This window comes from Enterococcus sp. AZ101 (assembly GCF_050499005.1).
Lineage (GTDB): Bacteria > Bacillota > Bacilli > Lactobacillales > Enterococcaceae > Enterococcus_L > Enterococcus_L ureilyticus.
Map to the genome: position 1 here is coordinate 1 of NZ_JBMHEZ010000004.1, position 57671 is coordinate 57671.

The window sequence follows — 57671 nt, forward strand, 5'->3', positions numbered from 1 at the left end:
TTTCTATAATTCTATCTAGGTTAAGTTCATTTTCGTCTATAGTATTTACTTTTTCCATAAACTTAACGCCTTCACTTCCATCTTCTAATTTATAATCGAATGGACAAAGAGTAACAAGTCTATTTATACATTCTTTTGATTCAATTTTTTCTTCGTAAATTTCTGAATTATTCAAGTTTATTGTGTTAATAAATGGAGCCCCTTCATTAAAACCAATTAATACTATATTCGTTTTGGCGATAGAATTTTCTTTGTACTTATTAAGACACTCTCTAATAAGGAGTTGAAGTATTTCTTTGGTAAGAACTTCCAAGCCCATAATGGTACTTACTTCCTTAATTGCTGCTTTCATAAACTCGATAGGTGCAGTGCCATTTCCTGTAAAACCAATCAAAGAATTATTTACTTTAATTATTTTTTTGTAATCCTCTTGTATTGATTCTTTATTATCTCCTGTAACCTGTCCATCTGACATGATAGAAGCAAAGTCTTTCGTAATAAATGCTGAAACAAAACTCATTATATTTAGCCTCCTACTGATCCTTTCAGGATTCGATCATTAATTATCAAACGCCTAACTTTTTTTCTATTTCTTCAATTTCGTGATCGATATTTTCAATCGACATTGCTTGTCTTACAGTAATATCGTTTTTAAGAGCATACTTTGAAAGTAATTTTTTTTTTGGTCTAGGAATCAACATTTGTCTTGTTGCTCTTAACTTTCTTAACTTTTTATGTAACTCTAACTCTGTTTCATTGTCTTTGTCAGTGACTGTTTCTTTTGTCTTAAAGAACCCTTTTAACATACTTCAGCACCTCGCTTACTTATCCTTTATGAAAACTAATCTTCATTTGTTCTTGCAAAAGAGATTTCCCTGTACAATCTCATTGCAGGATTCTTTCTTAGCTCTGCTTGCAGCTGCTCGTCTGTTTCGTAAGTGATCATTGTTCCATAACCTTTTTCAAGTTCATTCATTAGTTCTACTAGAGCTAAATTTCTTTTGTATGAACCCTTTTGATTTTTTAGTTTACTAAATTCTGCTTCAATTTCGTTTAACATTCTTTTCATTATTTTTCCTCCTTCAGTTGTGAACCTTTTTGATAATATTATTTTTTAGCTTTTTCATAAGTGTAAATACTGTTTCCCTTGATACGTACACATGATTTTTTACTCTTGATATCCAATTCTTTAAAATTAATTTTAAAGTTTTTTTCCTTAGTTTCTTCAGCAACTTTTGAAGCTATCAAATTTCTTGCTTCTATTTCCGAATCAACTCTTTTCTCGAAATCAACTATCCAGTTTTTTTCATGCCTAACTACCCATAACCCACTGTTAGCTTCTTTTTCTGTCATTCCTGTTAAATATTCCATTCCTTCACGAGTAATAATGTACGTTTTACCAAACTTTCGTATAGTTCCTTCTTTGAACTTTTCAGGATATTTAGATAATTGTTGTCTGACATATCCTTCATCATAACCCCATCGACCACTTGCTTCACTTGCTGACATCAAATCTTCACTGCTTAATTCATACTTTTTAGTCATGTATAATTCCACCTTTTTAGACGAAGAACAAATAAAAGTTGTTCGCCATACTATTACTTGATATAATCACAGTATAGCGAACATTTGCAAGGTGTTTACTAGTTTGTTGTTTGATTATTTGCCGTAATCAAGCAACTCTTTTTATTTGTTTTTTTCAATGCGCTCACCTCATATTCTTTTCTTCCCCTACAAAACTCTTAATAGTCCACCAAATCGTTGTTCAAATAGGCAAGATCCAATTTCTGAAAAATCAGGACAGGATAGATTATACACATAGCATACTTGGGTATAATCTTCTAAATCTTCATGATCCATTTCCCACTCGTCCTCAGTTTTACATACATATAAAAGAGAATACATTATTCCCATGTCAGTTTGAGTTTTAACAATATGATATACTAATCCACCAGATTCAGTTTCAAATTTTTCCACAATTTCTTTTTCCTCATCTGTTAGCCAATTTAATTTTGGAATGTATCTAACCTGATTATTTCCAGATCCAGTATTTATATTAATATTTATAGCGGTTGAACAGTTTAAAATTCCACATTCAAAATCAGTTGTAACATTATCAATTAGCTGCCATTTATTTATCCGTATCAGCCCTTCATGTTTTTGTTTTTCCTTAAAATCCTTCTCTTCGCTTGTATTTTCTCTTGTTTTTTCAATCATGATTAATTCCTCCCAATATAGTTATAAGTTGTATCACTTATAACTATATTGTACACGTTACCGCTTATTCAGTCAATAGTTATGTACGAATTTTTGTCTTTTTATGCAAAAAAAGAAGTGTATTATACACTCCTTTACTGATCCTTTTTGGGAAATAATTAATCTAAATCTCCTAATCCAACATGAAAATGTGTTGGGGCTTGTTTGCTTCCTTCTATTAATATCTCTGTCAACTTCTCTTGAGTCATATTAAGCTCAAAAGCAACGTTCTCAATAATCATACTAGTAAATGTCATTAATGTTCCAATATCCATTTCACTGTGTGTACATTGATAACTACCATTTGATGTATTTAATTCAAAACTTCCAACCATTACATTCTTCCTTTCTGATCCTTTTTGGTACAAAGTCTTTGACTCATTTCAAAGATAATTTGAACATAGAAAATACGATTTATATCTACGTAATAGCGAATAGTACTAACCTTCTTTAGATTTTCACTATCTAGTTCTTCTTGTAACACTGCTCTGTAGAAAGGTAGCTTATGACTAATTTTTTGAATAGCCGCAGGCATTTTCGCCAATATCGTTTTAGTATTTTTATCTTCAAAGAACTGTCTTTCAAATGTTTTCAATTCATAGTCTTCCGACTGGAAAAACAAATCTTGAAAACTAGATTCTAAATTGTCAATTGCTTTTTCAGTTACATCACCATAAAAATTTAATCCTGTAATAATTTTTTAAGGAATTAAATTTGTTAGTAATTTAAGAACTTTATCATTATCAATAAGGGTATTGTCATCTTTATGAAAGCTTGTATAATAGCCATTTACACTCGACAAATTCCTATTGAAATTTGCTCCAATACGACTAGCTAAAATAGCATAGTCGCAATTTTCTTTTAAAAAGTAATTTAACGTTAAAGGAATCTTATGAGGAAAATCACCTTCAGTCATTAATCCTATTCTTATTTTTTTTGATTTATCTGAAGGAATTTGTTTCTCGAAAATATAAATATGATCAGAAACTGAACTTGGATCTATAGATACTGTACTAGGTGTATCTTCAGAATGTTTATCTTGCTTCAGTATGGAAGTATAACCTTTATTGCCTATCAAACTAGTATGTAACCTACCTAAAACAGTTGTTTTCCCTGTGCCTGGTTTACCACTCACTGTAATTACTTTCATAAAGTGAATCTCCTCCCAAATTTAAAATATTTTTAAATTGAATTTTTTCAATTATTGATCCTTTTTAGGAATTCAAATCGTTAATCTTAAAAAACAGTTAACTCTTTCTTTATCATGGATTCAATCTTTTGTATTTCAAGATTTTCTAGAGTGTTCTTCAAACTATTACCCTCATCAGATAATTTTTTATAAGATAGCAGCAACACCCTTATTGATTCATGAGAATTGATTTTGTCGATTTGATAATAAACCGAACTATACAGTTGTAACAGTTTTTCATATTTATTCAGTACATCAAACAGTGTCTGTCTCAATTCCTTACTTGAAAATAGATAATCAATTGAGTCCTTTTTTTCATTCAAATCGTTTTTAAACAATAAAAACTTTCTTCGTTCCTTTATAAAACGATCTGTATTTACTGATTCACAAAGCTCAAACAGTTCGTACAATAGAGCATGATCGGTCACGCTTGCAAACTCCATTTTTATAATCGATAACAAATTCTTACTTCGTTCTTCATACTTAAAAATATCACTGTAAAATTCTTCATTGTCCGTAAAATCACTAAAATGTAGCATAGATTTAGTACTTACAATTGCCTTATACAAAGAAATAACTTCTGATCGTCTGTCAAAAAGAAATTGATTTGAAGAAATTTTGATAGATTTTCTTGTCTGAAATATTCCTATCGCTGCAATAGTAGCTACTACAATTGATATACCCAAAGAAACATATTCTGTCATTCTTTTCCTCCTACAAATCTTTTTTTGTAGAGAATCGTCTTCATTCAAATTTGAATTCGTCTTAGAACCGCTCTCTATTCACCGTTTTTCCTTTTTTCAAGGTATTTATACAGAGTTGTCGGACTAACTCCAGACATTTCTTTTATTTCTCTTAATGAATGCTGCTTTGTATCATATAGCTTTAGTGCTAGCTGAATTTTCTTCTCAGATTTTTTGGGACGTCCACCAACACGCCCTCTTGCTCGTGCGCTTTTAAGTCCTTCATTTGTTCGTTCAACAATTATATCCCGTTCAAATTCTGAAAAAGCTTGAAATACTGTCAACATCAATTTGCCTTGTGGAGTGGACGTATCAAATTTTTCTTTCGCACTGATCACGCTAACTTTCTTCTTAGAGAAAAATTCTACTAGATCAATTAAGTCTCTTGTGCTACGACCTAACCTACTCCAACTTTCAACTACAACCGTGTCACCTTCTCGAACATTTTCTTTTAGCTTATTTAGTTCTGGTCTACTCGCTTTTGTTCCTGTGATTTTTTCTGTATAAATTATGTCACATGAATATTTCTCTAAAATATCCAGTTGTCGATTTAATTCTTGCGATTGAGTAGACACTCTCGCATATCCATATGTGTATTTCACGAAATCACCTCACCTAATTATACCATATACGGTGGTTATTAGAATATAGAATTACGTATAAGTTTAGGTGATATATCGTTAAAACAAAAACCTCTACATAGAGAGATTTTCATTTTTACTTTATTATAAGAATTTACCTATACCTAAAACGAATGTTTTTGGTAATCGCACATTTTAAGAAAACTGACACAATCCGTTTGTGTCAGTTTTCACTGGATCAATTTCGAGAAGAAAGCTGAGTCATTTTTGATCAAGCTTTCGATTTAGTTGATTAACAATTTCTTCTATTTCTAAGAATGGTCCTAAGTAGTAATCTTTCAACATTTTTTTAGGATATACTGAATTCATAAGTAAAACATGTTTTAGATTTTCAAATTCTTTATACACATAATTAGGCACCTCTTTTGAATCAAAAAAAGCGAGATTGCTACTATTTACATTATCAACTGTCTTCCTTAACTCCATAATCTCTTTAGCAGGAAAATCTTCTTCTTTTTCAAGATACATCGATCTGTAATATGCTGCCGCAGTAAAGTTTTTTTCAAACACTTTATATTTCTCAAAAAAACTTGGAAAGGATATCTCCATATTTAATATATTTGCATTTCTAGATAACTCTGCTAACCTAGTCAATTCACGAAGATTTTCTTCTACTTTTTGTTGCGTAGTAGATAATTCTAACTGCTGCTTTGTTAACATATTGATACTATCATTAATTGACGATTGAATTCTTTCTAATTTTTCTTGACGATTATCAAGAATTTGATTTTTAATTCTTATATCTTCTTTGGTTTTTTTAGCTTCATTCTTAGCAACCAAAACTGCCCAAACTAACGGAAATATAATACCCACAACTTGAATAATAATACCTGAATAATCTGGTGACTCAATAGCCTTTATTAGTCTGTTTATCATATCTTCATTCATGACACTCCTTCTTTCTTTTCAAAAATAAAGACTTGCTCAATGGATCTGCCCAATGCATCAGCAACGTCATGCGCTAACAATAAACTAGGAGAAAATTCTGCTCTTTCTAATCGATACATTGTTTGATAAGAGACGTTTACCTTTCTACTTAATTCTGTACGCAACATTCCCTTACTTTCTCGTATTTCTCTTATTCTGTTATTAAATACGTACGGGGCTTCTTTTTCTCGTTTGGGTCTTCGTATTTCCACCACTTAAAATCACCTTGCTACCTATCTTATTCTTACTTTCTAATTCATTTTCTCTTGATCAAAAGCGAATGCTACTCCGTTCGCTTTGACAGCAAAGCCAACACATACTACAACTTCAATTTCTGTATTTTCATGTTTGATTTTTTGTATCGATTTCACATCATAATCATTAAACTCTAGCAGCTGCTTAACTTCATCGATTGTCCATCCATAAAGCTCATTGTTGTATTTATCTTTTAAAAAAACTCGTTTATTCATGATCCCCCTGTACATCGGATTATCTTTTTCCATGTCCCATCGAATAAATTCACTCAATAAGCCCTTTTGATAAGGAGAAAGTTTTGTATGTGGATCATGAGGATAGATACTCCCATCAATAATACCAATTAAAACTTTAAGAAAAGAAGGAGTCACTCTTTCAAACACCATCAAACCAACAAAATAATTCTCATTTACTTCTGATTTTTCAAAAGTAGTTACTATATCTTTTACCATAACCGCTACACTAAGATTTACAAATTCTATTGTGATTGATAGATATCGATCATCTGATAAATCAAAATAGATCGAATTACTTTTTCCAATTTGATTGCTGATTTGATAAACCCTAACACTATTTTTATCTATCTTATAATTTACTGGCCGACCATTTGACTCGATACTAGCTACTAAACATCTAATAATATCGGCTTTAGTCATCGATCCCCAACCTAAAATAGATTGATCAGGAACTCGACCAAACGTTTTTTCAACAGCAAGCAAAACAACTTGTTCTTGATCTAGGGGAAAGGACCAGGTTTTACTACCTGGTAACCATTTTCCTTTCAACTTGTGTGATTCTTCAATAAAATCTGTGTTGTACGGACAACTGACAATGATTTCTCTTTTCGTTTTGGTAATATACATAGCTACCTCATTCCTGATTTCAGTTCTATTGATAGATTAAAAATCTATTTTCATCTTCAGCATCATATTGTTCAGCTTCACTTAAAGGTTCATCTAAATATGCATACACAGTTGCTATCGTCCTATCTGACCTCTTTATACCAAAGTTGCTTCCAGGGAAATCCCAACTACCGTCTCCTATTTGATCATTTGAAAAAGAATCAAAAAATAGTTTTTGAAGTGAGAAGTTTATTTTTCTTTTTAATTCTTTTGAGAAAACTCTTGTAGGTGCAAAAATATCAGCAAAAGGATTTTCGCTTTCACTTTGTTTTTCTGTTTCATCATTAGACATGGTTGGCTTTTCATCATCTGCTAAAAACAGTTCATTGATTTCATTGACTACTTGGTCAACTATTTCTTCGTTCGTCATTTCCCAAATGCATTTGTAACTGAGTTTCTTAACATCAGTAAACGAAGGCTGCACATGCATGATATTTCCTGATAGATTAAACCCCGTTTCAACTAAATCATTAGTTAGGTTTGAACCAACTAAGTAGACTAGTTTAGCTTTTAGCTCATAGTTTGTAAATGGTTCGATATTCTTACAAACATCTGGATTAGAAACTTCAATCGCTCTGTTCATCAATATACTTTCTACAATCGCATCCACGTCTCCGAAAATAATTTTCTTTCTTTTTTGATCTGTCATTTTACTCTCTCCTTTAATAAATATGTATTGGTTCACTACCTGCTAAAACCCATTCCAATGCGTCTATCCTAGCTTTTAGTTCGATAACCTTTTCTTTCCCATCCGTAACTTCTAATATCGTTTCAAGCTGTTGGATCTCTTCTTGAATTTTCTCTTCTGTTTTCATGCTGCCGCCAAATAATTTGATTGATACATCGGTTAGAAGAATCCCATTATCCAAACTAATTTTACCTATATCTACTTTGTTTGTTTCCTTTCCTTTGTAAGTTGGATCTAAACCATTTTGATACCTTTTAAGCATAGTTTCACTAATTTTTTTTTCGATTAAATTAGTCAACTGATATGCTGTATCACTCTGAAGCAATTGGATTATTTTTTGCTTATCCGCTATATTCATAAATTCACCTTTCCTTAACTTGTTAAATATAGTATACCATATTACAGTACGGCACACAACTGTAATATGGTAATTTAGTAAAGAAATTTACACAAAAGTAAAAAATCTGACTCAACGTGCTTATGTAAGATTCTGTTTATTTACACGTATGATTTACAACAAAAAAGTGATCTCACAGCAGCTTGTCATTTTTCTTTTTAAATGGCACGATTCTTATTTCGATAAATGGCATTATCTGTTCTATTAGATTGCTCGAACTATTTGGCATAACTGCCAGAATTTTGATATAATTGGTTCAACACCTCCTTTCAGGGCAGTTGAAGTAGAACACAGCGTTTTTGTTCTAAGAAGGATCAGTTTTATATGTGACAATGAAACCTACTCAAAATAGATGAGTGGGTTTTGTTTATTTTAAGAAATAATCGGAAAACTAAGTGTGCAGAAAATGATGACACTTTATTGAACAGATAGGGAATACCGAAAAAATCAAGACTTCTACCTGTTCAACAGAAATCACTGGTTAAATGAATATACTATTTTCAAAAAAACTTGGATTATAGAAGTGTAATATAACAATTCTTATTTTCCTTCTTCCTTTGTTTACGGATAAATGATATAGTAAAAATAACGTTAGAAATTATAACGTTATTTTTACTTACTATAAGAAAGGAAGTTGTTAAATGAAGAAAAAGAAAAAAATATTATTGGGGATTTTAGTTATGATGTTTTTAAGCATAGGCAGCGTTTGGCAGCCAAAGGCTGTCAGTGCAGCAGATACCATCATTGGAGATGATTATCCAGCAAAATGGAAAAAATATCCTGTGAATTCTGAGATACCAGATTCTTGGGGGATGTATGTTAGACAATGTACTTCTTTTGTTGCAAACCGGTTAAGTGTAGCAAACAAATTTAATATTCCGAGACCACCTGGTAATTGGAATGCAAATGTTTGGGGGGCAAATGCACGTAGTTTGGGTTATAAAGTTGATATGAACCCGAAACGTGGTTCTGTAGCCTATTGGAATGCTAAATATCATGTTGCTTGGGTAGCAGCTGTAGATGGGAATAGAGTTCTTATTGAAGAATACAACTATGATTATAATGGAAACTATAACTCACGTTGGATTAATAAAAACGCTGTAGATGGATATATACATTTTAAAGATATCAAAACAGAAAATTTCCCTCTTATTCCTAATGAAACTAGTATTATGATAAAAGATAAAGCTACTGTTTTTTATGATGGAACAGCTATATCAAGTGCCGATAAAATGAATGGATATATTATAACTGGTTATAAAGATATCCCAGAAAAATATGGCAGTTTAAGAGCATATACTATTAAAGGATCAAATAAATTACTTTATGAAGGGGATGTAGCGATACAAACGAGTCTTTATCCTTACTTAAAAAATGGGACGAGTGTTGTCTTAAAAAAAAATGCTGCACTTGATTCAGATGGAAATGCTATTAGTTCAGAGGATAAAAATAAAGGATATGTGATCGAAAATGTTAAAGATATTAGGAAAAAATGGGATAGTATCAGAATATATAAAGTTCAAGGATTCAATAGATGGTTTTATGAGGGAGATTTAGAAGTACAAACGAGCCCGTATAAAATTATACCTACAGATACTTCTGTGCAAATTAAAGAATCTGCTTATTTCTATTACGGTGGGAAAGACATCAGTAAAGAAGATCGAGATAAAGGCTTAATCATAGAAAATATGAAATATATTCGAAAAGAATGGGACAATATAAGAGTATACAAGGCTCAAGGAATAGATCAATGGTTTTACGAAGGGGACTTAGAAATACAAACGAGTCCTTATCCTTACTTGAAAAATGGGACAAGTGTAGTGTTAAAAGAAAATGCCACACTTGATTCGGATGGAAAGGCTATTAGTTCAGAGGATAAAAATAAAGGATATGTGATCGAAAATGTTAAAGATATTAGGAAAAAATGGGATAGTATCAGAATATATAAAGTTCAAGGATTCAATAGATGGTTTTATGAAGGGGATTTAGAAGTACAAACGAGCCCGTATAAAATTATACCTACAGATACTTCTGTGCAAATTAAAGAATCTGCTTATTTCTATTACGGTGGGAAAGACATCAGTAAAGAAGATCGAGATAAAGGCTTAATCATAGAAAATATGAAATATATTCGAAAAGAATGGGACAATATAAGAGTATACAAGGCTCAAGGAATAGATCAATGGTTTTACGAAGGGGACTTAGAAATACAAACGAGTCCTTATCCTTACTTGAAAAATGGGACAAGTGTAGTGTTAAAAGAAAATGCCACACTTGATTCGGATGGAAAGGCTATTAGTTCAGAGGATAAAAATAAAGGATATGTGATCGAAAATGTTAAAGATATTAGAAAAAAATGGGATAGTATCCGAATATATAAAATTCAAGGATTCAATAGATGGTTTTATGAAGGGGATTTAGAAGTACAAACAAGTTCTTATGAGATTATACCTACAAATACTTCTGTGCAAATTAAAGAATCTGCCTATTTCTATTACGGTGGGAAGGACATTAGTAAAGAAGATCGAGAAAAAGAATTAATGATTGAAGATATGAGATATATTAAAAAAGAATGGAATAGTATCAGAATATATAAGGTTCAAGAATCAGATCAATGGTTCTACGAAAGTGATTTACTGTCCACTCCGCAGTAATTACTACAATTAGTATCATTATGTACAAGTTCAAAATTAATTAAATTAGAAGATGGATTTGCAATTAAAGTTATACTGAAGTAAAAACTAAGTGTCCAGAAAATGACCATTTTCTGGACACTTCTTTTTTTTAAGTATTTTGTTCTAATTTTTTACTATATAGTGTTCAAAAAGCCGTAACAAAATCTATGTTCAATTAATTATGTTGATTGAACATATGGTACAATCAAGTGGAAAGGAGTTGATTATTTTGAATATTGGCTATGCACGAGTATCAACTGGATTACAAAATTTGGATCTTCAGGAAGACAGTCTAAAAAAATATGGCTGTGAAAAAATCTTTACAGATCATTTGAGCGGCTCAAAAAGCAAACGTCCTGGTTTAGAAGCTGCGATCGAGTATGCGCGCGCTGGAGACAAAATTGTTGTATGGCGATTAGATCGTTTAGGGAGAAATATGGAAGATTTAATCTCTTTAGTAAATCGATTAAATGAACAAGGGGTGAGCTTCCATAGCACACAAGAAAATATCACAATGGATAAATCTAGTACTACAGGTCAATTGATTTTTCATTTATTTGCAGCATTTGCGGAATTTGAGCGTAATCTCATTTTAGAACGTTCTGCTGCTGGTAGAGCCGCTGCAAGAGCTAGAGGGCGCTTTGGTGGACGACCAGAAAAATTAACGAAACAAGATTTGGAATTATTGAAAACTTTGGTAGATAATGGAACACCAATTAAAGCAATTGCAGATAAGTGGAATATTTCTCGAACAACTGTCTATCGCTATCTAGAGAAGATGGAGAAAGAGTATGAATAACTTTAAACCTTTGAGCTATTTTACAGATAGTCAGCGAGAAATTGCTGAAAATAAGTATAAAATTATTGAACCTAATATACTGAATGACCATCCTTTATCAATAATATCTTCCGATACTGGTATTCCTTTAAGGACTTTATATAGATGGAAAGAAAAGTATAATGCAAAAGGCTTAAAAGGATTGATTCGGCAGAAAAGATCAGATTTAGGGGATATAAAGGTTGAAAATTATATAAAATCTTTAATCAAGAATTCTCGCTTGAGTAATAGACAAATTAGCATTGCTACAATTCATCGGAAGATCATTTCTCAGTGTGAACAACAAGAGTTAGCAGCTCCTAGCTATCAACAGGTATACAAAATAGTCAAGGAACTCCCAGATTCAATGATTGAATTAGCTCATAATGGTCAGAAACTTTATTCAGAGAAATATGACTTGGTTTATACAAGAGAATCGAAGCGACCAAACGAAATTTGGCAAGCGGATCACACTTTATTAGACATTGAAGTTTTAGACGAAAAAAATAGAATATGTAGACCGTGGCTCTCAATCATTATTGACGACTACAGTAGAGCAGTTGCAGGATATTATATCTCGTTTAAAAATCCGTCAGCAATTAATACAGCACTAATGCTTTACCAGGCTATATGGAGAAAAGAAAATCCCAAATGGCCTGTTTGTGGTATACCTGAAAAGTTCTATACTGATCATGGAAGTGATTTTACATCTAAACAGCTAGAGCAGGTTGCCATTGATTTAAAAATGCAACTTATTTTTTCAAAAATAGGTGTTCCTAGAGGACGTGGTAAAATAGAGCGTTTTTTTCAAAGTGTGAATCAATTACTTTTGGAAAATTTACCTGGATATATTAAAAATCGTAAGTCAGAAACTTTATTAACAATACAAGAACTAGAGCGCAAGCTCGAAGATTTTCTTATTTACAATTACAATCATAGACTTCATACAAGTATTCAAGAAACACCCGTTAACCTCTGGAACGCCTCAGGTTTTTTACCACAAATGCCTGATACTTTGGAAGACTTGGATCTATTATTACTGCATATATCCAAAGCCCGAAAGGTTCATTCAGATGGTATATATTTTCAAGGATTTAAATATATAAATAGTAACTTATCTGCGTATGTAGGTGAATCTGTTCAAATTCGATATAATCCTAAAGATTTAGCAGAGATTCGAGTATTTTTCCAAAATATGTATCTATGTACAGCTATAGCTCCCAACCTATCAAATCTCACTGTTGATCTAAATGATATCGTAGCTGCTAGAAATAAAAGAAGACGTCAGTTAAAAGAAGAATCTGTAGAAATAAACTCAGTGGCACAGACTGTAATAGAAGATAAACTGTCAGAATCAACTATAAAAAATGAAAAATCTAATAAATCCAAAATAAAGAGGTACTTCAATGACTAATACAAAGCAATTTATTGAAACAAAAGAATATAAAAGGTTTGCTGAGTTTTGTGATGCATGTATTAAGTATAAATATATTGGGATTTGTTACGGTACACCAGGCGTAGGTAAAACTTTATCTTCTCGCCATTATACAAATTGGAACATGATAGGTTCGCAGTTAGATTACCAACTACTTTCACAGGTGGGAAAATATGCCACTAAAGAACTAATAGTGGCCAATAAACTCTTTTATACAGCACCTGCTGAGAAAGGTTCAAAAATAAGTGGCGATATTCGTGATCTGGGCTATAAAATGTCTTATGGCAAGTCAATATACCAATCAAAAATAACTGAAAGTGAAATTGAACCTATTCAACTTAGTGAATTCGAAGAAATTGAATTGATTATCATCGATGAAATTGATCGTTTGAAACTACAACATTTAGAACAACTTAGGGACATCTATGATCAGCACAATTTAGCTATGGTATTTATTGGAATGCCTGGTATAGAGAAAAGGTTATCCCGCTACCCACAACTTTATTCTCGAATCGGATTTTCACATGAGTTTGATAAATTAAGTAAAGACGAAACTCATCATACATTAGAATATAAATGGTCAGAATTAGGTATTCCCATAAAATTAGAAGACTTCTCAGATTACGAAGCAATTACTAGCATTGTAAAAATTACCGGTGGGAATTTCCGTTTAATTCATAGACTGTTTACTCAAATTGATCGAATACTCGAAATAAATCAATTAAAGACTATTTCTGTAGAAGTTGTGGAAGCAGCACGAGATAGCCTGGTGATTGGGATAAAATAGAATTGGAGTGAGTAAATGAACGTAGCCTATACATCTATGTACAAAAACGAAAAAAAGAGTTCATTGTTTAAAAATCAATTAGCTGAATTTGATATACAGAAAATATTTGTCGATCTACCTACTAAAGGTACAAGTAAGAAAGAGTTCCAATTAATGTTGGAATGGGTCCAACCTGGGGATAGAATAATTATTGTAAGTCTAAATCACTTAGGAAAAAATTATCGTGAAATTCGTGATCGAGTAATTTCTATCCACTCTAAAAAAGTACACTTAACAGTTATAAATTCTAATTTTTTAAATTTTGAAACTGACAATACTCAATTTAATAAATTAGGATTCCAACTGTTTGTAGATCTGTTGGAAGAGATACCTCGTATAAAGGAAGAATGGAACAGAGAACGACAAATACTAGGCATTCAGCGGGCCAAAGAAAATGGCGTGTATAAAGGGAGACCGACCCTGTACTCTGCCAATTCAAAAAATCTTAAAGCAAGAGCTACTTATTTTCAAGTTAAGGACATGTTGCTAAGTGGCTTTCCAATTACTACTATTGAAAGTATGACAGGTATAACTCGACCGACAATTTATCGAATTAGGCGGGAATTAGAAGAATAACTTGGAAGCTAATTATTAGTTGGCAAATCAACCATAGAATAACTTGTTTATATAAACAGTAAATTATTCTATGGTTAGTTTGCCTTTTATCGAGATAAAAAACATGCCATTTAAAAAGAAAAATGACAAGCTGCACAAGATCACTTTTGACTATACCCTATTTTTACATACTAAATTTTTCTGCTTTATATGATTTACCATAACCTTCATAAAATTTATCTATACTGTCTACAGAGTTATCTGTCATTTTATATACAGATTGGATAAATCTTTTCTTAACTTTTGTCGGAATAGCTTCGTACATATTATATTTTTGTAGGAGTAACTGATATTGGTAGTTTAATAAAAAATTAGTATAGTTTGTTGGGAAATGAAATTTCAGTATGGATAATTCACGATAACTAATTATTAGCTGTTGATAGGGATTAAAATGTTTTTTATCTAATAAGTTAACCACAGAATAACCAGAATGAAAATAATAGTGAATGAACTTCTCTTTAAATAGCTGTCCTTTTTCTATTGTTAACCCACTTAATAAAAAAAATTCATCCCATGAAAGTCTATATTCACTTTCAGGATAAATATAAGTATCCGGATCTGCAAATTTGCTGTATCTTTCTCTTTTTATAGCTATTAGATAGTTTCGACTTCTAAATTTTTTTCTTTTACTATACTTAATCATATTATTTTCCTTTCCAAAGCATAAATTCTATTAACTTGATAAATAAAGCGAAAAAATGCTATAATGAAAACGAAAAGAGAGATATGCTGATAACATATCCCTCTTGTGTAGAACCGTTTAAGACGGTAGCAAATTTAATTTCATATTTAAATGATCGCTAACTTGCCAAAGTTAATGAGCGGTCATTTATTTTTTGTCGTTTTTTAGCAACTTCACAATCAAACTGATTAAAGCAATGGTAAACATACCAAATGCAAAAATCGTCTGAATTGTTTCATATGCAGACAAAAAGGCATTTCCTTTCTAAAGATTTTAGCACTTACATTCATAAGCACCACCACCCCTCAAAGATAGCCACCGTCATAACTTTTCTACTTTGCTATTATAGCATAATTTTCTTCCTAATTCTTTATTGCTTTTCCCGTTAAATAGTCAATAGAGTAGCCATCTTGAACGTTGAAAATATAAACGTTGTAGGCAAATTCATCTGTTTCAACACTTGCTGCTTCCATTTGTACACCACGAGCTACTAACTCATTGTTAATGAAATGAGGCATGACTCGATAACGAACATGATTTCCTGTTAATCGGATATAATCCATGATTTGATTTTCATAGTTCAACATGTGTGGCGTGTTGAATTGCCTGGTACCCGTCATAAGATTTTTCATGTTGTCGTTTTCTCCAGTAAGCTGAAAACCAATCAGATGGCATCTATTGTAGAGCCATTGACCATCTGAAAGTTTCTTTTGTCTCCAACCTGTAGGCTTAATAGTTAGCGGCTCTCTTTCTTCAGTTGGAAATGATTCTTTTCCTATCAAGGCATTGGCCACACCGACACGATTCAACTGATCCAAATCTGAAAAAGAGTGCCATACACCTTTTGATAAATCTAAATCAGTGTCAGTAAATGTTGGCTGATTACTATTAAGTACAATCTCTTGATTTATGCCGTCATACTCTACAGGGAAATCACTTGAATAAGAATTTTCTTGTTGAGAAACTTCTGTTGAATCCAATGAACTGTTGCTTGTAAGTTCAATAGAATCTAACTGCCTACTACAACCAATCAACAAAAAAAAGAAAGCTGCTAGTATAGACAGCTTCCTGAGTGTAAATTTATTTTTCATTTTCTTTCCTCACATTCTTACTATATTTTCGGTTTTAAATTCTTTTCTTGTTCTTCCTTTTGAGATTGAATTGCTTGAATTTCATGGAGTTTGTCTATCTCATTTCGAGTATTTTCTAGCTTACTCTCTAGTAACGATTGGCTCAATGTAATAGATTCTATTTCCCCTTGAACATCTTCAAAAGTGAACTCTGAAAGTGTCGCATCTGTGAGTATTTCATGAAGTTGCTTCTGTATCTCTTCTGTATCACCTTGCGTTTCTTTCTCCAGTAATAACTTACCTAAATTATTTAACTCAATGATTTTCTCGTCTAAGTGATCTAACGTTTCTTCGGCTTCTGAAAAAGCAGCTATCAGTTTTTCTTCCAACGTGTTGAGTTGACGTGTCCCTTCAATTTTATGCTCGGCCAAGAAATTGATCGCATCTACAAGCTGATCAATCGTTCGCATGACAGGCTCTTTCTTTAATGGTGTTGTCCCATTATAGAGGCGTAATTGTCTTATCAAAGAAGTACCCGTCAAATATTTACTGTCACTCGACGATTTATCATTCATGAAGTAAAAATAGTCATTACGCTTCACATAAATGTTGAAATTACCATCTTCTAAAGGGTCTACCTTGTATCCTCCAATAAATAATTTCCCATGATTGCCGAATCCATAATCAATATTCAGATAATATCCTCGTTCCGTTTTGTGTGAGACTTGCCAGGGCTCTATTGTTAATTGATAGTCAAAATCATTCTCGTTTTTTGTCTCAACTTCTTCATAGCGAGTAACTACATCCTCAACACTAAATATCGTTGTATTTTCTTTCAATCGTTCAACGATCGCTTCATAGTTGTAACGATAAGGATTTTTTTTCGATAAGCTTCGGCCTCTCGTATTTCTTAACTGCGGTTCATCTAATAATTTATAGGTTGACCACTTTTTAGAAAAATCAACGGATAGATTTAACGCACTTGCCTTCTGAAGAAAGTCGTCAATCGACGAACTATGCTCTAGCAAAAAATCAATTCTCGATTTTATTTTCTGTTTAAATAATGATTCTGTTTGCCACTTTGTATATTTTGTATGAGTTTGTCTTGGTGATTTTTCGATAATTTTTGCGCCTTCTTTTGCTGCAATCTTATCGGATATTTGTTCATAAACTCGTTTCGTTCCTTTCTGCCATCGAAAGGCTTTTCCTGTTTTTAAATTTGTTGAGTTGAACAAAATATGATTATGAATATGCTCTTTGTCTACATGAGTCGCAATCACAAATTCATAGTCGCCACCTGTTAATTCCATGACAGTGTTATACCCAATCTCATGTATTTTTTCAGGAGACAAATTATCATCTGGTGAGAACGATTGGATCAAGTGGTGAGCCAGTACCGCATTTTTTCGTTCTAATTCTGTTAGTGACGGTGGGACAAGTTTGTTTGTTTTTAGATCAAGTGTATAGCCTTTTTTTTGTTGAAAAGCCGTTCTCAATTTTGTGAATTTGAATTCTTCATAAGCATTTGTTGGATCGATAATGCCATGCCCTGAGACCAATTGTTTCATGTTTGTTTTCTCATCATTTGCAATATATTGAAATAAATGTGCAAGGTGATCATGTGTGTCTTCATTCGTAACAATTGTTTTTTCCGCATTTTCAATGTAGCCACATGCGTTATTCAGTTTATCAAATGTATGGATCACAAAATGTTTTGTGTACACCATTTACGTCCGCTCCTTTAGTTTGATCAACGTTGCGAGGTTGGACTGAACGGTCTCCGTTAAAGCTGTTAATTCATTTTTTAATTGTTGAATGTCAGTACTCGAAATTTCGTTGAACTGATTGGCCAGTCGGGTCACTTGATTGATATTGATCCCAATTTTATGAACCTCCATCGTCAATTGTTTCAGCTCTGAATAATCAATGTGTCGTACTTCTCCTTGAATCAACATGTGTAGTGCAAAGTTTTGAAAGTTAGGAAAGAAACTCTCCTCAACTTTTTTATTTATTAATCTATTTTCTTCTTTCGAGAAACGGATAATCCGTTGAATTGGACGTCGCAACTTCTTCTTTGTTTCCATAGTACATTCACCTTCTTTGCATTTCCTATTTGAGTTGCCTTAGTTGACACCTCCCAAATACCAGGGGTAGACTTTCTTTTTGCAAGCGGAGCAACATGCTAGCATGTTGCGATATTTTAAAAGCCACCTACCTAAAAAGCAGGTAGGTGGCTCTTAAATTTTTGGGGTCTCCCCCAATCCCCGTTTCTATCTTTGACTTTTATTGACCTATTTTCATACTATTTGAGTGCTTATGATATATAAGGCTGCAACAATTCATCCACAAAATTCGTGTACTCCTCTTTTCCACGTAACTTACGAAGAGTTTTTGCGGCTTCTTTGTAGGGTTCTAAATCAATATCTGTTTCAATTTCTTCTAAATCATGGATCAGTGTGTCCAACTCTTTCAATACTGTTCCTTTTCTTTTTTCTCTCTTCTTTGAGTGAATACGTGGGACTTCACTTGTTGGATCATCCAAGAAAAATTGTGCAATAATAAACTTGCTTTCATCGGTTAGATTGTCCATTTGTTGGCGCTCCTTTCGTCAATTCTTTTGGATTCGTCCCGAACCGTTGACTCACAGAGTCTTCGTGGGACGGTGTACTTTTGGGTCAGCTACCTCATATTCTTTAACAGGTGTTCGTGGTTCAGGTAGCTCTTGTCCTCTTGCTCGTGCAAGACGTTCTTCAAATCTATTTGTAGGTGCATCCAGTGTATATACTCTGTTTAATAATTTATCTGCACGTTCAATCAACCCTTTGGCCTGTGTTGTAATGGTTTCTAATGAAGTGGTCAATTCTTCTAATTTATTTCCCTGATCTGTCCAGGAAGACAGATAGCCAAATGAGTAATCACTTGTATCTAATCCAAGGTGATTCGATACAATATAGGCGACAGATTCCGCTTCAAATTCTTGACGGCAATATGTCTGGTCACCAAAGTATGCTTGCGAATCAGTATGAAGTGTTGCGTGGGTCAGTTCATGAAGTAACACTTTTAGGGTCATGATCTCCCCTAATCCTTGACGGACAACGATTTCTTTTTTTGTAGAATCATAGTAGCCGTTGGCTTCAATTGGAATAGGTTGAATAGAAACAGGCACTGGTGACAGTTCCACCAATGCCTTGTACGTTTGCATAAATGTTTTTGAGTCGTCCATATCCTCTGATAGGTTGTAAACAGGTTTAGGAATTTCTTTCCCCTCTGTTTGACTAACATCAAAAACAGGGGTTAAGAAGTAACGTGTTTCTTTGACGATCTCACCATTTTCATCGGTTACTTTATTGCCTTCTTTATCTACTTTATCTTTAAAGTAAGGCGCATAAACGTAGATTGCCTTACTCCCTTTTTTAACATATCGTTCTTTTTTCTTCCAAGCTTGAAAGCCTGCAACGTGTTGAGCCATTGGATTTTGAGCTAAAATCAATCGGACATTTTTTTGAGAATACTTATGAAACTTAGAAATAAAATCTAAATAGTTTTGAAAGGTATCGCTGTCTAAATAATCCTTGATCCCCTCTTCCAAGTGTTCAGACAATGCTTTGTAATCTTTCTTCTTTATAATTTCTGAAAGAGAGAGTTTAGGTGATTTGCTCTCTTGCACAAATGATTTTTCTACCATGAAGAATCTCCCTTCTAGTGTTGTGTTCCCTTGCATTATCTTCTTAATGAAGGTGCTTGCTCTACCGATTTTTCTTGTTTTTGATAGTGTTCAGCGACTTCTTTTGACTGTACTTTTGCTTGTACAACTCTTTCTTCAAATTTATTTTTTGTACTACTTACTTCTTTGGATTTGGTATAATTTTTATCCATTGTACTGATAATTTCGGTCGCACTTTTTGAACTATCCGTCAGTGACTTCGTGAAATCTTCAACGGCATACCCTTCCTCTTTTAATTTAGAAAGAGAAGCAAATGTAAAGGAACTCGTATCTAATCCAATATGATTGGCCACCATATAGGCTGTCGCTTCTTGTTCAAAGACATTCAGTGAAGGATCTTTTTTTAGAATCTCATTTTCAATATTGTGTAAAGGAATCACTTCATTGAGAAGGGTCTGAATGGTTCCTTCTTTTCCTAATCCTTCATTGATAACGACAGTTTTATTCACTGCATCATAGTGACTATTTAGATTTCCTAGTGGTTGAAACGTAATGTCGGCATCCGATAAGTTGGCCAAACTTTCGTAGACTGCCATAAACTGCTCCCTATTTGATAAGTCATAAGTGATCGGTGCTTTTAATTGACCAGCTGTTGTTTGACTGACATCATAAACAGGCTTCAATTGGAAATCAACCGTTGTTTCTGGTTGGTTATTTTCTTTATATTTAACTCGTCCTTCTTCATCTTGAATTGGTACAAATATAGGTTGGTAAATTTGGATTGGTTTCGCATCTTCTCGTAGCTCGTATCCTAGCGACTCCCATTTCTTCTCATTTGCTACTTGTGTTGCCCTAGGATCTTGTTCCATAATCAATTGAACATTTTTAGGAGAGTAATTATGGAACTTGCTAGCGGAATCAAGATACGTTTTTACATTTTTTGGATCATAATAGTCTGCCATATTTGACTTTAGCTGAGTATTGATTGCATCCGTATTTTGAGTAGAGAGTGCAGTATTTAGTGATTCCTTTTGATCCTTTTTATGTTCAACGACTTGCTTCGCTGCTACAGCGGAAGCAGCAACGAACGGATCTACCGTAAGTTCTTTTACTTCTGTTTTTTTTGTCTCTTCATGAGTTCCTTTTTCAACGGAAGTGAGTTTGTCATTCACAGTGTTTAACTGTTGATCTACTCGCTTGAATATGTCGATTGAGCCTTCTTGACGTAAAAATTCTGGTTGTTGAACGAGTTGTGCTCGTTCTTGTTCCAAGCGCTCTTTTTCCTTCACAAGATCTGACAACTCATTCAAGGTTTCACCTTTAACTTCTTTCGTTGCGGCTTCATTCATTTTAGGTGTGGAAGCTTCAATACGACTTTCTACTGCTGCAATAGCTTGTTGATTTTCTTCTAGTTCTTTCTGAAGTGTATCGATTTTCGCTAATGGATTCGTTTGTATTTCCTGTTGGATCTGTGATAAGAGTGTTTCTTTTGTTTCATTCAGGGTAATGTACTCTTGAACGTCTTTGATTAATGCAGAATCCTGATTTAAGAGCACTTCCTCCTTTTTATCTTCTGAAATTTTCGTTACTTCTTCAGACACAATCGCTTCTTTTTTTTCTCCAGTTTCTAAAGCAAAACGTCGATCAATGGACTCCACAAAGGTTCTGATTTTGTTGTTAAGCGCTAGTATTGGCTTATTAAAAGCGTTTTTCACATAGATTCGTAACTGTTTAGCTTTTTCTTTAACATTCGATACAGCCACCTGTTTTGTTTCTGCTAAAGCATCAGCTAATGACCGTGTCACCTCTGAATTAACCGATTCTACTGTTTGGATTAATCCTTCTTTTAGCTGCACAGCTTCTTCTTTTGTTGGTTCTTTTAATAAGTCATGTGAGGTCTGAAAGTGTGCGATTAGTTGTTCTATTTTTGCAAAATGTTCGTCCATGATCTTTTTTACGTCTTCTTCTGTTAGGTAATGTGTGGGGTCATTGGTATTTTCCATCGTCTGAATGGATTTTTCTAGAACCTCTTTTAGTTCTGACAAATAATCATTTTTAACAGTAAACGTCTTTGATTGAGGTACATTTTTTTCTTGCTTTACATTTTGCTCTTCTAAAGTTGGCTCTACTGATTGTGCTTGTCTTTTTTCCATATTTTTTTGCTCCCCTTTATTGATAAGTTGTTTGCTCTTTTTATCCTTCACATGATCATTCCAATCGGACTTCGGTTTCCCCGGCAATAGTGGTGGTATCTCTTTTTTCATTACACCAAATCCTCGTCCAAAACCTTTAACGAACCGTTTCCCTGCTTGATCATTATCTACAGCGAAAACAAATTTGATTTTGTCCGTTTTTAATGTTGACTTTTGTAGCTTCGTTAATACATTGATTTTTTCTTCTTCAGAAACAGCGGAGCCTAAAAAATTAGCGACATACTTTGAAACGGTCTCTTTCCGTAAGCCGTTCATACAAAGCAGTACCGCATCACCTATCATTTCCTTGTTTAGTTCGTAATAACTCATAAGATCTATTGGCGCTTCAAATACAATGATCGTCAGTGGATTTTCTTTTGTAGCGGTGGCTTCTGTTGGGGGATTACCAATTCGGACGGTTAATCCGTAGTAGCCATCACCCCAAGTTCTTTTTAAATAGCCTCTGTCACCATGTAATTCATGATTTTCCCACATTCCTTGTAAAGCAATTCCCTTTACCTTTCCATCGAAGCCAAAGTGCTTGAATACAACGACAGGTTCCGTTTTTCCTGATTCTTTATCCTTATAAGTAGCCTGTGCAATTAGCCCTTTTTCTACAAAAAAGTCAACTGTTTCTCTGGAAAGCTTCCGTTCATTGACTAAATAATCAATTGTCGCATCCATTTTGCTATGTTCTTTTAAGTGATAGTGAAATGGCCGTCTTTTTGCTTGTTTGACTTCGTCGAAAGACCCAACTTCAATGTTATTCAAGTAATTGACCGCTTCTTTTGGACTACAGTCCTTTACGATTTGAACTAGTTGAATAGCGCCCCCACCTCTTTGGCGAGAATTCCAATAAAACAAGTTCTTTCGAGTATTAAAAACAAAACTATCGTGATCTGACCAGGTATAGTTACGACCATTCCGAACTAAATCCATTCCTAAACTTTGGGCAACTTCTACGATATTTTTTTCTTCAGCTGTTTCTAATGCTTTTTTGCGTTGTTCATGTGTTTGCGCCACATTCATTCCCCCTTTCCAAAACAAAAAAAGAACGATCGTTAATTGATCGTTCCATTTTTTATCTTATGCAGCATCGTCCATAATCGTGCCGTGATCCACAATATCTTCTTTTCTGACTTTATCCAATAACTCTTCTTCCTCATTACGATAACGTTTGTATGTGTACCAGTTTTCGTCTCCAGGATCATTGGCAAGTTCTGAAGCTTTCTCATGATCGCTTACTTTATACTTTTTGTCTTTAAAAACATATTGCCCAGAAATATAAAGTAGCGCATCTGATCCTTTTAATCGACCAATTTCATCAGGCGTTAACAAATCACGGCCAATGGTATCACGGTTTTCAGAGCCACCTCCTTGTCTTCCCTTAGAAATACTATGTTTTCTAATAGAAATTGTTTGCTTACCTGCTCGTTTAGAAAGATATTCTGTAGTCTCTTTTTCATCTCCTCCTAGAAAGAGAAAACTATCACAGCTATTGACCAACGTTGCCCAACCATATTTGTACATTGTTTTTAGTTGATCCAATGCTTGCAGAATAATAACAATCGACATTTCTCTACTTCTAAACGTCGCTAAAGCCTTGTCTATATTTGGAATACGTCCAATATTTGCAAATTCATCAATGATAAATCGGACATGCAACAACCGTTTTAGCCCATTTAATACACGAGCACCAGTTAATACTTGGTCAGCTTTATTTCTTAAAACTTCCATTGCAGTCGCAAGAAAAATAGCTGACAAGAAATTGTACGTATCAGACGTTTCAGGAATGGTAATAAACACTACTGTTTTTTCCTCATTCCATGATTCGATATCCATTGTGTCGGTACGAACCATATCAACCACTTGTTCATGATCAAAAATTGAATAACGACCAGCTGCTATTGCAAGAACACTCATACGAGTTTCTGATTTATACAGATCATTGAACAAAGACCATTGTTTATAAGCATAATTATTCGGGTACCGTTCATTCTGCTCTTCAAACCATTCTTCTACAGGACTTGGAACTTTAGGGTCTTTACGTTCAGTAAAGCGTAGCATATCTGCGATCATACCCAAATGTGGAAGATAATCATTATCTTTCCCATCAAACCACAAGTAAGCGATAAACGATCGAATCAACAATGCTTCTGCTTGTCTCCAAAAGTCATCCCCTCCTTGTTGATCATTTTTCTTTGTTCCTTCAGTAATTGCTTCTAGTACACGGTCAATGTCTAATTCTGTGTGAATATACTGAAAAACATTGAAACTATCACTATTGGCAAGTGTTGCCAAATCAAATATTTTGATCTTATAATTATTCTTCTTAAACATGCTACCTGTTTCATGGACTAGTAACTTTTTAGGATCGGTAACAATATATGAGGCATTCATTTGCATCAAATTAGGTTTGACAAATGTGAAGGTTTTACCAGTTCCAGGGCCACCTACGACCACGCCATTTTTATTTTTTTGATATTCGTAAGCAAGTATTCGGTTGAAAAGGCCCATTCGTGCACTTCTCGTGTAGATCAAATTATTTTCAGGGATTTCATCTGCAAATTTTTTGATCTCTTCTTTAGTCGCAAATCTAGCAGAACCGTGCTCTTCACCATTTCGATAAGTTCCTCGATCGTTATCATAGACATACATTAATAACCCACTGAAGAAACCTAAGAATCCCACACCAAACGCTAAAAAGCTAGGCGTGATAAAGAATGAAAAAAAAGAACTCCCTACGTATGGTAGAAGTTCTCTTGTAAACAAATAATTCAGTTTTAACGAGTAATCATATCCTGGTAACAACCAAAAGAAATTTCCTATCAAAAAGCCAATAACAAATAATACACATGCAAGAATAAGATATGGTTTCAGCTTCTTTTTGTATATCTGCACTAAATACCACGTCCTTTCGTTTTTTGATTGGTTGGCTGAATAGAACCTTTATAAGCCGTTTGAGATTTAGCATAAGCGATTTTTTCTTCAAATGTCATGGTTCCTGGTTTCTTCAAAATCTTTTTTGGGTCTTTCTTAATATCTGTTATCACTCGTTCTAAGGCCTTTTTTGCTAACTCTTTATCTTTCACTCGAAAGTATAGATTCGTGCCTTCTGATGTCTCCCAGAAGGCAAAGGGAAGCCCTTGTTCTCCCAAGTATTCTTTTAATTTTGTTAAATTAACTTTTTCATTTAAAAAAGCCGAAGTTAAAGGATCACTTCTGCTCATGAGTTTATACAAATTCGTTTCACCATTCATAGGGAAACGACTGTCTTTTATTTTTACTAGTCCATCCATTGATAAGTGAGACAACGCCTGGAGTGTCTTATCCAACGTGTTAGTCCCCATTATATAATATCGATGGACGATTTCTCGCTGTTCCATTTACTCACCTCAAAATAAGTTTGTACCCTCAGACTGGCTTAAACTAGATTTTGCCTCATTCCAAAATCACAATTATTGTGGATAGTCATAATACTTGATGGTATCGTCAAAATCTTCATAAACAACATAAACACTCATTATTTTTTTCTTGAATAGATTATACATGGGAACGGCTCCAATACATTTTTTATACTTGTGCATGATTTTACGAGTATCAATGGAAAAATTAGTTCCTTTATCTAATCTTTTGACTAATGTCCCTTTTTTTGCCAATTTCAAAAGTTCTTTTTCTGTAAATGGTTGAAGTTTCTTCATTTTAAACCTCATTTCTAATTGGCTACTTTTTTATGGGCTAAAAAATCAATCGGTTGATTGGCCACTTTTTGTTGCTCTACTTGTTCAATCACCTTTTCGTGCGTTTCATTGAATGAAGCAAGTACCTGGGCAAAATTAGCTTTTAAGCCTTCGTTCATTTCTTTTTGTTTAAATGCTAGCTCGTCTTTCTTTCCTTGCAAAATACGAGTCAATTGATCGGTTTGTGTCTTGTACTCAGCCGCAATATCATTAGATAGTTTTTCTTTAAAATGAATGTCTAATTCTTGTTCTTTGGTTGCTTTCTTCTCAGCACAAGTACGTTTAATAGTTGCTACCGCTGATTCGTGGCGCTTCTGTTCTTCTTTTAGCTCTTTTTGTTCTTCATTTTCTAGCACAAGGATCTCGGCATCAATTGTCCGCTTCTTCTCAGTCTGAACACGTTTTGTCACTTCTTCTTCAATCAAGTGACGAGTATCAAGCTCTTTGATTTCTTGATTAATTTTGGTTGTCTCTTCTTCCACAAAACTAGAAAGACGAGAAGAAAATTCATTTTTTACAAGATCCAACACATCACTTACAGCCCCAATCGAATCAGGAGTAGATAAAACGGGTGGTTCTTCTGCTTTTGGTTCAATCGAATCCAAGGAAAGGCTTGGATATGATTTATCTGAACTTACTTCAGTCTGTTTCTTCTTAATCACCGGCTCAGTTTGTAATTCCATATGTGTAAAAGGCTTTTTTAGGCTGAGATCTGAAGCATTTTCTTGCTTTAGTTGTTGAATTTCTTCTTGTTGCATTTCTAGTTGATACATAAGATTTTCGATTAATTGTTGCTGTTCAGCCTGATCATCGTTAGGATCTACGAGGTCCTGTTCTTCAAAGTTCATTTCGCTAATTTCAACCGTTTCAGGTGCTTGCTCTTCCAAACATTTTGTACCAGACTCCGCCAGTGCTTGTAATTCTGGCGGCAATTTTGGTGTACCTCCTTCATTTTTAGTCGCTTCAGTTGCTTCAGGAAGAACAACCTCTTCAAATGCTAGTTTCTTTTTCGTATAAAACGGTGAAAGTAATTGATCAAAATAGGGGTTGTCTTCGTATAACGGCAGCTCGATTTTAAATGCATAAAGTATTTCTTTACCTTTTTTGCTTTCCTTAAATTTTTCTGCATACACCCAACCAGTCTCTTCTACTTTGATTAAGTGGTTATTTATGCCAATAACATAGTTGACTAATGATTCTGGAGTCAGGATCGATTCTGTTTGAATATTATCTGAATGAATCACTTCAAAACTGAATGTTCCCTTTAAAAAATTAAACATGTTCAGCTCCTCCTTCATTATCCTTTGGTGCTTCTTCTAAAGCAGGGTCAGCTGTTTGATTAGTTGCTAAAAGTGACTTTAAGTCCGTTAACGTAAGATCATTTTCAATCAATAAAGCGGAAAGCAGTTCGGCTTCTGTCTGCTTAATCTCCGTTTCTTTTTTACTAACAATTTCTTGTTGCTTTTTTAATCGCTCTTTTGCTTTTTCCAGTTCATTTTCTAGCCGTTTTTGTCTCTTTTCTAATTCTTCGATTCTACTCATGGCTTGATTCCTCCGTTGTGGTTAATGTGGTTGAACTTGTCGTTGTTAGCTGTGTTTGATCAGAATAATTGGATTCTGTCGTTACATTTGTGTTGTATGAATTGCTGTCCGTATTTAATAAATTTGTCAACGTCACAGGCTCCAGTTTATCCACCAAGTATTTTTTTCCTTGCTGCGTAAAGGTTAATTGCACAGCTTCTTGATTCGATTGATTCTTCAGTGCGCCTTCATCGGTCCCAATTTTAATTCGTTGAGTATTTTTGTATGTCACAACGCAAATTGCTGTATCTTCTTCAGTATTAATGTATATATTCGCTGAATCCAAGACCTGGTTGACCACATATCCTCTATACGCTTGATTAACTGGTTGTTTTTCTTCCGTTGTTAACTCGTTATACATAGAGGTGGTCACCAAAGGTTCATATCGGTTGCGATTCTCACCTAAATCTTTTCTTGTATAATAGGCAATAAGAAATTTTTGTACCGTATCGGTAGTAAGGTCTTTTTTCTTTTCTACAACCTCTTGTTTAACTGGTTTTTGTGCCGATTTTTGCTTGTTTTTTCCTACACTGAATCCAACGAAAAAACATAGAAACACTAGAAAAAGCAGGCCTAGAGTCCAGCCTGCTTTCTTTAATTTTCGTATCTTGTCATGGTTATACATAAGAACTACTTTCTCCTTCCATTAATTCACACGCATAAAGAATTCGCCTGCTTCTTTTTTCAAGACACGCCAACTCATGGAATATTCGCCACTCACATTCATTTCAGAGATCACAAATGTTCCATCACTATTGACATATTCTACGAATGCCACATGTCCGTAAACTGAACTTGATCCAGCCACTCCATTTGTAAAAATCACAGCATCTCCTCTTCTTGGCGTTGAAACAAGGCTTGCGCCTGGTGTTTGGGTATAATTAAACACCCATTGGTTAGCATTCCCCATTGTTGGGTGAATGGATTTTCCTAATTGTGCCATTCTGTTGTATACGTACCACGTACAGTTTCCTAGTGCATAGGCGTTTCCTGGCCACCCTTGTCCTGGTTTTGTTTCCTTGTCTGTAGGTAGTGGTTTCATTTTGTCTTTATATTTTTGGAATACTTCATTACTAGATCCATTGACTTCATTACCTGAACTAGATAAAAAGTTAAACCAGTTTTGTGCTGCTTGTATTCGTTCACTTACTTTGTCTCCAGGATTCCCTTCCCAATTATTTAAAAAGTAAACCGTTAATTCTGGCACCGTCGCTGCAACCTTATTTCCAGCCGTGTTAGCAGCCATTGTTCGATACGCTGGAGAATCGCCATTGAATATAAAGTCTAACTGGAGTTGTAAATCATACCATTTCTTGTTTTTTGATTTTGCATAATCCAGCAACAAGGTATGACGTGTGCTTCCGTCAGCTGTATCTGTCCATTGACCTAGTCCTAGGCCTCTATGAAGAATGTTTGGGAATTTTCCATAGATTTCCGTTCCGCCCATTGCTAACCAAGTAGGGTTATCCCAAGAATTGACACTTGCTCCAACAGGCGGGTTTAAGTAATCACCTTCTGCTCGTTTTGGATTGATCCCACTTTCTACTGAAAAGTTGCCTAAGATAGCCGCAATCCCTTCTTTTTTATAGCCTAATTTTGTAAGATAGTCATAAACTTCATTTGCTCTTTTTTCTACGTCTTGTCCAGGGGCAAAATCAGACATTCCAAGAATTGTTGTTTGAACATAGGTAACGCTTGGAAAATAAAAAGCTGGATTTACTGTATACCATGTTTCTTCTTTTTCTAAATTCGAATTGATTTTTATCTTGAATTTCTCATATTTAATCGTCACTTTTTCTCCTGTAGTATTTCCAAGAAATGTTCCTTCGGCTATCGTATCATTCACTTTGAAACGACCACTAGAAACCCCTTTAATGGTCAACCTAGCATCATTCTTTTCTGTTATAACTATTGAATCACTCGAAAGTATTTTTGTGATTTTCCCACTCATTGGAGTATTAAATGCACTATTTTTATCTGTCATGACTTCAATGCTATCATTCATTTTCATATCACCATCGACTTTATCATAACCATAACGTCTAGAGATAATTAATGATTCTGTCTCAAATGGAAAAATCAGTTGCCCATCCAAAGTGCTATATCCTAATCTATTTTTTATCTCAGTAAATTCTTCATAGTCCTCATCGGTCAGATAGTAACGATAATCTTTTTCTTTGATCAAATCATCCATTGTTTTCAACTTATAATCAGGTGACTTTCCATTTAAATCTTTCCAAAGTCTGTTCAACTTTAGAACATATGGCAATGTTCCGTCTTTTGCTGCTTCCCATATCTTGTAATCCTCATAGCGATAATTCATGTAAAACATAACATCGTCAATATTGCTGTAAAACACGTTTGTATCATCACTATGTTTTGCATCTTGTTTTGTCAGGTGGGTCCATGCTTCAGTCAGATCATCTTCATCTTGTAAAATTGCAGGTTTTGTTGTTCCTCCTGCTACTGCCAACAATACAAAGACAACTATGAATACAAGCATGACTATCCAAGTGATAGGATTTTGGAGAGCTAAAGAGACCGCCTTTATAACTGACTTCTTCCCACTTAATATAGAACGTAGAAGTCCTACTCCATTTTGTGCTTTTTTAGCAGCTTTCGCAGCTTTCATTCGTTGTCGATGATTACGTATTTTATACATCAATTGTTTTCTTGTAGTAAGATTCTCTGGTGTTCGGTGGAACCCACGTCCTCTCGAAAAGTTAAATGTTCGATTTCCTAAACCATAAACACTTTTTCCTGTTTTCAATACTACTTTTCCAGTATTCTTACCAACTTTTAGGCCAATACGAATCTTTTGATTGGCTCGTCGTGCTTTTTGATACGTCTCTGCTCCTTCGTTTAATAAGTCGTCTCCATTCATCACTTTTCTTGCTTGCTGCTTCAAATCTTGTTTTAAGGAAACTTTTGCCTCACCTTTTAATTGAACAGAAATTCTAGTTTTATCTTTTGCCTTTGTTTTTTGAAACACACGCTTTGCAACTTTTTTGCCATTTTTATCCTCAATAAACTTTTTCTTTGCAATGATATGGTCTATCGAGGACGGTTTCCCGTCATTTTTCACATTGATTTTATGCTTTTTTAGTTGACTTTTATAACTTTTTCTAGAAAGTTTATAGTCTTTTTTTGCCTGTTTAAATGCTTTTTTAGATACTTTCGTTGCTTCTCGTGGATTACGAAAAGCATTTTTACTAACACCATCCTTCACTCTTGGCGCAAGCTTTTGCTTTTCTTTCCAAGAAGGCTTCTCTTCTTTCGTCATACACTCACTTCCTAAGCATCTGTGTTCATGATTTTAAAGAGTTCTGTATTCTCTGGAATAGGATTTTCAAATGGAACGATCGTACCATTGGCATAGATCAACCCTGTTCCTTGTGGCACTTTTTCACCTACATATTTCAATAATTTAGGTTTCAAATTGACCGCTTCTTTAAGTCGTTGTAAATCTACTGGTTTTTGACGTAATAAAATCATAAACTCACTATTGGAAAGCATTTTTATACCAGCTGGACTATCCAACATAGTAGAAATATTTTGTGTGATTCCTGTTGTAATCGCCCCATACTTACGAATACGCACCCACAAGTTCAAAAACCAATTAGCGGAACTTTCTTCTTCAAAATTCACTTGTAATTCATCAAAGTATAGACGAGTAGTGACTTTTCCTTGATTAGCAACTACTTGTTTCCAAATCTGATCTAAAATAACCTTCATCGCAAAAGGTTTCATTTTTTCATCGAGTTTTTTGATATTGAATACGACAAATTTTGCGTTCAAATCAATATTTGTTTTATGTGCAAAAATATCTTGAGAACCAATACAGTAAGTTTCTACTTTTGTTGCTAACGTTTTAGCTTCAGGTTCCGGCTGTTTTAATAAAATGTCATACCATTCTACTAAAGTTGGAGCTTCGGCATTTCCCTCAAAGGCCGCATAAGTTTTTCTTGTCACACGGTCAACGATCGAGGCATCCTCATCTGTATAAGATTTAAGTAGCGATTCAAATAAGCTAGACAACAAATTCGCTTTTTCCTTAACTAAATCGACATTACGATCTTCCGAATCTAATAATCGGCTATCAACCATATCTAAAATGTTCAAGTGGTGTTGAGTGCCTGTTGAAATATCTAAAATTTCAGCTCCGAAAGCTCGTGCAATAGGGATATACTCACTCTCAGGATCAACAATACGGAACAAATCATCAGGATAGCGCAACAACGCACTAATCATTTCCCATTTTGTCGCCATCCCCTTACCTGCACCCGACGTACCAAAAATTAATCCGCTAGGCGTAGGCAAGTCTTTTTTTCGATCCAACGTGATCACATTATTTGTCATTTGATTCCGTCCATAATATTGACCTGTTGGGCTTTGTAACTCAACATTTGTAAAAGGTACCTGTGAAGCTACGTTGGTACTCGTCATATCACGCATGTAATTCATTTCTACATCTAAATATGGTTTTCCAATCGGTAAAATCGTATTCAACGCTTCTTCTTTGTAGTCTTCAACTACCTCAAAGTCCACTTGCCATGTATGGCCAACGTCCTCAACAGCTTTAATAGACTCCTCTAACTCAGCTTCTGTTTTCGCAATCAAAAACGTAGTAAAAATCCCTGAAAACATTTTTTGTCCGTTTTCCTTAATTTCCTCCATTAAGGCTTCAGTTGATTCTTTGGTGTCCTTCAAATCACCGGCAATCATATCTTCCCCAACACCTTGACGAAAATTGTCTTTTTGTTGCTTACTGATTGCTACATTATTCAGTGTCTGCATCGTTTGAATATTTTTCTTTGCTCGGATCATGTCGTATGGGGCTGCATGTATACTGATTGCAAGCTCTGTTCCAATTGCACATAATTCTCGTATCAAACGATCTTCTAAGTATTTAGGGTACTGACGAATATAGAGTACTGCCGCATAATATTCGCCTAAACGCATGTATTTTTTTTCTTTCACAAAACGAATTTTGCCAGGAACAATGAAGGCTTTACTATTTAATCCCGATACCGCAATATCTTGATACGTCGTACTAAAATAAGAACTAGGACGCAACAAATCATTCATAACTGACAATCGTTCTACACCATTTAATGGAGTGACAGACAGGTCTACATCATTTGCTTCAAAACGATTTTTGAAGTTTTTTGCGATTGTTTCAATATTTTTATTGGCCTGTTTTCTAGACGAACTTTTTGTTGTAAATGTGGCATATTTTTCAATAGTAAAGTTTCGTTGGTCTTGTTGGAACTGTTTATCAATGATCTCATTCATTTCTTGGCGATAATTGTCCAATGGATCTGCCGCATAAGGTAATAAAATAGACTCTAATAAAGAGTCATCAATTCGTTTATTAAGAACTAATAGTTGATATCTTGAATTTTTATCTAGAGTATTCAACCCGTCCGCATAACCAACCACGATATCTTCCTGTTCTTGTTCCATTGAAACCTCATAATCGACTTCACCTAATCGATAGGTCTTGGAATACTCCCCTTCAACGACATGCATTAACCCTTCCTGAAACTGGCTAGTGTACTTAATACTGTCTTGCGCCGTTGGATTGGCTTTTTCCATCACACGTTGTTTCATTTGCTTTTCTGTTTGTTTAGATCGAATCTGTTTCTTTGACGGTTTCTTTTTGAGTAAATTCATGTTTTTCATATCTCCTTATCTGTCCTGATCTATAAGGACGATCTTCATAATAAAAGTAGAGTTCAATTTTTCGTTTCTTCTCTCTCCATGCATCTAATAGTAAAAGTACTGGATATGCCCCTAAAATAAGCGCTGTTGGGACACAAAAAATCAAGAAAGCCCAATCAGGAAGAAAAAAGATTTCTATTCCTAACACAATAGCTATACCAATGAATATGACATATGCCTTGAATTGCCTTATACTGATTCCCCAAACTTTACGCTCAATTTTGGACACATCTTTATAAAACTGTGATCCTATTGCCATCTTACATCGCCCCCATAAATCGTTTGGCCATTCCTTGTGATCCTATCAAAATAATGATGATCGCTACATATTTCAAAATAAGTGAAATGTAGATCATTATATTAATGACCAATGCACCTGCACTAGACCATACTCCACCTTCAAATGAAGCAAACGACAAATAATCATTTGCTGTTAATATTGGAATTAACCCAATAATTAACACCAATAAAGCACCTTGCAATACGAGTGCCATAATCTGTTTGATATAGCCCACAGCAATCGATCGTAATTCATCATTTACAAAGAAGGCAATCAAAATGGGCGCCATTGCTTTGACGATATACAGCTGAATTCCTCGTAAAAAAATGAGAATATTCGCAATAACACCCGATAACCACAACGCAATATAGGCAAATATTTGAAACAAAAATACGATTGGTTTTGCCCACCATGAAACTTTCCCCATTTGAGGTATAGCATCACTTGTTCCGGCGATAGTAACAATCGAATTGATCCATTTGGCAATCTGAATTCCGAACCATACAATACCATCCACAATATATCCTGACATCATGATTAAAATGAATGCTACGATATATTTCATTGCTAAGTCCGCCAAAACTTCAACACCTAAACGGTCTTCTTCCGTTTTGAATTTTTTTGTCGTATTTGATAGTTCCACCATGAAAAGAATGCCTAAGATTGCTATTCCTAAAGGAATAAGAACCTTAGCAATCTTTTCCATAACTTCATTCGTTGTTGGATTATACTCTCCTAAACTTTGAAATAATTGATTGAGGGTAGACTCTGGAACATTCATATCCTTCCCTCCTTAAAATTTAATTGCTCCTAATTGAACAAGAATTGCTGCCGTGACACCTGCTGAAATAAGGGTAATTGCTCCACCTACCACTACGGCTTCGATACCTTTATCCGTTTTTCTTGGATCATCATTAGCCATTCCTGAACGAACATCTTTTACACCTAAAAGTACACCTACTAGTGATAATACAGTGATAATAGCTCCTATCGCTGTAACTATTTTTGAAACGATATCCATTATATTTCCTCTTTTCTATTCATTTTTTTGTTATTGCCATTCTGAAGAGTGAAAATTATCCTCTTGTCCAAATCCGTCAAATCCTGATTCTTCTTCGCTGTTTTCAAACTCTTCTAGTGTTAAAAATTCTTTTATTTGCGCCTGTGGCTGACCTTGATATGATCCTTCTTCTACTCGAATATAAACGTCTTTTCTTGTAAGAAATTTCAACGTATCTGGATTATATCCAAAGGTCAAATCTGGAATCTCAACACCGTTGTCTTCAATGCTCGCAAGAAGAAAATTCAAATTGTCTTGTGTAAAATCATTTCCAAACGTTAAAAAGAAACGACCTTGTTCTTCATTTTTCCCTTCAAGAAATAGAATAAACATATCGCTTCCGCTTTTTGCTTGTTTATTCACTACTTTTGTAATAGTTGCTGCATGCGTTCCTACTGAAAACTGTTTAAATCCATTCCTACGCTCTGTTGGTCTTTGATATTTCATTGATTTTCTCTCCTTTAAACTAATTTTTTTACAACAAAAAAGCACCTATTCCCATAGAAATAAGTACCTTGTCTTCATTATTAAATTTCCTATTAAATCAATGATCATTCTCTATTAGTAATCAACACTGCTATATATTTTTTTGTTCTTTCGTTGTAATAACAATAATAATCAGGTGCTAAACAAATATTCTCTAAGTGAATTACCTCTCCATTTAAGATTTCATTTTCCAATTGTCCCAAATCACTGCTATCAAAAAAGTCTTCATTCAAAGATAGATACTTTCTTCTCACCTCATCAAAAGCTGCTTCAGGAAATTCCCTTTTACAAAATGGCCATTGAGTATGATCAATTTCTATTACATATCTTGCAATTTCAATAGTTGCTGAATTGACTTTTTTCATTGATTTTCCTCCTTTGATCTGATTTTTTTTACAACTTTCTCTCTTACTTAAAATTCGTCCCAATTGTCTAATCGACGTTCTTCAGGTGATAATTCTACTAATTTTCGTACATAGTCGCCTGATTCTATGGAACTTCTCAATTCATTTACTTTTAGTAATTCTTGCTCTAACTTATATCTGTTTTCCAGAGAAATATCCATCGAACGTAAACTTAAGTCTATTTTATCTTCAAGAATACTGAAGCGTTTGATTACGTTTTTCTTTTCAAATTCATCATAAAAACAAGCTTTTAAAACTGACTCCTTGTTTTTAGGATCAAAAATATTTTCTATTAACTGATTTCTTTCTATAAAGCTCAATCTAAACAGGTAAATCATGGATACTAACCCACCAAAGAGTAAAAAGTAATCTAAATAACGCACCTGGTTCACCTCATTCAAAATAGCCGTTAAATTTTGTCATTTGCTGGATCTGTGATTAAAACTGACTTATCATCTAGCTTTTCAGGTAATACTAAAGCATGAGACATTCCCGAACCAGAGCAAAAATCCGGTTTATTCATAACTACTGGTCTATCCATAAGTAAGTGATACTCATCAAAAAATAATCTCTTACGTGGCCTACAATGTTTCCATTTACGATAAGAATGTTCTTTTCGTCGTTTTCTTTCCATAAAAATCTGAATCGGATCAAACGTGCTAGCATGATCAAGTCGATCCAAATCTAAAACTGCAACGTCATATCCTTGCGCTTTAATCTTTTCTAACACATTAAAATGACTCATTTGATCACTCCCTCTTCAAATTTGGTCTGTACTGTCCCTTCTGGAACAACAAAGATCACTCTTTTTTCTCTGGCACCAAAAACTTTATTGAATTCTTTTTTTTATATTGGTGTTGTTCAAGAATAATTTTAGGTGAAACAGTTTCAGGTTTTTCTTGAATATAAATATTACCTTCAGATAAGCCTTTATACTGTTTAGATAAGGTTCTTAATTGGTAACCATTCTCTGTTTTTACAACATATCGATAATCTGTAAAATCGTTGCTTGAGATTTGATTCAAAAATATGCCACTTAATCCTTGTAGTTTAACTTTATCTTGAACATTCATTGAATACAGATTATCTTCCTTTTTTTTGACCCATTCTGACGGAGCAGCTTCTCTGTATTTATCCTCAATTGCCTTTAGTTCACTCGATTGGGCAAAAAGCGAATATATAAGTATTCCCATTGCAAATATAAAAATCAAAGGAAATAATTCAAACATATCCATAAGAATCACTAATCCAACACCTAGTAGAATAACAATAACTAGCAAAAGTATTTGTCCTAATGTTAAATCAGGAACCTTCTTCACTTCCTCTAAATAGTCTTGATACATCGATTACACCTGCCTTAAAATAGTTTCTAATTCGACTGATTCATTTATTCTTTTTTCCCATTTGTCTAATTGAAATTGAGTTTTACTGCTTCGTGACACATCCTTACAGTAAAAAAAGACTCGCTTATCTATTTTATTATGATTAACAGCTCGTAAGCGATATAACTTCACGTTTCCATTCGGATGAATGATTCCTAAATAGGAAAGACTATACTCTTCATTGGACAAATACACTGTTTCCTTTCCAAAATGTCGTTCATCTACTGAATAGACTAACTCTAATTTTAGTTCTTTTGTCGCCCCATCTAAATTCAACTGTTGATCAGTGTCAATGAATTTTTTCGGAATTAATGTTAAGGGTAAATTTGTAATCACTTTTTGAATATTTCTGTTGGAATCACGCTCCTTTAACATAGCCAAACCTCTTTCTCTTTAATAATTGAAATAAGAAAAGAGAAACAACGAATTGTTGTTTCTCTTGCCTTGTATTAACGTTTTGATAATAATTCACGTTTTTTTCTTCTGTATAATTGTAGTAGTTGTTCTCTTTTCCAGAAGAGACATGCGCCAATCACTAGTACCCATCCAACTACCTTTAGAATAGCCATTTGTGGTCTATCACCCGTGTTAGGGAGTACCGCTGCAACAACTTTCTCAACTGGATTTTTTGATTCTTCCTTCTTAGGTGTTGACGCTCCTGGTGTCTTATTGACACGTTTTTCTGTAATGTGGTGATCGTCTGTACCATCTGAATCTGTCCACTGTTGATCGGCAGTATTGATAATCTCATAATCTGCTTTCACAGTATCTTTTACCGTCATTGGTACGTCAATCTTGTAATAGTCCCCAAATGGCAGTTTCTTTGTATCAACAATCGATACTTCTTCACCCTTAGAATTTTTCGCTTTAGTAAAGACGTTTGCAGCAATCACTAATCCCTCGTCTGTATCTTCCACTTTAAACAAGTCTGTCACGTCTTCTCCTTTGTCGTTGTAAACTTTCACTTTTTTCGTATCAACGGTCAAGGCTTCTTTGTCGTACGTGTCAACCATTCTTAAATTAGTTAATTTACTTGTTTCATCAAATGGACGTGTGTCTAGCCATAATTGATAAACCAATGTATCACCAGCATTTACAATGGTAGTATTGATATTTTCTTTTTCATTGTTATCTGTTTTATCATTGTATGGATCGCTATTTGATTCTTCGTAACGATCCTTCATTTCTTTGTCGTCATCCAATAGGCTATCTCCTGTTAAATCAACCTTTTCTTCAGACAAATCAAATTTATGTGGTTCAGGTTTCGGTGTTTTTGTGAATACTTCGTTAGAATCCTGTTTCACATCGTTGACTGTTTCCACGAAGGTATTCACTACCTCGTCAGACGCTTTGAAACGGTAGAAAGAAGCATGGATTGTAAAACCGACTTCTTTGTCTTTATGTTTGTTTACAAGGTCTAAGAAGTCCTTTTGAGCAGTAAATAAGACCTTGCCGTCCTTATCTTCAGCTGTGATAAATTCCGTTGGGAGTTCATCGCCTGCTTTGTAAGAATCAAAGTCTGTTGTTGCGTATAATTTAAACCAACCATTATAACGATCAAAATTTTCGTCGTAGTCGTCGTTGATTGTCCATGTTGTAGTATCGCCACGGTTTGGTTGTAAAACACTAGCATTTAATTCGTAGAAGAAATCTGAATTTAGCGCCACATTTCCCTCATTGATTGATTCGCCTTTATCTGTTTTTGTGACATCTTTTGTAGGCGGTGTGGGTGGTGTTGGCGGTGTTTCTTCCTCTGGATTGTCGTTAAAATGCAACGTTGACAAGCTGATTGTTGGTTTTTCTGTTGTGATACTTCCAACGGTTCCTTGACTGTTTGGATTTTTTTCTGCACTGCTGTCTTGTAGCACAAATCTACGAGTAGAAAACGGCTTAGAGAAATCTTCATAATAACTAGCAGTGATAGTCAAACTATCTTTTTCACTGTCTGTTTCCATATGAACATAGACGGGTTTAATATCCTTGTAGCCTTCAAGCCCTTTTGTCTCTTCGATTTTCCAATCACCATAGACTAAGTTTCCTGTCGCATAGCCATCGTCTCCACTTACTGGATCAACGCCTGTCGTCATGACTACTGGATCAGCAATTGTCCCTTCCATCGGCGTTGCAGTAAACTCAATATCATTGATTCCTGAACCCCCTTGATGTTCAGGTAAGGTTGCCATTTTATTGATCTTGATTGCAGCATCTATGATTCGATTCTTCGCTGTTAATTCGTCCCCAATAACTGTTTCTGTTTTTTCATCTTTGTACTTGATTGAAAAATCATGATTGAGTCCATCTACTGTGTACCCAATCCCTGCATCGATTTCTTTCCAGGAGTAATCTCCTAATGAAAGAGTGCCGACAGAAGCTTTCAAACTTTTTGGATCTACTTTTATAGCAACGTTATCACCAAAGTCTACTGTTGTTCCCCCGACAAGCGCACTGGTCACTTTTTCCCCAATCAATAAGGTTGGATTCGGTTGATCGCCCCATTTTACTGGATCACCTTTTTTATGCGGTGAGGAACCTGTGGACGTATCGTTATAGAACAATTGGAAGACAGTTCCTGTTAAATCTGCTTTCCCATTAACGGCTGTTCCAGTATCTTTATCTACTTTTTGAATAGTAGATTGACCTAATACTGGCTTATTTTCCAGTTTCAACGTAGTCGTCTCACCCGTTTTTATGATTGTATTCTCATTTGGACGAACCGTTTGTCCTGTAGAAGCCCAACCTGTCGAACGTTCCACAACGGTATAATTTCCTTTCATAATTCTTTTTGACTTTCCATAACCATTTTTATCTAATTTTATTGTATCTAAGACTTTCCCCTCTTTGTTTTTTACATCAAATAAGAGTTTGTCAAAGGAATAGTTGCTATTCCATGGCTTGTTGCCAAACCCTAAGACAGATTTGTTGATTTCAAGAAAGCCACCTAGCAGCTCACTGATCTTGAAAGGTGAGTTCCCAAAGTGACCTGATACAATGTCTAGGTGATTCCCTGCACCGTCCATATATTTATACTGAACCCAGTTACTATTGTATTTTTTCAATACCACGTAGCTGTTTTCAGTTAAATCAGACGAGTCTTCATTGACTGCCCCATCAGAGGTTGAACGAAAGCCGTTGCCGACTTGTGTTAATGCAGTATCAGGCGAAAGAACATAGCCTAATGCTCCATTAGCACCCATTTCCGCTAATTGATTGGCATCAATATCCGAGTTTTTGATAGGCATTAGTGTATCATCTTTGGGTAAAGGTTGACCTGTGTCACTATTGATAAAGGTTAAGGTGTAGGAACTGGATTCAAGATACCCCATTAAGGTGCCATCTGAAGATTCTCCACCGGTACCTCCGCCTTCCGTTTGACCACCACCAGTATTTGATCCTCCTCGGACAATTGATCCCCACCCTAGTGTAATCACACTATTTTGAGATTTTGCGCCCATGAGTACCGTTTCATAGGGCGTACCATCAGGTTCTGTGGCACTATTGACTGTAACCTGTAATGAAATTGGGATTAATGACCCATCATCGGTTTTAATTGCCGTTCCCACATTTTGAACATACGCTGATTGTCCGACAGGTATTTCTATGGCCGAATCTGTTGGTAAAAATCCATCTGCGCCTAAAATCGTTGTAGCAGAAGAACTGATACTTGACAACGGTTTTCCATTGAAAAGACTAGTTGACGAACCCCACGCAGCTTGGTTAATAATGTACGTTGGATTGCCTGCACCTTCTAATAATGCTGCTAAAATATCTTGAAACGTGTCACTGGCCATATCATCGGTTGGTGATTTGATAACAGGCGCATTGTTAATGGTTCCAACTTGCGTTGCCCCTTGTGGTAACTCTAAAGCATTAACCTGACTACTTGTGGTTGCGCCAATTCCTAAGAGTAAGGTCAGCAACCCTACACTTGTAATACCTTTTCTAATTTTCTTATAGATTGGACTCCTTTCTTTTGGTTTCCGTTCATCGGAACGAAACAGCTTTTTCCACTTCATATCATTCTCTCCCTTAAAATATAATTAGTTTATACCGTCATTTCGGACACAGAAAAAAGCAACCTCTAATTTAAGGTTGCTTCTCATTCGCTATGAAATTATGGTTTGTACCAAGGGCTGTTTGGATCTTTGGTTGGATCACTATTAGCTGCATCTTTTTCTGCTTGGTTTCCTTGTTCTTGCGTTAACGATCCATCAGAATTACCTCCAGTAGAAGGTTGAGCAGGTGGAGCTGCATTGCCACTACCTGTATGACCGCCACCTGTGGCAGGAGGTGCTGTATAACCGCCACCCGTGTTGCCACCGCCTGTATTGTCATACCCTGCTCCTGCATTCGCATAATTGTTTGTTGCAGGTGCGTTATTCGTTCCTGCTTGTGCTTCTGTTCCTGTTGCACCATTGTCTAGTGTCGCAGGTTGTTGGGCTTGTGCTGTTGCGTTTGCTGCTTGTTCTTCTGCTTGTTTTGCTTGAGTTGTTTTGTCTGCTTCTTCTTTTGCTTTTTTATCACTATCGGCTTTTACTTTATCAAGTTGAGCTTGTAAGTCTTTTTTAGCTTTTTCATTTTTGACTTTATCTACTTCTGTTTTCGCCGTGTCGTATAATGTGGAATCAGTAGAAACAACTTTGTTGTCTTTAAAAACCTTACTGACTTCTGTTTTAGCTTTTTCGATTTGATTCAATTGATTTTCAGCAATCGAAAGCAATTCGTTGATCGTTTTATCATAGGTTGTTGTTGCGCCTTCTTTAAAGTCTGATTTTTTTACTTTTTCTACAATCTCTGTTGTTAAATCGTCTGCAATCGGTAAATCCTTTTTAACATCTGATCCATTGATTGCTACGGCTGTTTGTGTCTGTTGATACATCCCGTTAATATCGATTAATGTTTGCATCGCCGTTTTAGCTTTTTTCATTTTTTCCTTTACAGCAGTTGCTTCTGACTCAAATTGCTTTAGCTCTTTTTTATCGTATTTTTTATTTTTTGAAATTTTAGTTTTTTCGTCTACTTGTTCTTGTAAATCATTTAGTTGCTTTGTTTTAATTGATTTACTCAAAAAATCAGGGTCTTTAGAATCAAACAATGTATTTATTTTTTTTTCTAAGTCTTTTAGATTGCCAGTTGATTGTTTCAATTCCTTTGTTGCTTCTGCGGCTTTTACACTCGATTGATTTTTAGTATACGCATAAGTTCCACCTACACCTAACACAACTGCCGCTGCAATCACTACTAGTTGTTTTTTGGATAACTTTTTCATTTTACTTCCTCCGTTTTACGTTTTTTTATGTACCCTTTGGATTTTCTCCAACAAAACAATGTTTGATCAGAAACGTTAAATTCTGCTGCTATTTGATTCAACGTATACCCATAATGGACCAACGTTAGAAACTTAACTTCATCAATTTTTTCCAAATTATTTTTTTGATCTTGTAGGAAAATCTGTCTACCTAACGTCACTATCTGCTTGTAATGTTCTGTTCCAGTCTTTTTATACCAATCTGGATCTTTATTTAACAAAAGAAGTAACTCATTCCACCTAAGCTTTTTGCGTTCTTGATTATCCAATTCTACACCTCGTTTCTACAGTAAACAAAGAAAGGAGTTGATACTTCAAGCGTAATTTATTACTCACTTTTTATCAAGTCTTTTCTGTACTAATAATCAGTCTACTGCTATGTGTTTATTCATTGAGATCATCTTGTCCTATTTTTTTGAACGTAAATATTTGTTCAATCGGCACTTCAAAAACATCCGCTATATCGTGGGCAAGTAAGAGTGACGGATTGTATCTATTCCGCTCTAACTGTATGATCGTTTGTCGTGATACGCCTACTTTATCAGCAAGTTCTTGTTGTGTCATACGCTGCATTGCCCTGTATACGTGGATACTAGATTCAAAGCTACTATTCTTTTTCTTTGGCATGATTATTCTCTCCTTTTTGTTGTTCACTCTTTATATCTGTGATACTAATACCTGCCATAAACAAACTCAGCAGAAATAGTAAAAATGTTATCACAAGGAAAATTAATTCAAATAGATCTTTGTTAAAACTCAACTGACCAATAATTATGGTTCAGATAGTCTATTTTTTTTGAAATATCATTTATTGCTTCTTTTTTTAGTGGTTTAACAATCGTTAAATTTCCTGAAATCAAATTCATTAGTTCAAACTGATAAAAAGAATTACTGTTATAGGAACTCTCAGAAATCTTCTGAAGTACTTCGGAAAGTTCTTTCCCATTTGACCATCTATTTCTCCAAACAACTACTTTCAACTTTCGTTGGAATTTTTTGTAATGAGTGAACAATTGAATTGTTTTTACAGCCTTCTTATACTCTTTCTCTTCGTATGACTTGTGTTTCTCAATACTTTTCGATAGAAAAAGTTGAATGATATTCAGTAAAAGAAGCCCACCTATTACTATCGGAAATGTTGTAAGTAAGAAAGTCGTCATTGAATTTACTAGATTATAGGGTGTATCCAACATATCGTGCATTACAGAAGTTAAAAACTCTTCTCTTTGAACCTGTTCCTTCTCCATATTTTCTTCAAAAATCCACTCGTATTTAGCTATTTCATTTTCTTTCACTCAATCACCCCCACGCTTCTTTGACGGTTCGTTCATTTCGCAACAGTTCAGCAAGCAAATCTTTTTCATGATACTGACGATTGTTGCCTGCTTTCTTGCGTTCTTTGCGTTTTTTATCCAGGAGAAACGCCAAATCGTCGTTCATTTGATCGGTAAACGTAATATACCTTCGCTTTTTTGAAGCCACATTGTTCCCTCCTTCGGGTGTTACACCCATTTTGTTTGGGTGTAACACCTAAAAATGAATAGCCTTCTCTTATTTACTAATTTTGTTTTTGTTACGCAATAGTGTTGCTGTCGCAGGGTTTATAGCAACCGTAACCCCAAACTCTAGGAAACGACATACGAACCTCTCGTACGTCTGAGCAAGCTAATGATCGTTGATCATTCTCTCCATGTATGTGACATTTTTACTGTTGTAGTTCTTGCCCCTGTCCCTTAGTAGTCACGCTGATAAACAGGGCGGTCATTGCACACCGACATATAGGTTTCGTCTTCTTTCGTTCTTCCTCAGTTTTCCATCCTATCTGTTAAAAATAGGCATTGTCTTGCTTCCTCTACCCTAGTTAACTAGTAAACAATAATATCTCATCATGGCTTGTACTAGTTAAGCTCTCATCCTAAGTTCATAAGTTTTCGAGGTTACTCTGAAAAATTTAGAAATCCCCTGAAACATGTGTTGCTAATTCGTTCGTATTAAATTAGCAAATAAGAAAAGGCTAATTTTCTATTTGATTAGGTTTGTTGCGTTTGCTCTTTTTCGTTTTTCTCTATTTTGACATTTTTTATCCGTTGCTGCGCTCGCTGTTTTACAACTTCTGGTTGGTTATCGTCACATGTAAACTTGTATACTGTTTTTGCTAATTGAGCGCCCTGTAATGTTTCTCCCATTCCCTTTCCTGTTTTTTTCAGAGGTAGTAGCCTTGCTTGATTGCTCTTATAATTTCCTGATCGACTAGCAATTAACACGCCTTTATTTTTACGAGAGTAGACACGTTCAATCTCATTGTAAATATCCATTATGTCATCAACTTGATTCGTTTCAATGAGGTGTTTACGCCCCTCTAAGTATAAGATTGCCTGTTGAAAGATTCGATCACTTTCAATGATAAATTCTCTCTTTTTCCGCCCTTTTCCTTTTTGAAATAACACTACTCTTTTTGCATACTTCAATACTTCTTCGGGTGTCATAGACGTTGTCGGCATAGGAACTCTCCTTTCTTTTACACTGATGTAATTATTTATTTCTAACAAGTTAGCAAACAACAAATAACAAATCGCTGCAACAATACAAAAAAGGGGACGATATACATTTGACTGTATATCGTCCCCTTCATCGTAACCATCACACACGTTATCTATTATAAATTCCTTAACTTACAAGCAAATAACTGTAAAAATAAACACTCGTTCAGTAGAATAAAACAAATGCAACTTTAACCTAATGAGTAATAGATTAACATTTTCTCGTTAAATTGCTTGGAAAGACATAGAAACAAAGGTTCCTCTGTCAATTTCGTTTAGGAATTGCTATAATAAGACGTTGTGACGAACGTTACAACAAGGAGCCAAATATCAGTTTCATGTAGTTGTGTACATGAGCCTGACACCTTTGATTCTGCTTGACCTTGTATAAGGACGGCAATCCTTTTACAAGTTAGGAATCATCGGTGGGCTACTTATTTTATTTGTTGTTCACTAACTTCTTAAAGCTAGTATTCAATTATTTCTTGCTTATTGCGTTTACAATAGCATAATTATCTAAATAATACAACATCCGAATATATAAAAAGACTTATCCATTTGTAAAAATAAAAACACTTATAAATCCAATTATCTCTCCTAACATTTTTACACCTACTTTACTATTTTTAGAAATATTTCTTAATCAAAGTATATCATGATTTATATTAAAGTAAAGAAATATTTTCTTTGCGTGATTATTTGGCACTCTATAAAAGCTTTAAAATAAAGGTTTGTCAAAAAAAATGTAAAAAAGAGTTAAGATTTCACCAAATCCTAACTCTTTTTGTGCTATAATAGACCGAGAAAATTAAAAAAAGAGGTGCAATATGTCGTATATTAAAGCTTTAAAAAAATTAAGAGAAGCCAAACAAATAAAACAAAAAGATATGATCCCTGAATCAAATACTCATTCAGCATATTCTAAAATTGAAAATGGAACTAATGGTTTAAGATTAGAACAACTAGAAAATATGTTTGAAGTTTTAGAAATCAGTCCAGAAGAATTTTTCCATATGAGTTACCATGATTTTGGTGTTGATAAAGTGTTGCGATCAATCAAAAAATCAATAAGAAACCCACACGACACTAATTTGGAAAAAGAATTACTAAGTAATTACTATCCCGTAGGTATTAGCATTGAAAACATGAAAAAAACACAATTAGTATATTATGTCGTATTAAAAAATGAATTCTCTACTAGACGATCTGATATACCTAAACTAACTCCTGATGAAGTGAATTATATCTGCTCGTTAATTCATAATACAACATACTACACACAGTATGACTACACTATTGCTATGAACTCATTAAAATACATGAATGAAAAACAAATTGATCATATAATAGACTGTATGTTTCCTCTACAGGATATTGAAGAACGTTTACCATTTGTGATAAACACTGCTTTTTGTATTCTAACAAATGCGATCACTTATTTTATTTACAATATGAATTATAAAAAAGCTTGGTCATACATTGAAATAGCAGACACACTTGTTCAAAATACTACAGGATATTACTCAAAAATAAATCTAGAGTATAGTAAATGTGTTGTTAAGAGATTTTTAGAAAAAGACATCAAATATATCGAACAAGCAAGATATATAATAAAAGTCACCAGAGCCATCGGTGATGAGCTAACTGCTAATGCACTAGAAGAAGAACTAAATAATTTAAATACCAAAGCAGATTATTACCTCGATATAGACAATTACACTTCCATTCCCATTAACGAATAAAAATTTTTGATTGAACGAACACTTAAGCACTGATTATCAGTGCTTTTAAATTTGCCCAATATGAACTCCAACGAAATAAAAACAAACTCCTAAGAATATCAACGTACTAAATTAAATAATCTTACAACGCTCTAAAAGAGTGAAAGAAAGTATCCTAGATATAATGTATTGGCAGTGTGCATGTTTTAATTTAGCCAGTGTCCCATAGATTTGTTTGCTTACCAATCACCCCTGTTTATGGTAATTCAATCATCTTAGTGAGTATCTCTGCTTCTTCAAAGAATGTTCTTATGGCGTTTTTATACGCCTTTTTTTATTGCTCTAGCCAGTTATGCATAGTTACTTTAGGGATTAATTCAATAGTCATTGGATCAGTTATATCTGATTCATGAACTTTCAAACCTGCATTATCAAGTTTCATTTTTAAGCCTTTTAAAAAATAAGCCTTATAGTCTGTTAGCCCGTTTGTTTGAGCTTCTTTTTCATTGGCTCTAATTTGTGCATTGACTATGTCGGAAACCTGTTGATCAATAACTGGAAGTAATGCTAAAAACTCAATGATTTCTAAACAATCAGATTCTGATAAACCTGCTATTAGTAAAGACATTGCTAAAGGCTTCAAGTGTTCTTTGTCTTTTAAGTACGCAGCAAGTAATACTTTTGGTTCAATGTCTTTAGTGTTTAGATCAGAGATTTCTTCCGTGTATTTTGCTGACGTCTTTTTATTTAATTTATCATCATCGTCGGTTGAAAAAGAGAGGGAACGTAGTGGACTTTCTTTTTCAGTGTTAATTTTATTATTGTTAATTTTAATACTGTTACTTTTATGTCGGTCGTTTTGACTGGTAGGGTACCAGTCGTTTAGACTGGTAGGGTATCCGTCGTTTTGACTGGTACCCCCTACTGGCTCAATTTTAGGGTTAGATATAAGAGTGTAGAGGTTCTTTACTATTTCATTTTTCTCATTTCGAATCGCTCTAACCGTAATATAATTACATTCAATCAATAACTTTCTGTGCTTATAAAAGCGTTTTTCACTGATTTGTAGGTCTGATAAAATTTTCCTGACACTTGGAAATGCAGAACTTCCTGCTCCTGCATAGCTAACGATATAAGCATAAATCGCTTTTGATTCAATTGTTAGTCTATTGTCTTGCATTACTATCTTAGGCATAATGCCGTATCCATTCGAGTTTACGCCTTCGATCTCTAATTTATCTTGTAACATATCATTGTTTGTTGGTGTGATTTTTTTAGCCATAGTTGATCTCCGTTTTCTATATTTTAAGAGTGTTTGATCACTTGAATTTTATACTTATTTGCAGTAAATATAGCATGTAAAAAAAAAATGAACAAGCATAAAAAAATATAAGTTATAAGTTATAGCCTAAATATGAAGGTTTAACTTATAACTTATAACTATTTAACTTATAACTTATATTCCAAAAGGAAACAATATCTTATAACTTATATTTTATTTAAAAGCCATTTATCAACGATTGTAGAAAGCGATAACCTCCGTTTTTTTAATATACTTATAAGTTATTGTTAAAAATAAAGTTATAAGTTATAAGTTATATACTGATAATAGTATTTAACTTATAACTTATAACTTAAATGGATCTGATTATTTCTTTTCCAATTGTTCAAAAGCTTCATTAATTTCAAAGCGTAAATGTTCTTCTTTTGCTATGCCAAGCTTTTGCTTTATGTAAAACTCAGCTAGTGTATCTATATATTTCTCAAAAGTGATTCTTCCAGTAATATCTTGAAATTCCTCTACATAATCTTGTAATACTGATAACTTACTTTCCAAAGCAGAAGATATCATTTTAGGGCGATTAACTTTATACCGAGGATCTTTTATAGTGACAGGACGACCTCGTTTAGACGAACTTTCATTAGTTTTTTGTACAGCAGCTGGGCTTGCTACAGTCTTAGTCAAAACATCACTACTGAAATCAAATTCACCATTTATATCAATACTTTTACCTTTTTTCGGTTTCTTTAATAGTGTATCAAATTGCTGCGGTACAATATTTTCACTACCAAATGTTGATCTATCTTCAGTCATGGTTACAGACCATCCTTTCTTATGAATTTAGATATTGTTTACGAGCTTCAACTTGATTCAAAATATCAATAAAGACTTTATGTGCACGATAATCCCACTGTTCGTAATTACCATTTTTGTTTACATTTAAATGAATGCCATCACGAGAATAGGTTTTAAGACGTTCTTGAAAGTGAATTACTGTATCAAAGACTGAAGATCCATAGAGTTCTTTTGCTTCAATCATTTTTGATTCATCGAAATCACTATCTCTTTTTAACATACATGCGAGTATTCCGATTACTTGTAAATCAATCCCATACCGTTCAACCATGAAATTCTGATAACCTACATATTTTTTAACACCATCTAATGATTCTTCTTGAGTTTGAAAAGCAATGATACTATAATCTGCAGCAACCATAGCGTTATCAGAGAATTCACTAATAGTAGGGGGGACATCAATAAAAATATCGTCATAGTTTTCTTTAAGTGGCTGCAAAAGTTTTGCTAATACTGATATTTGCTCAACTTCATCATCAAAGTTTTTGATTACAAACTTTGTAAAAGATCTAAAACTTGTATCGCATGCGATCAAATCCAAATTTTCTATAATAGGAGTCACACAGTCAGTAAGATCCATTTGTTGAAGACCAGTTGTGATAGTCTTATCAATAGTTTGAATATTACCTGTTCTAGCTAACACTTGAGAAGCATTTGCTTGTGGATCAAGGTCTACTACAAGAGTTTTTCTTTTTTTGATTACTGCATTATCATAACCTAGCATTGTAACAATTTTGGTTTTACCAACGCCACCTTTAAAGTTTCCTACTACATAAGTCGTTGCTGTCATATAGCTACCTTCTTTCAATATTTAATAACTTATTTATATTATAAGTTATTAAATATTGAAAGTCAATAAACTTATAACTTGTTTTAGTTATAACTTATAAGTTTAATTTAGAAACCTTGTTGTATAAGGAATAAGATCGATAATATATAAGTTATTTATTTAAACTTATAACTTATAAGATAAATAAAAAACTACCTTGTAAGTAAATGAGGTAGTTTGTAGATATAAAAAATGATCAAAATTCTATATTCTTTATCCATCGATACGTTTTTTAGTGCGTCTGTGATCATGAAGGTGTTGCTTATAATCATCTTGCAGCAGTAACAGATCAGAATAGACTACATCCATAGATTTACTTGCTGCTAATGATAGAGAATAGATAAAAGAAGCAGGAAGGTTCTCTACAGATCGGTTGCGTGTGATCCATGTAGCAACTGTTGATTGAGGGTAGCCGTGCAGTTCGCAAAATTGATCGACAGTAACCCCTAGTTGCTTGATAATGAATGTGTTGATAGGGTGTGGATATACATAGGTATTAGTTTTCATCGTGGGAACCTCCAATATTTTTTCGTTATTATTGCATATGCAATAATATGCGTGTGCTTAATTATACCACTAAACGTAGGGCTATCACAAAAATAAAAGAGCCCCTCTAAAATAAAAGAAGCATTCTTTGTATATTTTCAGAAATGAATTGCTATTGAATGATTTTTACTCATTCTATCCATTGATTATCTTCAAAATACTCGTTGAATACATCTTCAATTTTAGTTTGTTCTTCTTGTTCCAAAGCTTTGTATTCATCTTTTTCAAAAGGGCAGGGGAGGGCTTCATTTTCTACTTCGGACCATTTTCTGAAATCATGAATCTTAATATGCCGTATGTCCGCATAATCAATATACTGATCACCAATTAGCAATACATCCATATCCATAAATCCTCTAAAATTCCCCCATATAGGTTCCTTAACACGTCCCAATTGATCTAGGCTATTTAATTGTACTTCTAAGATTTTATTATGCTTGATTGAACGTTCTAAGCAGTATTCAATGTAATTTATGTCCTGCTGCGGCAATCGCTCTAAATCTCGTTTCGATTCTTTAGTAGATTCATTGATTCCTTCTTGTAGCTCACCGATTGCAAAGGCTGTATCCCACTTATAGGCCATACCACGATCTTGATAATCATTGTAATCGAAAAACTCTTTCTTAGTTCTCTTGCTCATGAACTCACCCCCACATTTCCTCCTGCGTGACCAGCCACAAGTCCCGATCTCGATACTGCTGTTGCACCTTCCAACAGGGAAGACGCATGTATCAAAGATTTAAACCCATATCTTTTGCGAATTGTATCGATCAAAAAATCCAATCGCTGCTCATTTACTTCCTGATCTGGATCTAAAAATAAATCCAACTGTAGAGTATCCGTTTGAACTAATTTTGAGTAAGAAACCCCAACATGTCGAACGTCCTGACCCTTATATTCTGTCCGGAACAATCCAATAATATAATCAGACAAGACTTTAGTATTGTTAGAGAGTGGGATTTTCATTTGTTTGCGCCATCCAGAACGTCCCTGACTATCGGTATAGCCCTTTGAATATCCCACAGATAAAGATATACATGCAGTTTTTAAATGGCTGCTACGGAGTCGAGAAGCCACTTGGTCAGCTATTTCTCGAAGCACAAGCTCCAGCTGGATTTGCCTAGTATAATCTCTAGGTAGTACCTGGCTATTACCAATTGATTTATCCATTTTAGCGGCGATCTTTTTCTGCCCTAAAAAGCTACGATCGATCCCCCAGGAGTGAGCATACAACTGCAGGCCCATTACCCCAAATTCTCTTTTTAGCCGATAGGGATCAGCTTCAGCAATTTCCTGAATGGTTCTAATTCCTAACCAGTTCAATCTCTTAGCTGTTCGGTTCCCTATACCACAAAACTCTGTCATTGGGCTGATTCCCCATACTTTTTCTTGTACGTCTTCATAGCGCCATTCAGCAATAAAATCCTTGCTATGCTTTGCACCATTATCCAGGGCTAACTTGGCCAACAAGGGATTGTCTCCAATACCAACAGTCACATAAATTCCAGTTTGTTCCTTTACCTTTAACTGGATTAGCTTTGCAATTTCATAAGCACTAGTGCAATTAAAAAGTTTTAGTGAGTTGGTTACATCAAGAAATGATTCATCGACGCTAAATACAGAGTGATCCTCGTCAGCAACAAAGGATTTGTAGATTTGATTGATTTCAACATTTTTCTGCATGTAGAGACTCATACGTGGTGGCACAATTAATAAGTCTTTATGAAATGGCACTTCATTTGATCTCGTAACATTAGAGATACCTAATACTTTTTTAGCAAGGGGAGACGCAGCTAAAACCAATCCTCCAGAATTTTCAGCACCACTCATGACGATTAGCATTGTTTTAAGTGGGTGCATTCCTCGATCAACACACTCAACACTAGCGTAAAAGGATTTACAATCGATACATAAGATATCTCTACTCGGCTCTTTTTCGTAGTCAAATTTCATAAACCTCACCTTTTTTAAACTGACATTGTTCTATAATTATACGAACGTTTGTTCTTTTTGTCTACTTAGATTGTCAAATTAAGTGCAACATATTCTTAAAATTTTATTGATACTAATTATTGTTTTTAAAGTCTCTGTTTTCTGCTTAGTATTTTTGATAAAATAGAAGATAATATTTTATCACCTCCATAAGTATTTTCGGTACAACGAAAGGAATTTATATAAAATGAAAATTGAAAGATTAATAGGAATTGTATTATATTTATTAAATAGAGAAAAAACAACTGCTAATGAGTTGGCAAATTATTTTTGTGTTTCACGAAGAACAATCATTCGAGATATTGATACATTATCCTTAACAGATATTCCAATCTATTCTGAGATAGGCTCTAAAGGCGGCTATTCAATCAATAAAGACTATTCAATCAATAATCGAATAATGAATCATACTGATACTGATTATATTTTACTCGCATTAAGTAGCTTGAAAGATATTTTGGGAGAGAAAGAATTATCCAGGACTTATGAGAAAGTAAAACATATCTATTCTACTGAAAGAGTTTCTCACTCCCTAATGGCTATTGATTTTTCGGTTGTTAGTGAAAATGAGCGTAACCTAGGTATAGTTTCAAGAATTAAAACTGCAATTGAAAACAATACAGTTATCTCTTTTCAATATAGTAATTCTAAAAATAAAAATCGATTAGTAACTGCTAATATTATTTATGTTTACTTTAAATGGTATTCATGGTATGCACTAGGCTATGATACAGAAAAAAAAGATTTTCTTGTTTTTAAAATTAAAAGAATATCTGATTTACTTTTGTTAGATGAAACTTTTGTTAACAACTATGATATCAAGCAGATTCTAGAAGAGAAAGAATTTGAACAAAAAAAACTAAATTCAACAATTATATTAAAGTATCAAAAAAGTTTAAATGTTACTATAGAAGAATATTTCAAGGGCGATATAATAAATGAGACAGAAAATTATTACATCAGAGAAAGCCAAATTAAAATAAATGATTTTATGACGTTTTCGATCTTGTTAGGATTAAGCGATAAAATTGAAATTCTATCACCAGTAAAATTAAAAAATAGAATAAAAGAACATTTTTTATCTGCTTTAAAATTATTATAAAAAGAGTGACATATAGTTGTCACTCTTTTTATGTTAAATTAAGATTATCAAATTAATAGGAGTGATAGCAATGAAAAAAATATACGTTTATGTATTAGATACAATGGCTGAATGGGAAGTAGGGAATATTCTTCAAGCTTTCAGTATGGAAAACATGCTCAAAAAAGGAAATGTAGAATTTGAAGTAAAAACAGTAGGTATGACTAAAGATCCTGTTCGTACAATTGGGGGTCTAACAATTACACCTGACTGTACTTTAAGTGAGATGGATGAAGAAAATATGGTTGCACTTCTTTTACCAGGAGCGGACACTTGGGCTGCTAAAGAAAATGAAGAAATTTTAAATAAAATACCAGACTATTTAGAAACAGAAATACTTGTTGGGGCAATCTGTGGTGCAACATTAGCTTTAGCAGATTTAGGTACCTTCAATAAATATAAACACACAAGTAATTCTTTAGCTTTCTTAAAGATGTTTTCAAAAAAATATACAAGAGAAGATCTTTACCAAAATGTACCTGCTTTTCGGGATAAAAACCTAATCACTGCAAATTCGGCTAGTGGTTTATTATGGGCCAAAGAAATACTAGTTTATCTAGATGTTTATTCAAAAGAAATGCTTGATTTATGGTATTTATATTTTTCTACAGGAGATTCACAATATTACATGGATTTATTAGCATTAGCATCAAAATAATTGTAAAAGTATTGTTGTTGGAAATCTTATTTCAGTTTAATATCAATTTAAAACGAGCTGCCCCTAAATTGAATCTAATTTAGAGGTTGTCTTTTTTTAGAATCAATTATCAATTAAGGTAATAAAAAGATAAGGGAGAAGAACCATGAAAAAGCAAACAAATACTACGCTTGTTACAATAGCTATTTTTGTAGCAACGTTTATGACTGCAATCGAAGGAACTATTGTATCAACAGCAATGCCGACTATTGTTGGAAGCTTAGAAGGATTATCATTAATGAATTGGGTTGTGTCCATCTACTTATTAACAAATGCGATGATGACACCTGTTTATGGGAAACTAGCTGACAGAGTTGGTCGAAAGCCAATATTTATATTTGGCGTCATTTTATTTATTATTGGCTCTTCGTTATGTGGAGTCGCGCAAAATATGGAGCAATTAATTATTTTTAGGGCGATTCAGGGGATCGGAGCGGGTGCAATAATGCCAATTGCAGTTACCATCATTGCGGATATATACCCATTTGAAAAGCGAGCTAAAGTACTTGGTCTTAATGGGTCTGTTTGGGGGATAGCAGGAATTATTGGACCATTATTAGGCGGGATGATTATTCAAAGATTAAGTTGGCATTGGATTTTTTTTATTAATGTTCCGGTGGGCATCGTTACAATGATTATCATGTATTTATTCTTAGTAGAGAAAAAAGAAGTAAAGAAAGAGCCCATTGATTATCTAGGTAGTCTCACTTTAATGATAGCATTACTTAGTTTAATGTTCGGTTTTCAAAAGTTAGGCGAAAGTATTGCACTGACACCTGTACTGGTTGGTAGTTTTATGGTGGCAATTATCTCTTTCAGTTTATTTGTTAAAATTGAAAGAAAAGCAGTTGATCCAATTATTCCATTAAACTTGTTCCATAATCAGGAGTTTGTCAAATTTAATATAGTAGCTTCTTTAGTGAGTGGTTTTTTAATAAGTGTCATGACATATATTCCAATGTGGCTACAAGGTGTACATGGGTTTGACGCTCTAAAAAGTGGGTTTGCTATGACCCCAATGTCAATTACATGGGTTTTAGGCTCATTTATTTCAAGCCAACTAATTATGAAATACTCAGCTAAAAAAATTTTAACGTTAAGTGTATTTATTGTGGGCATAGGTTCTATGTGCTTAGCTTTATCGCCGATTTCGACACCATTTTTTATATTTCTTTTAATAGCTGCACTACTAGGAATTGGTTTTGGTATCACAATTACAACAACAACCGTAACAGTCCAAAATATTGTTCCTCAAGAGCAATTAGGCGTGGCAACGTCTTTTAATACATTAGCGCGTACTTTGGGACAAACAATCATGGTTTCAGTTTATGGTATTGTACTGAACGTAACAATAGCTAATAGCTTAGTCACGGATAAGAATAAAGGCGTAAATAGTGACATGATGGATAAATTGTTGAACCCTTTAACTGCAAAAGAATTAAGTCCAGAAAAGATACCTATTTTAAAGAATATTTTATATAGTGGTATTCACGGAATATTTTTAGTAGCAGGAGGAGTAGTAATATTTGCTTTAACAATTATTTTCATAAAAACAAAGAATAAACAAAATAATTATTCTGAAAATTAGATTTATACAGCTTCTTCTCTTCCGAATGTATATAATAGTAATACTATAGTCTAAATTAAAAAATTATTATACTTTTTTCATGATGTGGTAGCAATTCACTTATTTTCTTTTCAGTATGTGCGCAGTTATTTAATTGGTTCTGGCAAAATGTAATTCTGGTAGAAAATGAGCAGAAATATACCTATCTATTGATTTAGTCTTCTTTATAAAAAATATGGTTATCCCATTGAATTAAATTTAAACACCTATTATAAAACACCTTATGAGGTATTTTATGATACATCGCTAAATTTAATTTCTGAAACTAACTTTTAAACTCTTGAAACCGAAAGTTGGTTCCTAAAGAATGTCTTGTGCTTGTATATTCTCTAAATTTGTAAATTAAAGGATCCCATTTATCAACATCTATATGGGAGTCATCATATAAGTTTTTTTTATTAACAAAAATTCCTTTTATTTCACATTCTACAATAGCGAACTTTTTTCTTTGCGTAATGTCATTCACAATTGTTTCTATTTGAATAGGACATTCTTGAATTCTAACAGTTTGAACTTCTTTTCCAACCATTTTTGTAAATCCACCTAAATCAAATTTATCGAAACAATATTTATATCCAGCTTGTCTCTTATAGTCAGGTATAGTTGGATTACCTGTTGTTTTTGCAATACGTTCAATATTTTCCCAGATACTTGCGCTAGCTAGATTGAGTGTTGCTTCACTACCTACTTTTAAATTTAAAAAACCTTTATTATGTAATCCTAAACCAATGACAATAGATTTTCCTAAAGTCCAAGTGGAACTAATAACAGTAATATTGTCCTCTTGACTTTTAATATCCTTTGTTGTCATAAGAACCACAGGAAATCCGTAATAAAAACTTTCTTTTTCAATTTTTTTAAACATATTAATCACCTCTAAATATAGTATAATCCAGATATACCTCGATACTCATCGATATATATAAGAAATGAGGAAAATATTATGACCGGATTTCCAGATTTACAAGCAACAACTAAGATTCTAGCAGATCAGTCTAGACTAAATATTCTTACTATATTAATGGACGGAAAGTTTCATAATATTCATTATTCTTTTTCATGAACTTTCCTCCTACTGATCATTTTTTTGGCATTTTAATTATTTTGTTTTACCTACAGATCTCTACAGCATAGTTAAAAATGATATTCCTCAAAATATTGGGGTACTCACATATAATAAGGACAGTATCTCAATGATGAAAAGGCCTATTCGCTCAAAAGAACTTAGTAGTGGTGAAAGTGTTCTATTTAGAAATTTGATCAATTCAATGAACAGAGAAGTTTTTAAGGCAAAAACAAGTAGAAAAAGGTCTGACAATCTATAATACAAAGACGTTGATGAAAGAAATAGTGAAAAGAACAGTCAAAGGAAAAAGTAATTTTTTATATGAGAATTATATTTAAATGTGATGAACTTACGTCTGAAACCAAAAATGAGTAGTTAAAAATCCAAGTAAAAATAATTCGACTACGACCAGTCTAATTATGGTTGGTTGTAGTCGAATGACTGCTGTGATGAGAAAAAAAGGGACGGGTATTTACTCTTATTTCTCACTAGTCTACCTTATAATAGGATAGAAATTTTTAAGACGGGTTATTTACTACCATTAATGCTGTTACCTCTTTTAATTTCATTATCTAACTCATAGGTTTTTCGAATAATTGATCTTTGATAGCAATAGTAAAAATTTTTTTGTTACACTTAAAAAAAATAGTTAATCCATTCACTATTTTTTATCATAACGTAATAATCTCCCCAGGGGATATATCATGAACGTGTACTTTTTTATATGAAGCTAAAAAAGTAACTAATTCACAAGGTTTACCAGTTAAAAAATCAAACACACCAAAATGAGTAGGGATAACTTCTTCTACATCTAAAAGTTCAACAGCTTTTGCTGCTTCATAAGGTGACATAGTATACACATCTCCTATAGGTAATAATGCTATTGTTGGTTTATACAGCTCTTTGATCAAAGTCATATCGGAAAATATATTAGTATCTCCAGCGTGATATACAACTAAACCATCTTCAAATTTTATAACATAACCCATAGGTTCTCCACCATATAAAATAGAGTCTCCATCCACATACGCACCGGAATGATCAGCATGAACGGCAGTAATTGAAATATTATCTAACTTTCTAGTTCCACCTTTATTAATAGGTAATATGTTTTTTACTCCCTTTTTTTCTAAAATAAACGCAAGTTCCCACCCAGCTACAATTGTAGCTTTGGTCTGTTCAGATAACCATATAATATCTTCAGCATGATCACGATGTGCGTGAGTTATAAAAATATAGTCTATATCTTGTATATTCTTAATAGATTCTGGACAAACAGGGTTATTTTTTATCCAGGGATCAATTAATATTTTTTTATTTGTAATGGTATTAATATAGAAACCTCCGAAGCCAATCCATTGAAATGTTATATGTTTATTCATGATTTTCTCCTTTATTAAAAACTTTATTTGCTATGTTCAATCCATTTATTGCATTTG

64 protein-coding genes and 1 pseudogene (1 of these 65 running past the window's edge) are annotated in these 57671 nt (G+C 33.9%); 9 read left to right on the forward strand and 56 right to left on the reverse strand.

Annotated features, from left to right (window positions below; all coding sequences use genetic code 11):
- From IGJ50_RS16710 to IGJ50_RS16780, 15 genes are all read right to left on the reverse strand, one after another.
- Positions 1-520 (reverse strand): hypothetical protein (locus IGJ50_RS16710; RefSeq protein WP_429951559.1); only part of this gene is annotated, 520 nt, incomplete at its 3' end.
- Between the two features lie 46 nt (positions 521-566).
- A complete protein-coding gene (locus IGJ50_RS16715; RefSeq protein ID WP_429951561.1) occupies positions 567-806 on the reverse strand; it encodes a hypothetical protein in 240 nt (79 codons plus the stop codon).
- 35 nt (positions 807-841) lie between these two features.
- The gene (locus IGJ50_RS16720; RefSeq protein WP_429951564.1) at positions 842-1069 is read right to left on the reverse strand and encodes a hypothetical protein; all 228 of its coding nucleotides are present in this window, start codon (positions 1067-1069) and stop codon (positions 842-844) included.
- A gap of 38 nt (positions 1070-1107) precedes the next feature.
- Positions 1108-1545, reverse strand: coding sequence for a helix-turn-helix domain-containing protein (locus IGJ50_RS16725; protein WP_429951567.1), 438 nt, complete (start codon positions 1543-1545; stop codon positions 1108-1110).
- 186 nt (positions 1546-1731) lie between these two features.
- Entirely contained in the window at positions 1732-2217 is a 486-nt protein-coding gene (locus tag IGJ50_RS16730) for a hypothetical protein (RefSeq protein WP_429951569.1), read from the reverse strand.
- 158 nt (positions 2218-2375) lie between these two features.
- Positions 2376-2591, reverse strand: coding sequence for a hypothetical protein (locus tag IGJ50_RS16735; protein WP_429951571.1), 216 nt, complete (start codon positions 2589-2591; stop codon positions 2376-2378).
- Complete coding sequence (locus IGJ50_RS16740; protein ID WP_429951573.1) at positions 2591-2851, reverse strand: hypothetical protein; 261 nt, start codon at positions 2849-2851, stop codon at positions 2591-2593. Before IGJ50_RS16740 ends, IGJ50_RS16735 begins: the two co-directional genes overlap by 1 nt.
- 105 nt (positions 2852-2956) lie before the next feature.
- Positions 2957-3406: a hypothetical protein gene (locus IGJ50_RS16745; protein ID WP_429951575.1), complete on the reverse strand. Its 450-nt coding sequence runs from the start codon at positions 3404-3406 to the stop codon at positions 2957-2959.
- Between the two features lie 86 nt (positions 3407-3492).
- Complete coding sequence (locus IGJ50_RS16750) at positions 3493-4149, reverse strand: hypothetical protein (protein ID WP_429951578.1); 657 nt, start codon at positions 4147-4149, stop codon at positions 3493-3495.
- Between the two features lie 74 nt (positions 4150-4223).
- Entirely contained in the window at positions 4224-4790 is a 567-nt protein-coding gene (locus tag IGJ50_RS16755) for a recombinase family protein (protein WP_429951580.1), read from the reverse strand.
- A 240-nt stretch (positions 4791-5030) separates the two neighbouring features.
- A complete protein-coding gene (locus tag IGJ50_RS16760) occupies positions 5031-5717 on the reverse strand; it encodes a hypothetical protein (RefSeq protein WP_429951582.1) in 687 nt (228 codons plus the stop codon).
- The gene (locus IGJ50_RS16765; protein ID WP_429951584.1) at positions 5714-5968 is read right to left on the reverse strand and encodes a helix-turn-helix transcriptional regulator; all 255 of its coding nucleotides are present in this window, start codon (positions 5966-5968) and stop codon (positions 5714-5716) included. Before IGJ50_RS16765 ends, IGJ50_RS16760 begins: the two co-directional genes overlap by 4 nt.
- Positions 5969-6007: 39 nt before the next feature.
- Entirely contained in the window at positions 6008-6874 is an 867-nt protein-coding gene (locus IGJ50_RS16770) for a hypothetical protein (protein ID WP_429951587.1), read from the reverse strand.
- Positions 6875-6899: 25 nt separating this feature from the next.
- A complete protein-coding gene (locus tag IGJ50_RS16775) occupies positions 6900-7562 on the reverse strand; it encodes a hypothetical protein (protein WP_429951589.1) in 663 nt (220 codons plus the stop codon).
- A gap of 13 nt (positions 7563-7575) precedes the next feature.
- Positions 7576-7959: a hypothetical protein gene (locus IGJ50_RS16780; protein ID WP_429951591.1), complete on the reverse strand. Its 384-nt coding sequence runs from the start codon at positions 7957-7959 to the stop codon at positions 7576-7578.
- 680 nt (positions 7960-8639) lie between these two features.
- Between IGJ50_RS16780 and IGJ50_RS16785 the strand changes: the two genes are divergently transcribed.
- From IGJ50_RS16785 to IGJ50_RS16805, 5 genes are all read left to right on the forward strand, one after another.
- The gene (locus IGJ50_RS16785) at positions 8640-10652 is read left to right on the forward strand and encodes a CHAP domain-containing protein (RefSeq protein ID WP_429951593.1); all 2013 of its coding nucleotides are present in this window, start codon (positions 8640-8642) and stop codon (positions 10650-10652) included.
- 241 nt (positions 10653-10893) lie between these two features.
- Positions 10894-11472, forward strand: a complete 579-nt coding sequence (locus IGJ50_RS16790) for a recombinase family protein (protein ID WP_429951685.1) — start codon at positions 10894-10896, stop codon at positions 11470-11472.
- Positions 11465-12904, forward strand: coding sequence for a Mu transposase C-terminal domain-containing protein (locus IGJ50_RS16795; protein WP_429951595.1), 1440 nt, complete (start codon positions 11465-11467; stop codon positions 12902-12904). The genes IGJ50_RS16790 and IGJ50_RS16795 overlap by 8 nt, the downstream gene beginning before the upstream one ends.
- Positions 12897-13712 carry an AAA family ATPase gene (locus tag IGJ50_RS16800; RefSeq protein WP_429951597.1) on the forward strand — a complete coding sequence of 272 codons (816 nt, stop codon included), beginning with the start codon at positions 12897-12899 and terminating at the stop codon, positions 13710-13712. The genes IGJ50_RS16795 and IGJ50_RS16800 overlap by 8 nt, the downstream gene beginning before the upstream one ends.
- A 15-nt stretch (positions 13713-13727) precedes the next feature.
- Entirely contained in the window at positions 13728-14327 is a 600-nt protein-coding gene (locus IGJ50_RS16805; protein WP_429951599.1) for a recombinase family protein, read from the forward strand.
- 163 nt (positions 14328-14490) lie between these two features.
- On the opposite strand, the gene IGJ50_RS16810 is transcribed toward IGJ50_RS16805, so the two are convergent.
- The 32 genes and pseudogenes from IGJ50_RS16810 to IGJ50_RS16965 form a co-directional block, all read right to left on the reverse strand.
- Positions 14491-15009 carry a hypothetical protein gene (locus IGJ50_RS16810; RefSeq protein ID WP_429951601.1) on the reverse strand — a complete coding sequence of 173 codons (519 nt, stop codon included), beginning with the start codon at positions 15007-15009 and terminating at the stop codon, positions 14491-14493.
- A 186-nt stretch (positions 15010-15195) separates the two neighbouring features.
- Positions 15196-15297: a putative holin-like toxin gene (locus IGJ50_RS16815; protein WP_069653760.1), complete on the reverse strand. Its 102-nt coding sequence runs from the start codon at positions 15295-15297 to the stop codon at positions 15196-15198.
- 113 nt (positions 15298-15410) lie between these two features.
- Complete coding sequence (locus IGJ50_RS16820; RefSeq protein WP_429951604.1) at positions 15411-16139, reverse strand: DNA/RNA non-specific endonuclease; 729 nt, start codon at positions 16137-16139, stop codon at positions 15411-15413.
- A 20-nt stretch (positions 16140-16159) separates the two neighbouring features.
- On the reverse strand, positions 16160-17845 hold the full coding sequence (locus IGJ50_RS16825; protein WP_429951606.1) for a relaxase/mobilization nuclease domain-containing protein: 1686 nt from the start codon (positions 17843-17845) through the stop codon (positions 16160-16162).
- Positions 17846-18202 carry a plasmid mobilization relaxosome protein MobC gene (mobC, locus tag IGJ50_RS16830; RefSeq protein ID WP_429951609.1) on the reverse strand — a complete coding sequence of 119 codons (357 nt, stop codon included), beginning with the start codon at positions 18200-18202 and terminating at the stop codon, positions 17846-17848.
- A gap of 230 nt (positions 18203-18432) precedes the next feature.
- Entirely contained in the window at positions 18433-18708 is a 276-nt protein-coding gene (locus IGJ50_RS16835; RefSeq protein ID WP_429951611.1) for an LtrD, read from the reverse strand.
- A 51-nt stretch (positions 18709-18759) separates the two neighbouring features.
- Positions 18760-19767: pseudogene (locus IGJ50_RS16840) on the reverse strand (ArdC-like ssDNA-binding domain-containing protein); the annotation flags it as partial.
- 71 nt (positions 19768-19838) lie between these two features.
- Positions 19839-22997, reverse strand: coding sequence for a toprim domain-containing protein (locus tag IGJ50_RS16845; RefSeq protein ID WP_429951613.1), 3159 nt, complete (start codon positions 22995-22997; stop codon positions 19839-19841).
- 63 nt (positions 22998-23060) lie between these two features.
- Complete coding sequence (locus IGJ50_RS16850) at positions 23061-24875, reverse strand: VirD4-like conjugal transfer protein, CD1115 family (RefSeq protein WP_429951616.1); 1815 nt, start codon at positions 24873-24875, stop codon at positions 23061-23063.
- Positions 24875-25360, reverse strand: a complete 486-nt coding sequence (locus IGJ50_RS16855; protein ID WP_429951618.1) for a DUF3801 domain-containing protein — start codon at positions 25358-25360, stop codon at positions 24875-24877. The genes IGJ50_RS16850 and IGJ50_RS16855 overlap by 1 nt, the downstream gene beginning before the upstream one ends.
- A 72-nt stretch (positions 25361-25432) precedes the next feature.
- A complete protein-coding gene (locus IGJ50_RS16860) occupies positions 25433-25675 on the reverse strand; it encodes a hypothetical protein (protein WP_429951620.1) in 243 nt (80 codons plus the stop codon).
- A gap of 14 nt (positions 25676-25689) precedes the next feature.
- Positions 25690-26994 carry a hypothetical protein gene (locus IGJ50_RS16865; protein ID WP_429951622.1) on the reverse strand — a complete coding sequence of 435 codons (1305 nt, stop codon included), beginning with the start codon at positions 26992-26994 and terminating at the stop codon, positions 25690-25692.
- Positions 26987-27256 (reverse strand): hypothetical protein, encoded by a 270-nt coding sequence (locus tag IGJ50_RS16870; protein WP_429951624.1) that lies wholly within the window; start codon positions 27254-27256, stop codon positions 26987-26989. Before IGJ50_RS16870 ends, IGJ50_RS16865 begins: the two co-directional genes overlap by 8 nt.
- Complete coding sequence (locus IGJ50_RS16875; protein WP_429951626.1) at positions 27249-27920, reverse strand: hypothetical protein; 672 nt, start codon at positions 27918-27920, stop codon at positions 27249-27251. Before IGJ50_RS16875 ends, IGJ50_RS16870 begins: the two co-directional genes overlap by 8 nt.
- A gap of 21 nt (positions 27921-27941) precedes the next feature.
- Positions 27942-30578, reverse strand: coding sequence for a phage tail tip lysozyme (locus IGJ50_RS16880; protein WP_429951628.1), 2637 nt, complete (start codon positions 30576-30578; stop codon positions 27942-27944).
- An 11-nt stretch (positions 30579-30589) separates the two neighbouring features.
- A complete protein-coding gene (locus tag IGJ50_RS16885) occupies positions 30590-32971 on the reverse strand; it encodes a VirB4-like conjugal transfer ATPase, CD1110 family (RefSeq protein WP_429951630.1) in 2382 nt (793 codons plus the stop codon).
- Positions 32925-33278 carry a PrgI family mobile element protein gene (locus tag IGJ50_RS16890; RefSeq protein ID WP_429951631.1) on the reverse strand — a complete coding sequence of 118 codons (354 nt, stop codon included), beginning with the start codon at positions 33276-33278 and terminating at the stop codon, positions 32925-32927. The genes IGJ50_RS16885 and IGJ50_RS16890 overlap by 47 nt, the downstream gene beginning before the upstream one ends.
- Position 33279: 1 nt before the next feature.
- On the reverse strand, positions 33280-34080 hold the full coding sequence (locus tag IGJ50_RS16895; RefSeq protein WP_429951633.1) for a type IV secretion system protein: 801 nt from the start codon (positions 34078-34080) through the stop codon (positions 33280-33282).
- 12 nt (positions 34081-34092) lie between these two features.
- Positions 34093-34320, reverse strand: coding sequence for a type III secretion system protein PrgF (locus tag IGJ50_RS16900; protein WP_429951635.1), 228 nt, complete (start codon positions 34318-34320; stop codon positions 34093-34095).
- 30 nt (positions 34321-34350) lie between these two features.
- Positions 34351-34806, reverse strand: coding sequence for a type III secretion system protein PrgE (locus IGJ50_RS16905; RefSeq protein ID WP_429951636.1), 456 nt, complete (start codon positions 34804-34806; stop codon positions 34351-34353).
- Between the two features lie 104 nt (positions 34807-34910).
- Positions 34911-35210 carry a hypothetical protein gene (locus IGJ50_RS16910; protein WP_429951638.1) on the reverse strand — a complete coding sequence of 100 codons (300 nt, stop codon included), beginning with the start codon at positions 35208-35210 and terminating at the stop codon, positions 34911-34913.
- Between the two features lie 47 nt (positions 35211-35257).
- A complete protein-coding gene (locus tag IGJ50_RS16915; protein ID WP_429951639.1) occupies positions 35258-35632 on the reverse strand; it encodes a hypothetical protein in 375 nt (124 codons plus the stop codon).
- Between the two features lie 26 nt (positions 35633-35658).
- Positions 35659-35994, reverse strand: coding sequence for a hypothetical protein (locus tag IGJ50_RS16920; RefSeq protein ID WP_429951640.1), 336 nt, complete (start codon positions 35992-35994; stop codon positions 35659-35661).
- A gap of 55 nt (positions 35995-36049) precedes the next feature.
- Positions 36050-36592, reverse strand: a complete 543-nt coding sequence (locus IGJ50_RS16925) for a hypothetical protein (protein ID WP_429951641.1) — start codon at positions 36590-36592, stop codon at positions 36050-36052.
- A gap of 3 nt (positions 36593-36595) precedes the next feature.
- The gene (locus tag IGJ50_RS16930) at positions 36596-37006 is read right to left on the reverse strand and encodes a hypothetical protein (RefSeq protein ID WP_429951643.1); all 411 of its coding nucleotides are present in this window, start codon (positions 37004-37006) and stop codon (positions 36596-36598) included.
- A 74-nt stretch (positions 37007-37080) separates the two neighbouring features.
- On the reverse strand, positions 37081-40644 hold the full coding sequence (locus tag IGJ50_RS16935; protein ID WP_429951645.1) for an LPXTG cell wall anchor domain-containing protein: 3564 nt from the start codon (positions 40642-40644) through the stop codon (positions 37081-37083).
- A gap of 98 nt (positions 40645-40742) precedes the next feature.
- A complete protein-coding gene (locus IGJ50_RS16940; RefSeq protein WP_429951646.1) occupies positions 40743-41897 on the reverse strand; it encodes a hypothetical protein in 1155 nt (384 codons plus the stop codon).
- On the reverse strand, positions 41894-42205 hold the full coding sequence (locus tag IGJ50_RS16945; RefSeq protein WP_429951647.1) for a hypothetical protein: 312 nt from the start codon (positions 42203-42205) through the stop codon (positions 41894-41896). The genes IGJ50_RS16940 and IGJ50_RS16945 overlap by 4 nt, the downstream gene beginning before the upstream one ends.
- Positions 42206-42320: 115 nt before the next feature.
- Positions 42321-42563, reverse strand: a complete 243-nt coding sequence (locus IGJ50_RS16950) for a helix-turn-helix transcriptional regulator (RefSeq protein ID WP_429951648.1) — start codon at positions 42561-42563, stop codon at positions 42321-42323.
- A 122-nt stretch (positions 42564-42685) separates the two neighbouring features.
- Complete coding sequence (locus IGJ50_RS16955; RefSeq protein ID WP_429951649.1) at positions 42686-43231, reverse strand: hypothetical protein; 546 nt, start codon at positions 43229-43231, stop codon at positions 42686-42688.
- A 4-nt stretch (positions 43232-43235) separates the two neighbouring features.
- Positions 43236-43418, reverse strand: a complete 183-nt coding sequence (locus IGJ50_RS16960; RefSeq protein ID WP_429951650.1) for a hypothetical protein — start codon at positions 43416-43418, stop codon at positions 43236-43238.
- Positions 43419-43966: 548 nt separating this feature from the next.
- Positions 43967-44437 (reverse strand): hypothetical protein, encoded by a 471-nt coding sequence (locus IGJ50_RS16965; protein ID WP_429951652.1) that lies wholly within the window; start codon positions 44435-44437, stop codon positions 43967-43969.
- A gap of 866 nt (positions 44438-45303) precedes the next feature.
- Here IGJ50_RS16965 and IGJ50_RS16970 point away from each other — a divergent pair.
- Positions 45304-46218: a helix-turn-helix domain-containing protein gene (locus IGJ50_RS16970; protein WP_429951654.1), complete on the forward strand. Its 915-nt coding sequence runs from the start codon at positions 45304-45306 to the stop codon at positions 46216-46218.
- A 313-nt stretch (positions 46219-46531) separates the two neighbouring features.
- Here IGJ50_RS16970 and IGJ50_RS16975 read toward each other — a convergent pair whose 3' ends face one another.
- The 6 genes from IGJ50_RS16975 to IGJ50_RS17000 form a co-directional block, all read right to left on the reverse strand.
- A complete protein-coding gene (locus IGJ50_RS16975) occupies positions 46532-47479 on the reverse strand; it encodes a helix-turn-helix domain-containing protein (protein WP_429951656.1) in 948 nt (315 codons plus the stop codon).
- Between the two features lie 366 nt (positions 47480-47845).
- Positions 47846-48292 carry a hypothetical protein gene (locus tag IGJ50_RS16980; protein ID WP_429951658.1) on the reverse strand — a complete coding sequence of 149 codons (447 nt, stop codon included), beginning with the start codon at positions 48290-48292 and terminating at the stop codon, positions 47846-47848.
- A 19-nt stretch (positions 48293-48311) separates the two neighbouring features.
- Positions 48312-49124, reverse strand: a complete 813-nt coding sequence (locus IGJ50_RS16985) for an AAA family ATPase (protein ID WP_429951660.1) — start codon at positions 49122-49124, stop codon at positions 48312-48314.
- A gap of 252 nt (positions 49125-49376) precedes the next feature.
- Complete coding sequence (locus tag IGJ50_RS16990; protein ID WP_429951662.1) at positions 49377-49670, reverse strand: type III secretion system protein PrgN; 294 nt, start codon at positions 49668-49670, stop codon at positions 49377-49379.
- Between the two features lie 169 nt (positions 49671-49839).
- Positions 49840-50349 (reverse strand): hypothetical protein, encoded by a 510-nt coding sequence (locus IGJ50_RS16995; RefSeq protein WP_429951664.1) that lies wholly within the window; start codon positions 50347-50349, stop codon positions 49840-49842.
- Positions 50346-51662 (reverse strand): Y-family DNA polymerase, encoded by a 1317-nt coding sequence (locus tag IGJ50_RS17000; RefSeq protein ID WP_429951666.1) that lies wholly within the window; start codon positions 51660-51662, stop codon positions 50346-50348. The genes IGJ50_RS16995 and IGJ50_RS17000 overlap by 4 nt, the downstream gene beginning before the upstream one ends.
- Before the next feature lie 226 nt (positions 51663-51888).
- On the opposite strand from IGJ50_RS17000, the gene IGJ50_RS17005 reads away from it, so the two are divergent.
- The 3 genes from IGJ50_RS17005 (at position 51889) to IGJ50_RS17015 (ending at position 55127) form a co-directional block, all read left to right on the forward strand.
- Positions 51889-52803: a helix-turn-helix transcriptional regulator gene (locus IGJ50_RS17005; protein WP_429951667.1), complete on the forward strand. Its 915-nt coding sequence runs from the start codon at positions 51889-51891 to the stop codon at positions 52801-52803.
- A 70-nt stretch (positions 52804-52873) separates the two neighbouring features.
- Entirely contained in the window at positions 52874-53500 is a 627-nt protein-coding gene (locus IGJ50_RS17010; protein ID WP_429951669.1) for a DJ-1/PfpI family protein, read from the forward strand.
- 145 nt (positions 53501-53645) lie between these two features.
- Positions 53646-55127 (forward strand): MDR family MFS transporter, encoded by a 1482-nt coding sequence (locus tag IGJ50_RS17015; RefSeq protein WP_429951671.1) that lies wholly within the window; start codon positions 53646-53648, stop codon positions 55125-55127.
- Between the two features lie 304 nt (positions 55128-55431).
- Here the strand turns inward: IGJ50_RS17015 and IGJ50_RS17020 are convergent, their stop codons facing one another.
- From IGJ50_RS17020 to IGJ50_RS17030, 3 genes are all read right to left on the reverse strand, one after another.
- Positions 55432-56031, reverse strand: coding sequence for a flavin reductase (locus IGJ50_RS17020; protein ID WP_429951673.1), 600 nt, complete (start codon positions 56029-56031; stop codon positions 55432-55434).
- 872 nt (positions 56032-56903) lie between these two features.
- The gene (locus IGJ50_RS17025; protein WP_429951675.1) at positions 56904-57614 is read right to left on the reverse strand and encodes a metal-dependent hydrolase; all 711 of its coding nucleotides are present in this window, start codon (positions 57612-57614) and stop codon (positions 56904-56906) included.
- Positions 57607-57671: the final stretch of a carboxymuconolactone decarboxylase family protein gene (locus IGJ50_RS17030; protein WP_429951677.1), read on the reverse strand. Its footprint extends 316 nt past the window's final position; the window shows 65 of its 381 coding nt (coding positions 317-381); its start codon lies beyond the right edge, outside the window; the stop codon is at positions 57607-57609. Before IGJ50_RS17030 ends, IGJ50_RS17025 begins: the two co-directional genes overlap by 8 nt.

Bases quoted from the DNA above. Each gene is read 5' to 3' on its own strand.
- IGJ50_RS16970 (WP_429951654.1), top strand. From the start codon at position 45,304: ATGTCGTATATTAAAGCTTTAAAAAAATTAAGAGAAGCCAAACAAATA.
- IGJ50_RS16890 (WP_429951631.1), bottom strand. From the start codon at position 33,278: ATGGCAATAGGATCACAGTTTTATAAAGATGTGTCCAAAATTGAGCGT.
- IGJ50_RS16990 (WP_429951662.1), bottom strand. From the start codon at position 49,670: ATGAAAACTAATACCTATGTATATCCACACCCTATCAACACATTCATT.
- IGJ50_RS16880 (WP_429951628.1), bottom strand. From the start codon at position 30,578: ATGACGAAAGAAGAGAAGCCTTCTTGGAAAGAAAAGCAAAAGCTTGCG.
- IGJ50_RS16800 (WP_429951597.1), top strand. From the start codon at position 12,897: ATGACTAATACAAAGCAATTTATTGAAACAAAAGAATATAAAAGGTTT.
- IGJ50_RS17020 (WP_429951673.1), bottom strand. From the start codon at position 56,031: ATGTTTAAAAAAATTGAAAAAGAAAGTTTTTATTACGGATTTCCTGTG.
- IGJ50_RS16735 (WP_429951571.1), bottom strand. From the start codon at position 2,591: ATGGTTGGAAGTTTTGAATTAAATACATCAAATGGTAGTTATCAATGT.
- IGJ50_RS16975 (WP_429951656.1), bottom strand. From the start codon at position 47,479: ATGGCTAAAAAAATCACACCAACAAACAATGATATGTTACAAGATAAA.
- IGJ50_RS16820 (WP_429951604.1), bottom strand. From the start codon at position 16,139: ATGAAAAATAAATTTACACTCAGGAAGCTGTCTATACTAGCAGCTTTC.
- IGJ50_RS16895 (WP_429951633.1), bottom strand. From the start codon at position 34,080: ATGAATGTTCCAGAGTCTACCCTCAATCAATTATTTCAAAGTTTAGGA.
- IGJ50_RS16925 (WP_429951641.1), bottom strand. From the start codon at position 36,592: ATGTATCAAGACTATTTAGAGGAAGTGAAGAAGGTTCCTGATTTAACA.
- IGJ50_RS16750 (WP_429951578.1), bottom strand. From the start codon at position 4,149: ATGACAGAATATGTTTCTTTGGGTATATCAATTGTAGTAGCTACTATT.
- IGJ50_RS16720 (WP_429951564.1), bottom strand. From the start codon at position 1,069: ATGAAAAGAATGTTAAACGAAATTGAAGCAGAATTTAGTAAACTAAAA.
- IGJ50_RS16870 (WP_429951624.1), bottom strand. From the start codon at position 27,256: ATGAGTAGAATCGAAGAATTAGAAAAGAGACAAAAACGGCTAGAAAAT.
- IGJ50_RS16805 (WP_429951599.1), top strand. From the start codon at position 13,728: ATGAACGTAGCCTATACATCTATGTACAAAAACGAAAAAAAGAGTTCA.
- IGJ50_RS16985 (WP_429951660.1), bottom strand. From the start codon at position 49,124: ATGACAGCAACGACTTATGTAGTAGGAAACTTTAAAGGTGGCGTTGGT.
- IGJ50_RS16715 (WP_429951561.1), bottom strand. From the start codon at position 806: ATGTTAAAAGGGTTCTTTAAGACAAAAGAAACAGTCACTGACAAAGAC.
- IGJ50_RS16795 (WP_429951595.1), top strand. From the start codon at position 11,465: ATGAATAACTTTAAACCTTTGAGCTATTTTACAGATAGTCAGCGAGAA.
- IGJ50_RS16940 (WP_429951646.1), bottom strand. From the start codon at position 41,897: ATGAAAAAGTTATCCAAAAAACAACTAGTAGTGATTGCAGCGGCAGTT.
- IGJ50_RS16885 (WP_429951630.1), bottom strand. From the start codon at position 32,971: ATGAATTTACTCAAAAAGAAACCGTCAAAGAAACAGATTCGATCTAAA.
- IGJ50_RS16730 (WP_429951569.1), bottom strand. From the start codon at position 2,217: ATGATTGAAAAAACAAGAGAAAATACAAGCGAAGAGAAGGATTTTAAG.
- IGJ50_RS16785 (WP_429951593.1), top strand. From the start codon at position 8,640: ATGAAGAAAAAGAAAAAAATATTATTGGGGATTTTAGTTATGATGTTT.
- IGJ50_RS16920 (WP_429951640.1), bottom strand. From the start codon at position 35,994: ATGAGTCATTTTAATGTGTTAGAAAAGATTAAAGCGCAAGGATATGAC.
- IGJ50_RS16725 (WP_429951567.1), bottom strand. From the start codon at position 1,545: ATGACTAAAAAGTATGAATTAAGCAGTGAAGATTTGATGTCAGCAAGT.
- IGJ50_RS16865 (WP_429951622.1), bottom strand. From the start codon at position 26,994: ATGTTTAATTTTTTAAAGGGAACATTCAGTTTTGAAGTGATTCATTCA.
- IGJ50_RS16930 (WP_429951643.1), bottom strand. From the start codon at position 37,006: ATGTTAAAGGAGCGTGATTCCAACAGAAATATTCAAAAAGTGATTACA.
- IGJ50_RS17010 (WP_429951669.1), top strand. From the start codon at position 52,874: ATGAAAAAAATATACGTTTATGTATTAGATACAATGGCTGAATGGGAA.
- IGJ50_RS16770 (WP_429951587.1), bottom strand. From the start codon at position 6,874: ATGTATATTACCAAAACGAAAAGAGAAATCATTGTCAGTTGTCCGTAC.
- IGJ50_RS16825 (WP_429951606.1), bottom strand. From the start codon at position 17,845: ATGGTGTACACAAAACATTTTGTGATCCATACATTTGATAAACTGAAT.
- IGJ50_RS16775 (WP_429951589.1), bottom strand. From the start codon at position 7,562: ATGACAGATCAAAAAAGAAAGAAAATTATTTTCGGAGACGTGGATGCG.
- IGJ50_RS17025 (WP_429951675.1), bottom strand. From the start codon at position 57,614: ATGAATAAACATATAACATTTCAATGGATTGGCTTCGGAGGTTTCTAT.
- IGJ50_RS16905 (WP_429951636.1), bottom strand. From the start codon at position 34,806: ATGAAATATCAAAGACCAACAGAGCGTAGGAATGGATTTAAACAGTTT.
- mobC (WP_429951609.1), bottom strand. From the start codon at position 18,202: ATGGAAACAAAGAAGAAGTTGCGACGTCCAATTCAACGGATTATCCGT.
- IGJ50_RS16995 (WP_429951664.1), bottom strand. From the start codon at position 50,349: ATGAGCAAGAGAACTAAGAAAGAGTTTTTCGATTACAATGATTATCAA.
- IGJ50_RS16980 (WP_429951658.1), bottom strand. From the start codon at position 48,292: ATGACTGAAGATAGATCAACATTTGGTAGTGAAAATATTGTACCGCAG.
- IGJ50_RS17005 (WP_429951667.1), top strand. From the start codon at position 51,889: ATGAAAATTGAAAGATTAATAGGAATTGTATTATATTTATTAAATAGA.
- IGJ50_RS17015 (WP_429951671.1), top strand. From the start codon at position 53,646: ATGAAAAAGCAAACAAATACTACGCTTGTTACAATAGCTATTTTTGTA.
- IGJ50_RS16875 (WP_429951626.1), bottom strand. From the start codon at position 27,920: ATGTATAACCATGACAAGATACGAAAATTAAAGAAAGCAGGCTGGACT.
- IGJ50_RS16810 (WP_429951601.1), bottom strand. From the start codon at position 15,009: ATGATTAAGTATAGTAAAAGAAAAAAATTTAGAAGTCGAAACTATCTA.
- IGJ50_RS16860 (WP_429951620.1), bottom strand. From the start codon at position 25,675: ATGAAGAAACTTCAACCATTTACAGAAAAAGAACTTTTGAAATTGGCA.
- IGJ50_RS16835 (WP_429951611.1), bottom strand. From the start codon at position 18,708: ATGGACAATCTAACCGATGAAAGCAAGTTTATTATTGCACAATTTTTC.
- IGJ50_RS16745 (WP_429951575.1), bottom strand. From the start codon at position 3,406: ATGAAAGTAATTACAGTGAGTGGTAAACCAGGCACAGGGAAAACAACT.
- IGJ50_RS16855 (WP_429951618.1), bottom strand. From the start codon at position 25,360: ATGGAACAGCGAGAAATCGTCCATCGATATTATATAATGGGGACTAAC.
- IGJ50_RS16900 (WP_429951635.1), bottom strand. From the start codon at position 34,320: ATGGATATCGTTTCAAAAATAGTTACAGCGATAGGAGCTATTATCACT.
- IGJ50_RS16950 (WP_429951648.1), bottom strand. From the start codon at position 42,563: ATGCCAAAGAAAAAGAATAGTAGCTTTGAATCTAGTATCCACGTATAC.
- IGJ50_RS16760 (WP_429951582.1), bottom strand. From the start codon at position 5,717: ATGAATGAAGATATGATAAACAGACTAATAAAGGCTATTGAGTCACCA.
- IGJ50_RS16910 (WP_429951638.1), bottom strand. From the start codon at position 35,210: ATGAAAAAAGTCAATTCAGCAACTATTGAAATTGCAAGATATGTAATA.
- IGJ50_RS16965 (WP_429951652.1), bottom strand. From the start codon at position 44,437: ATGCCGACAACGTCTATGACACCCGAAGAAGTATTGAAGTATGCAAAA.
- IGJ50_RS16935 (WP_429951645.1), bottom strand. From the start codon at position 40,644: ATGAAGTGGAAAAAGCTGTTTCGTTCCGATGAACGGAAACCAAAAGAA.
- IGJ50_RS17000 (WP_429951666.1), bottom strand. From the start codon at position 51,662: ATGAAATTTGACTACGAAAAAGAGCCGAGTAGAGATATCTTATGTATC.
- IGJ50_RS16780 (WP_429951591.1), bottom strand. From the start codon at position 7,959: ATGAATATAGCGGATAAGCAAAAAATAATCCAATTGCTTCAGAGTGAT.